Source organism: Streptomyces sp. NPDC055013, assembly GCF_053608645.1.
The window spans coordinates 1-57125 of sequence record NZ_JBSGVW010000014.1 but is presented as its reverse complement, the minus strand read 5'-3'; the positions used below and the strand labels follow the sequence as shown (position 1 = coordinate 57125).

Below are 57125 nucleotides of genomic sequence, written 5' to 3'. Positions count from 1 at the left end.
GCGTCGGTTGGGGGTGAGTGCGCCCGTTGTGTGGCGTACGGGCGCTACGTCCAAAGTGCTACACGGCGCTAACCGCGCCCGTACGACAGCCCGTGGCCGATCGGATACAGCACCCGCGTCGGATCGTCCGCCCGCTGCACCGGCACCGGCAGCTTCCCGCGCGGTGCCACTCGCCCGGCGATCACCCGCGCGGCGGCCCGCAGCTCGACGTCGGTCCAGGAGTAGGACGCCAAGCAGGCCTGCACGGCGGGCAGATGGGCCACGTCGTACGGGTTGCGGACCGCGACCGCCACCACCGGCCTCCCCGTCGCGAGAAGCTGCTCGACCAGCGCCTTCTGCGTACTGCTCGCCGTGACGTTGTACGTCCCGACCACCACCGCGTCCGCCGTCCGAGCCGCCTCGACGGCCTTGGCGATGGCGGCGGAGGAGGGCGCCGTACCCGTCGACAGGGCGGTGGCCGTGAAGCCCAGCTCGGTGAACGCGGCGGCGAGCACGCCGGTCGGCGGTCCCGTCGTGCCGGACGGGGAGGCCGGGTCGGCGCCGACGACGAGGACCTTGGGGTGCCTGCGCCGGGACAGCGGAAGGAGCGAGCCCTCGTTGACGAGCAGGGTCGTCGTCCGCTCGGCGATCCGGTCGGCCGTCCTGAGGTGGGACGCGGTGCCGACGTTCCGCTCGACCCCGCTCCGGCTGACGTACGGTGCGTCGAACAGCCGCAGCTTCGCCTTCAGCCGCAGGATCCGCAGGATCGATTCGTCGAGCCGCGCCTCGGTCAGCTCGCCGTCCTGGACGGCCTTCAGCACCGCGTTCCACGCGATGTCGAGGGAGGGCGGGTTGAGCAGCTGGTCCACGCCTGCCTTGAGCGCGAGGACGGGCACGCGGTCGTCGCCGTACTTCGTCCGTACGCCCTCCATGCCGAGCGAGTCGGTCACCACGAGCCCGTCGTAGCCGAGCTCCTCGCGCAGGATGCCGGTGAGGATGGGGTGGGAGAGGGTGGCCGGGTCGCCGGAGTCGTCGAGGGCCGGGACCATGATGTGGGCGGTCATGATCGAGTCGATGCCGGCCCGGACGGCGGCCCGGAAGGGCGGCGCGTCGAGCTGGTTCCACTGCTCGCGGGTGTGGGTGATGACCGGGAAGCCGTAGTGGCTGTCGACGGCGGTGTCGCCGTGGCCGGGGAAGTGCTTGGCGGTGGCCGCGAGTTGCCGGGAGTGCTGGTATCCGGCCACCTCGGCGGCGACCATGCCGGCCACCGCGGCCGGTTCGGCGCCGAAGGAGCGGACGCCGATGACGGGGTTGGCCGGGTTGACGTTCACGTCGGCGACGGGGGAGTAGTTCTGCCGGATGCCGAGCGCCCGCAGTTCCTGTCCGGCGATACGACCGAGGGTGCGGGCGTCGGAGCGGGAGCCGCCGGCTCCGACGGCCATGGCGCCCGGGAAGAGGGTGGCGGGCTCGCCGACGCGGCAGACGATGCCGTGCTCCTGGTCGGTGGAGACGAGGACCGGTAGGCCGCGGGGCTGGGTGAGGGACGCCCGCTGGATGCCGTTGGACAGGTCGGCGATCTGGTGCGGGTCGCGGGTGTTGTGCGCCCAGGTGAAGTAGATGATGCCGCCCACCCGGTACCTGGCGATCAGCTCGGCCGCCGTGCGGACGCCGATCTCCTTGAGGTTGGCGTCGATGTCGGCCTGGTCGGGGGTGGTGGCGGAGTGGCCGTAGACCCGCATGACGAAGAGCTGGCCGACCTTCTCCGGCAGGGTCATCCGGGCGATGAGGGCCCGCAGTTTCCTGTCGTCGTGCTTGCCGTCGGGGCCGGCGTGGGCGGTGCCGCCGAGGGCGAGGGCGGAGGTCATGCCGGCGGTGGCGGCGAGGACGGTACGTCTGGAGGGGACCGACGTGTTTCCCATGCTTCCCGTGCTGGTGTCGGGCACGTGCGCTCCTTCCGGAGGTGGTGCGCTGAAGGAAACTTCCGAGAAGTCACCAATAACCGGGAAGTTTCTGCCAGTCAAGGGAATGCACGGCAACCGGTCGCCAAGGAGGGGCCGCCATCGGCGCAGTTGGAGGGGGGCGCGCCGATGACGGCGTGCTGCCGGCCGCGGCACGGCGGAGAGGGTTGGTCAGCGATCGCAGCCAGCAGCGAGGGCCGACACCGCACCACGGTGACTCTCCGGCAGCTTGCGGGTTGGACGAGCGGGGGTGGGGCTGGGTTCCCGGGATGGCCGGAAATCGGGAAGTTGGTGAGGTGGGGGGTGGTGGGGCGGGTGGGAGGGACCGTGGCTGCTGCGGGCCACGGGCCACAGGCGAGCCCCGTAGGCAGGTCCAGGCAGGTCCACGCAGGTCCACCCCATGGACGCCCCCGCGTCGAAGCCGCCGGGCAGGCGATCATGTGGGGATGCCCGTAGTCGACATCCCCGGTTCCAAGTCCGTCACCGCCCGCGCCCTGTTCCTCGCGGCCGCCGCCGACGGTGTCACCACCCTCGTACGCCCGCTCCGTTCGGACGACACGGAGGGCTTCGCCGAGGGGTTGGGGCGGCTGGGCTATCGGGTCGGGCGGACTCCGGACACCTGGCAGGTCGACGGCCGGCCGCAGGGCCCCGGGGTCGCCGAGGCCGACGTCCAGTGCCGGGACGGCGCGACGACGGCCCGCTTCCTGCCGACGCTGGCCGCCACCGGCACCGGCACGTACCGCTTCGACGCCTCGCCCCAGATGCGCCGCCGGCCCCTGCTGCCGTTGACCCGCGCACTGCGTGACCTGGGCGTGGACCTGCGGCACGAGGACAGGGAGGGCCACCACCCGCTGACCGTGACGGCGGCCGGCGTCGAGGGCGGGGAGGTGACGCTGGACGCGGGTCAGTCCTCGCAGTACCTGACGGCGCTGCTGCTGCTCGGGCCGCTGACCCGCAAGGGCCTGCGCATCACGGTCACCGACCTGGTCTCGGTGCCGTACGTCGAGATCACGATCGCGATGATGCGGGCCTTCGGGGTGGAGGTGGGCCGGGAGGGCAACGCCTTCCTGGTCCCGCCCGGCGGCTACCGCGCCACGACGTACGCGGTGGAGCCGGACGCCTCGACCGCGAGCTACTTCTTCGCGGCGGCGGCCGTCACGGGCGGCGAGGTCACGGTTCCGGGCCTGGGCGAGGGGGCGCTCCAGGGCGACCTCGGCTTCGTCGACGTACTGCGGCGCATGGGCGCGCAGGTGGACGTGGGCGCGCGGTCGACGACGGTCCGGGGGACCGGCGAACTGCGGGGTGTCACCGTCAACATGCGGGACATCTCCGACACCATGCCCACCCTCGCGGCCATCGCCCCGTTCGCCTCCGGCCCGGTGCGGATCGAGGACGTGGCGAACACCCGGGTGAAGGAGTGCGACCGGCTGGAGGCCTGCGCGGAGAACCTGCGGAGGCTGGGGGCGGAGGTGACGACGGGCCCGGACTGGATCGAGATCCTGCCCGGCGCCGGCGCCTCGGATCTCGCGGGGACGGAGATCAAGTCCTACGGCGACCACCGCATCGTCATGTCCTTCGCGGTGACCGGGCTTCGGGTACCGGGTATTTCGTTCGACGACCCCGGGTGCGTACGGAAGACTTTCCCGGGATTCCATGAGGAGTTCGGTGCGTTGAGCGCGAGGTTGTGACGGGGGTCGCCGGGTGAGTTTCCAGTTGGAGGGGCCGGTCCTCGAGGGCGCTCTGGTGCGGCTGGAGCCGCTGGAGCACCGGCACGCGGCCGATCTGGCGGTCGCGGTCGAGGAGGGCCGCGGAAGCTACTCGTTCACATGGGTGCCGAGGGCCCATGAGGTCGGGGACTACATCGACGCGCAGCTCGCCCGTGCCGCGGCGGGGCGGCTGGCGCCTTACGCGCAGGTGTCCGTCGCCACGGGGCGGGCCGTCGGCGCCACCTCGTACTGGGAGCCGCGCTGTTGGCGCTCCGACGATCGTCTCGACGCCGTCGAGGTCGGGTTCACCTGGCTCGCCCGCTCGGCCCAGGGCACCGGCATCAACGCCGAGGCAAAGCTGCTGCTCTTCCGGCATGCCTTCGAGGGGTGGGGCGTGTCCCGCGTGGACCTGAAGACGGACGCCCGCAACGAGCGCTCGCGTGCGGCGATCGTGAGCGTGGGCGCCCGCTTCGAGGGCGTGCTGCGGAACTGGTCGCGCTCCTGGGCGCCGGGGGAGGAGGGGCGGTTGCGGGACTCCGCGATCTTCTCCATCACGGCGGGGGAGTGGCCGGAGTGCCGGGGGCGGTTGGAGGAGAGAGTCGCCGGGTTCTTGCCGTAGGGCCGGTGTTCTTCTGTCGGAGAGCTGGGCGTCGCCGTCTCCCCGGCAGACGCCGGTACTGGACCGTCACGGCAGTGGTCGGAAACCATCGGCGTCATGACCGCCTACCTCATCCTCCACGGCTGGCAGAACCACCGCCCCAAGGACCACTGGCAGCACTGGCTCGCCGACCGGCTCGGTGAGTTCGGGCACCGGGTCGGCTATCCGCAGCTTCCCGAGCCGGACGACCCCGACTTGGAGGTCTGGTTGGGGGAGCTGGGGCGGCATCTCGGTGGGCTCGACGGCGGGGCGGAGAGGGTGGTGGTCGCGCACAGTCTGTCCGCGGTGCTGTGGCTGCACGCTGCCGCGCGCGGGATGCCGGGGCTCGACGTGGACCGGGTGCTGCTCGTCGCCCCGCCCTCCGGCGCGGCGCTCGCCCGGCACCCGGAGGTCGCCCGATTCGCCCTGCCGTCCCTGGAGTTCACCCTCCCCGGCCCGACCCGGCTGGTCGCCGGCGACGACGACCCGTACTGCGAGGAAGGCGCCGACACCGTCTACGGCACCCCTCTCGGCCTCCCGACCGACATCCTCCCGGGGGCGGCCCACCTCGACCTGGACGCCGGGTACGGGCCGTGGCCCGCCGTGCTGGGCTGGTGCCTCGACCCCACGGCGCCGATCATGGCCCGTCCGGAGTAGCGCGGGCGCCGGCCGCTACGCCGACTCGTTGAGCAGCCGCGCCAGATGGTCCCGTCCCGCGCCGAGCAGTTCGGGAAGCGGCGCGGCCTCCTCGTACCACCGCTTCTCGTACTCCCAGCACAGCCAGCCGTCCCAGCCGTGCCGGGAGAGGACCTCCACGCACTCGGCGAGCGGCAGCACCCCGGTGCCCAGCGGCAGCGGGGTGGTGTCCTCGGCGGAGGCGATGTCCTTGACCTGGACGTAGCCGAGGTACGGGGAGAGGGCCGCGTAGCTCTCCGAGGGCTGCTCGCCGCCCAGCCAGGTGTGCATGACGTCCCACAGCGAGCCGACGTGGCGGTGGCCGACCAGGCCGAGGACGCGGATCGAGTCGGCGGCGGTGCGGTGCGAGTCGTGGGTCTCCAGCAGGATCCGTACGCCCATGTCGGCGGCGTACTGCGCGGCCGTACCCAGCCGGCGCGCGGCGATCGCGTCCGCCGACTGGGGGCTCTGCTCGGGGTCGGCGCCGGGGAAGACGCGGACGTAGGGAGCGCCGAGGTCGTGGGCGAGATCGACGAGGGTGCGGATCTCCTCGATCACGGGCCCGTCGTCACCGGGCGCGGCGACCCGGACGTACCCGGCCAGGCCCAGGAGCTCGACGCCGGCGGCCTTGAACTCGGCCGCCACGTCGGCCCGTTCGGCGGGGCCGAGCCCCGTGTGCACCGGCTCCTCGGCGTGCGTACGCAACTCGACGCCGTGATAACCGTGCGCGGCCGCGAGCCGCAGCACGTCGGGGACGGGGAGACCGGGGACGCCGAGGGTGGAGAACGCCAGTTTCATGCATCCCACCTTGCCAGGGAAAAGAGGGTGCGCCCATCCGGCAGGCGGGCCGGGGAACGCTCCGGATCTGTCACCTCCTGCCCGCCGTACGTGAGCTCACTCCTGCGTGCCGTGGAGATCCAGTCGCCAGTCCTGCCCGGTCAGGTCCTTGCCGAAGGAGCGGTGGGGTTTCTCGGCGGACAGGACGAAGCCGTGGCGCTGGTAGAGGCGGCGCGCGGCGGCCAGGACGTCGTTGGTCCACAGGACGAGGTCGCGATAGCCGAGGCCGCGCGCGAAGTCGACGACGGCCGAGATGAGCCGGTCGCCGATGCCGAGGCCGCGCGCGGCGGGCTCGACGAGCAGCAGCCGCAGCCGGGCCGTGGCGGGCGCCTCGTCGCGTACGCACATCACGCAGCCGACCGGCCGGCCGTCCAGCTCGGCGATCCACACCCGCTCCAGATGCGGATCGTGATCTTCCGCGAAGTCCGCGACGATCCTCGCGGCCAGCCCCTCGTAGTCGGCGTTCCAGCCGTACTCGGCGGCGTACAGCGCGGCGTTGCGCTGCACGATCCAGCCGAGGTCGCCGGGGCCGGGCTCGCGCAGCAGGACGTCCTCGCGGCGGGGAGGGCGGCCGTCGGACAGAATCGTACGGACCGTTGTCATCGCCTCGGCGAGGCGCGGCCGTTCGGCGGCCGGCACGGTCGCCAGCAGCGAGCCGACCGATTCGGTGGCCCGTTCCTCCAGCAGCTTGCCGGTCTCCCGGCCGCGCGCGGTGAGTGTGACGCGCCGACGCCGCGGATCCTCCCGGGAGGGGGTGCGCTCGATGAGCCCGTCCTGCTCGAACTTGTTCAGGATCCGGCTCAGATACCCCGCGTCCAGGGAGAGTTCGGCCCGCAGGTCGGCCGCGTCCGTACGCGGGGAGTGCGCGAGCTCGTACAGGACGCGGGACTCGGTGAGGGTGTACGGGGCGTACAGGTGCCGGCTGTAGTCGAGGGCACCGATGACATTGGTGTAGAAGCGGTTGAAGGCGCGGATGTCATGCACGGTCATGGTCGATCCCGAAGGCTCCCCGCGGGGCCGCCGGGCCCCTGGTTCCGGATGTTTGACTCAGTCAGAGGTTCTCGCTGAGTCGAGCCTAGGACGTCAGCGCCCTCGTCGCCAGGGCCTGTCCGGCGGATCATGCCGGCGTCGCGGGCCCGGCACGCCCATCTGCCGCGTCGCCGTCGGGCGCCGCGCCTTGCAGCTGCACGCACCAGGCCCCGTTCACCTGCGTTGACGAGGTGCCGTTCCTTGCAGCCGGCCCGATCCGCCGGACAGGCCCTAACCCTCGGTGGCGGGCCGGAAGACGCACACCTGCGCGCCGGTCTTGGCGGTGGTGGTGGAGACGAGCTCCAGCGGCCGCTTCCCCCCGTCCTGCGGGAAGATCGACTTGCCGCCGCCGAGCAGCACCGGCATCACGATGAGCTGCAGCTCGTCGACCAGCCCCTCCTGGATGAGGGTCCGTACGAGGGTCGGGCTGCCCATCATCGCCAGGTCGCCGCCCTCCGCCTCGCGCAGCTCCCGCACCCGGGCGACGGCCTCGGCGCCGGGGACGAGGGTGGTGTTGTTCCAGGTCAGGTCGGCATCGGTGAGGGTGCCGGAGACGACGTACTTCTTGATCGAGTTCATCCGGTCGGCGAAGGGGTCCCCGGCCCGCTCCGGCCACGCCGCGGCCATGGTCTGCCAGGTGCGGCGCCCGAAGAGCAGTGCCTCGGCCTTCTGCATCCCCGCGTCGAAGGCCCCGCCGAGGACCTCGGCGTCGAAGTACGGATGCGACCAGCCGCCGTGCGCGAACCCGCCGTCGGTGTCCTCCTGGGGACCGCCGGGGGCCTGGACGACGCCGTCGAGGCTGATGAACTCGGTGATGGCGATGCGCATGGGATTCGCTCCTGTTGTCCGCTCGGGTGAGCCGGTGATGACGGCATGGAAGACCGGAGTGGGGCCCGGAAATCATCGGTGGACCGAGTCAAGACGCGGAACCGGGCATTCGGCAGGGGTCGTGGGCGGGCTACGTCCGTTTGGGCCCGTGCAGGGCGCGGGAGCGGCTGCGCCGCCGCAGCATGGTCGTGTCAGGCGGCATCATCGGCACGACTGGGAGTCTTCATGGCGACGGGCTGGGATCCGCGGGCCGCTCATGGTGACGAGGGCGGTGAATGGCTGCCCGTTCTCGACATCCCCGCTGCCGCACGGCAGCGGCGCTGGACCGTCCTGCTGCGCTGGCTGCTGCTCCTGCCGCAGTTCGTGGTGGTCTGCCTGCTCTCCATCGCGGCGTTCTTCGTGACCATCGTCGGGTGGTTCGCCGCCCTGTTCACGGGACGGCTGCCCGACGGGATCTTCCGCTTCCTCGGCTCGGTCCTCGCCTACCGGACCCGGGTCGGCGCGAGCGCGATGCTGCTGGTCGACCGCTATCCGCCGTTCTCGTTCTCGGCTCCCGGACACCCCGTGCAGATCGAACTGCGCGCCACGCCGCTGAATCGGCTCGCGGTGTTCTTCCGGCTGATCCTGATGATCCCGGCGGCCATCATCAACAACCTCGTGCAGGCAGGCTGGTTCACGGTGGGCTGGGTGTTCTGGCTCATCGGCATCGTGCTGGGACGACTGCCCGCGCCGGTCTTCGCCGCCACGGCCGCCGTCGCCCGCTACCAGATGCGTTTCACCGCGTACGTCACGATGCTGACCCCCGCCTATCCCAAGCGGTTGTTCGGCGACGAACCGACCCCGCAGGACGCGGTCCGCTCCGGCACCCGGCCGCTGCTCCTGGACACCGCGGCCACGGTCCTCGTCGTGCTCTTCCTGCTGCTCGGCCTGGCCGGCCATGTCGTCAGCGGCACCGTCGACTACGACGACCACGACCAGGCGGTCGACGGCGCCACGGCCCCGGCTGCGGTGACCGCACGCTGAGCGGTTCCCCCGGCACCCGATTCCCGATGCCGCTCAGGCGCTCGCACAGGGACCTCAGGCCCCCCGAGGCCCCCCGGAAGACCCCCGAACCATCAACTCCCCCCGGATCGTGGCGATCTCCCCGAGCGGCGGCTCCTCCCGCCCCATCGCGATCCGCCCGGCCCGCGCCCCCGCCTCCGACAGCGGCAGCCGCACGGTCGTGAGGGAAGGCACCGTGTCGAGACTGAACGGCAGGTCGTCGAACCCGGCCACCGAGACGTCCTCCGGGATCCGCAGCCCGGAGTCGCGCAGTGCCGCGCAGGCGCCCAGGGCGACGGAGTCGTTCGCCGCGACCACGGCGGTCAGTGAGGGGTCCCGGCGCAGCAGTTCCAGCGTCGCCTCGTATCCCGACTGCCGGTCATAGCGGCCGTGCACCGTCCACCGGGGGTCCTCCCGTATGCCATGCGCCTCCAGCGCCGCCCGGTGCCCCTCCAGCCGGTGCCGGGTCGTCGTCCGCTCCTCCGGCCCCGCGATGTAGCCGAGCCGCCGGTGCCCCAGCCCGATCAGGTGCTCGGTCAGTTCACGACCGCCGCCGCGGTTGTCGAAGGCCAGCGCGATCGCGCCGGTGTCCGGCGCCGGCGGCCGGCCGCAGAGCACGACCCGCGTCCCGGCGTCCGTCAGCTTCCGCAGCTTCGCCGCGACCGCGGCCGCGTGCGGCGCGTCCTCGACGGCGCCGCCGGTCAGGACGACAGCCGCGGCCCGCTGCCGCTGCAGCAGTGTCAGGTACGTGAGTTCGCGCTCCGGCGAACCCCCCGTGTTGCAGACGACCGCCAGCCGCTCGCCGCCGGCCCGGCCGCCCGGCCCCCCGATCTCGGACTGGATCGCGCTCGCCATGATCCCGAAGAAGGGGTCGGCGATGTCGTTGACCAGGATGCCGACCAGGTCGGAGGTGGCGGCGGCCAGCGCGCTCGCGGGACCGTTCAGCACGTAGTCCAGCTCGTCCACCGCACGCAGCACCCGCTCCCGGGTGGACGCGGCCACGGGGTAGTTGCCGTTCAGCACGCGCGACACCGTCGCGGGGGAGACCTGGGCGCGGGCCGCCACGTCCGCCAGGGTCACCGTCATCTCGTCGTCCTCCGGTCGCGCATCTCGTCGTACCACCTCGTCCGTGCTCACAGACAGGCCTGCCTCCTCGTAGACAGGTCATCCGCGGTCACGGTTCCGTGTATGTCGAGCAGACCTTACGGCCAGAAACCCGAGTTGTTCGTCCCCTCGAACAACTCAACCCGGTCACGGTCTTGTCCGGAGCGCTGCTCAGAGGCTAGCTTCTCCTCATGTAGAAAGCGCTTGCTGCGACGCTCACCAGTGAAAGACGGGGCGTACGCGGCGCAGACCCCCGCGTACGAAGGGAACGACGTGACACGCAAGACGGTGCGTATCGCTATGAACGGCGTGACAGGGCGCATGGGCTACCGCCAGCACCTGGTCCGCTCCATCCTGGCCCTCCGTGAGCAGGGCGGGCTCGACCTCGGCGACGGCACCGTGCTGTGGCCGGAGCCGATCCTGGTCGGCCGCCGCGAGTACGCCCTGAAGGCGCTCGCCGAGCGGCACGGCCTGGACGCGGACAACGTCTCGACGGACGTCGACGCGGTGCTCGCCGACCCGGCGGTCGAGATCTACTTCGACGCCCAGGTCACCTCGGCCCGCGAGGGGGCGATCAGGAAGGCGATCGCCGCCGGCAAGCACATCTACACCGAGAAGCCCACCGCCACCGGTCTGGAAGGCGCCCTGGAACTGGCCCGTCTCGCGGCCGAGGCCGGCATCAAGCACGGCGTCGTCCAGGACAAGCTCTTCCTCCCGGGCCTGCTGAAGCTCAAGCGCCTCATCGACGGCGGCTTCTTCGGCCGGATCCTCTCCATCCGCGGCGAGTTCGGCTACTGGGTCTTCGAGGGCGACTGGCAGGCCGCGCAGCGCCCGTCCTGGAACTACCGCGCGGAGGACGGCGGCGGCATCGTCGTCGACATGTTCCCGCACTGGGAGTACGTGCTGCACGAGCTCTTCGGGCGCGTGAAGTCCGTGCAGGCCATCGCCACCACCCACATCCCGCAGCGCTGGGACGAGGACGACAAGCCCTACGACGCCACGGCCGACGACGCCGCCTACGGCATCTTCGAGCTCGACGGCGGCGCCATCGCCCAGATCAACTCCTCCTGGGCCGTACGCGTCAACCGCGACGAACTGGTCGAGTTCCAGGTCGACGGCACGGAGGGCTCCGCGGTCGCGGGCCTGCGCAACTGCCGCGTCCAGCACCGCTCCCTCACCCCGAAGCCGGTCTGGAACCCGGACATCCCGGCCACCTACTCCTTCCGCGACCAGTGGCAGGAGGTCCCGGACAACACCGAGTTCGACAACGGTTTCAAGGCCCAGTGGGAGCTGTTCCTCAAGCACGTCTACGCCGACGCCCCCTACCACTGGGACCTTCTCGCCGGCGCCCGCGGCGTGCAGCTCGCCGAGCTGGGCCTGAGGTCCTCGGCCGAGGGCCGCCGTATCGACGTACCGGAGATCCAGCCGTGACGATCCGACTGCCCGACTTCAAGGGCGGGTCGCGGGCGTACGAGCCCCGCCCGGAACCCCTGGTGGTGACCCCCGGCACCCCCTTCACCTCCCGTACGGTCTTCTCCGCGGCGCACGTCGTCGCCGACCCGTACGCCGACGTGTCGCCCGACTCGCCCGCCGCCGTCGACTGGGACGCCACCCTCGCCTTCCGCCGCCACCTGTGGTCCCACGGGCTCGGCGTCGCCGAGGCCATGGACACCGCCCAGCGCGGGATGGGCCTGGACTGGGCGGGCGCGGCCGAGCTGATCCGCCGGTCGGCCGCGGAGGCCCGTGCCGTGGGCGGCCGTATCGCCTGCGGTGTGGGCACCGACCAGATCGCCGCGGGGACCCTCGAGGAGGTCCGGGCGGCGTACGAGGAGCAGCTCGCGGTCGTGGAGGAGTCGGGCGCGCAGGCGATCCTGATGGCGTCGCGCGCGCTGGCCGCCGCGGCGAAGGGCCCCGAGGACTATCTGGAGGTCTACGGCCACCTGCTCCGGCAGTCCGCCGAGCCGGTGATCCTGCACTGGCTCGGCCCGATGTTCGACCCGGCCCTGGAGGGCTACTGGGGCTCGTCCGACCTGGACGCGGCAACCGGCACCTTCCTGGAGGTGATCTCGGCCCACCCCGACAAGGTCGACGGCATCAAGGTCTCCCTGCTGGACGCCCAGCGCGAGATCGACCTGCGGCGCCGCCTCCCGCAGGGCGTCCGCTGCTACACCGGGGACGACTTCAACTACCCCGAGCTGATCGCGGGCGACGAGCAGGGCTTCAGCCACGCCCTGCTCGGCATCTTCGACCCGCTGGGGCCGCTGGCGGCCCAGGCGGTCCGGGTCCTGGACACGGGCAGCACCGAGGGCTTCCGCGAACTCCTCGACCCCACGGTCGAGTTGTCCCGCCATCTCTTCCGGACGCCGACCCGCTTCTACAAGACGGGCGTGGTCTTCCTGGCCTGGCTGGCCGGCCACCAGTCCCACTTCACCATGGTCGGCGGCCTCCAGTCGGCCCGCTCCCTGCCGCACTTCGCCCGCGCCTACGAACTCGCCGACTCACTGGGCCTGTTCCCCGACCCGAAGCTCGCGGCGGAACGGATGAAGAACCTGCTGTCCCTGTACGGGGTGGACCAGTGACGGAGCTCGCGCGTTTCTCCATCAACCAGATGACGGTCAAGCAGCTGTCGATGCCGGAACTGGTCGACATCTGCCGCGAGTTGGACGTCGTCAACGTCGGCCTGTGGCGGGAGCCCGTCCAGGCGTACGGCCTGGAGGCGACGGCCAAACTGGTCCGGGACGCCGGCCTGACCGTCACCACCCTGTGCCGCGGCGGCTTCTTCACGGCGATCGACCCGGCGGAGCGTGCGGCGGCCCTGGACGACAACCGCCGCGCGGTCGACGAGGCGGCGACGCTCGGCACGGACGTACTGGTCCTGGTGTCCGGCGGCCTGCCGGCCGGCTCCAAGGACCTGCACGGCGCCCGGGAACGGATCGCGGACGCGCTGGCGGCGCTCGGCCCGTACGCCGAGGACCACGGCGTGAAGCTGGCGATCGAGCCGCTGCACCCGATGTACGCCTCGGACCGCTGCGTGGTCTCGACGCTGGCCCAGGCCCTGGACCTCGCGGAACGCTTCCCGGCCCACCAGGTCGGCGTCACGGTCGACACGTACCACATCTGGTGGGACGACAACGCGCCCGCACAGATCGCCCGGGCAGGTGCGGGCGGCCGTATCCACACCTTCCAACTCGCCGACTGGACCACCCCGTTGCCCCAGGGCGTGCTCAACGGGCGTGGTCAGATCGGGGACGGGGCGATCGACATGCGGGAGTGGCTCGGGTACGTGGAGGCGGCGGGCTACACCGGCGCCATCGAGGTGGAGCTGTTCAACGACGCCCTGTGGGCGCGCGACGGCCGCGAGGTGCTGGCGGAGACGGCGGCGCGGTTCGTGGCGCACGTGGGATAGCGCAGACGGGGTTCGGCGGGGCGCCGACGGCTTTCGGATCGTCGGCGTTCCGCATGTCCGTGATGATCGATATCACTTCTACCGGGTGTTGCAGAACGCCGTGGTCACGCAGCCTGATGTGGGCGGCCGGCCTATCGGCTCATGTGGGAGAAGGTGTGCTCGACGCGGGCGCGGACCTTGCGGTGGGCGGCATTGTCGGCTTCCTCGCCCTTCAGCAGCGGCCGTCCGGGGCGTTCACCGTCGCCGCACCCAGGAACTCACCGTCCGCATCGGGGACGACGACACCTGGGGAGTGGTCCTCGACGCTCCCGGCCCCATGCCCGCCAAGCGGTGACGGGGCTGCTCACGGCGGAGGGAGCAGGGTGCCCAGGGGACCCAGGTCGAGGTTGAGGTCCTCCAGGGTGAGGTCGTAGCGGTCGCAGAGTTCGGTCATGCGGTCGTGGAGGAGCATCAGGGTGAGGCCGAGGCGTTCCTCCTGGTCCTCGGTCAGGTTGCCCTCGTCGACGCGGTGCAGGGCCTGGCGCTCCATCAGCTGGCGCAGGAGTTCGACGATGGTCAGGACCAGCTTGACCAGGTCGCGCTCCACGGTGTCGGGGTCGGCGTGGAGGCGGCGGGCGGCGGACCGTCCCGCGGGCGGTGACGCCATGTCGTCCGGGCTCGCGGGCAGCAGCGAGAACGCCCGGTGAGCGGCCTGCGCGACCTCGCGCAGCCGGTCGGGGGACGGGCGGTCAGCCGGGCTCGTCACCGGGGCCGCCGTACTCCGTGGGCGTCCGGTCCTGCAGGACGGGCGCCCACTGCTCCTCCATCTGCTCGCGGATGGCGATCACCACCGCGCGCAGCGAGATCCGTACCAGGTCGATGTCCGCGATGGACAGCACGACATCGCCGGTGAGCACCACCCCGCCGCTCAGCAAGCGGTCGAGCAGGTCGATCAGCGCGACCTGGCGTCCGGCCAGAGGGCGGTCGTCGTCGTAGTACTCGGTCACCGTCGTCGCGCCCCTTCGGCGGGAGTCGCGAAGGAGTACGGCGCCCACGGGCCGGTGACCTCCACCCGTACCCCGGGCAGGTCGTCCGCGGCACGCAGCATCCGCTCGCGGAACTCCGCGGCCAGGTGGCGCGGTACGAGGTAGGCGTCGTTGGCCAGGTTCTCGCCGCGGGCGTCGGCCAGGGTCCCTTGCTGCGGGCGATGCCGGGAGCGCTCAACAGCGAGACCACGCGCCCGTTCCTCGGTGCGGCGCACGGCCTCCTCGGCGGCGCGCCGGGTGTCCTCGTGCGCCTGGCGGTGCTGTCGGCGGGTGCGCAGATACGCGCGCCCCGGAGCCGCGTCGGCGGTGGACGAGCCCGGTGCCGCGGCCGGGGCCGCCGACTCGGAGGCGGGCGACACCTCGGCGTACACTTTCACGCCCCACTCCACGTGGGCGTCGAACCGGTCGAGCAGTTCGGCGAAGGCCTCCTGACGCTCGCTCAGCATCTGCTCGACCCGGCTCTCGTCGAGGTACACCGTGGCCAGCCGCAGGGGGAGGACGGTCACCCGGGCGGCCAGCGTCTCGATGACGAGGTGGTGGGCGCGGGCCGTCGACTCCAGCCAGTCGAGGTCCTCCAGTCGCGACTTCAGAGCCGACTCCGAGAACTCCTCCCCGGGAACCGCGCTGACCGCGGCCGCCAGCGCGCCCGAGCGGACCAGGGTGACGGGAGCGCCCGCCACCCCGCGGAGGCCGGCCAGGGGCGCCTGCGTCGCCCCGGCCGCCGCGCCGGGCGAGCGGACCACGGCGTACGTGTAGCTCAGCTGCTGTCCGGTCATGACTCCCGGTCCTCGGAGTCGTCCTTGGAGTCGTCCTTCCTGCGCCGGGTGCGCCGCGGTTCGGCGGTGGGCTCGCGTTCCGCGGCACGCGACCGGCGGCGACCGCCCGAGCCGCGTTCGGGCAACTCGCCCGCGGACTCCGCCTTCTCGACCTTCTCGGCCTTTTCGGCCTTCTCCACCTTGCGGCGCAGCTCCTCCACCTCCTCACGCAGGCGCTCGTTCTGCTCCTTCAAGTTGTGCCGCTGGTCGGCCCGGGAGGACAGCGCGGGGTCGTGCTCCCACCAGTCGATGCCGATCTCCTTGGCCTTGTCCACCGAGGCCACCAGGAGACGGAGCTTGATGGTGAGCAGCTCGATGTCGAGCAGGTTGATCTTGATGTCGCCGACGATGACGATGCCCTTGTCGAGCACGCGTTCAAGGATGTCGGCGAGGTTCGCGCTGGATCCCTGGCCGCCGCCGTACGGAGACAGCGCCGGGGATGTGGAGCGGCTGGGGACGGGCTCGGTCACGGCGTACTCGACCTCGTTTCCCGGAAGCACCCACGGTCACTCCCGGCCGCGCGCTCGGCCACGGTCAGACACGGCGGCGGCGCTTGGGGCGGGGTTGCTCGTCGGTGTCGTCGTTGCGGTCGTCAGGCTCTCGGTCTTCGTCCTCTTCCTCTTCCTCGTCCTCTTCCTGGCCCTCCTCCCAGTCGTCCTCGGCGCGTTCGTCGTCGTCCTCTTCCTCGTCGTCGTACCGGTCCTCGGGCTGCTCGTCCTCGTCGAACTCCTCGTCCTCCTCCTCGTCGTACTCGTCCTCGGGCTCCTCCTTCTGATCGGCACGGCCTTCCTCGGACTCCTCGCCGTCGTCCTCCGCCGCCCCGACCTCCTCCGGCTCGCTGACCACCTCGCCCTCGCGGATCTCCCCGCGCCAGCCGCCGGTGGCCTCCCCGCGCATCATCACGAAGGTGCGGTAGAGCTTCAGGTCGAGCCGGGCGCGGCGGCCCTGGGACCGCACCCAGCTCCCGACCTTCTCCACCGGCCCCTGCGGGAAGTACCGCAGGACGAGCAGCACTTTGGTGAGGTTCTCCGTGATCGGGTGGAAGGTGACGACGCCCTGTGTGGTGCCGCGCTCCCCGCTGGACGTCCAGGCGATGCGCTCGTCGGGCACCTGTTCCGTGATCATGCCGCGCAACTGCCGTTTGGACTTGCCGACCTTCACGTGCCACCTGGTCGTGGTCTCGTCCTGCTGCTCGACGCTCACCACGCCCTTGGCGAACCTGTCGAACTCCTGGAACTGCGTCCACTGGTCGTAGGCCTCGCGCACGGGCACGCCCACGTCGATGTCCTCGATGATGGTGAGTCCCTTGCCCAAGCTCTGCGGGTCGCTCCCCGGGCCCTTGCCCTGGCCGGAGTCCGTGTCCGCCTCGTCGCTGGACCCATGCCCGGTGGCCTCCTTGGCCTTGCCCACCACCGTGTCCTTGGCGTGCGAGGCCGTCTCCTTGGCGTGCGAGGCCGTCTCCTTCGCATGGGAGGCGGTCGAGGTCAGCGCGCCCACGCCGGACGGCAGATGCTCCCCGAGCTTCTTGCCGCCCCGGGCAACTGCGTGCGTCAGTCCGCGCGGGCTGACGTTGGCCTCACCCAGCCGGCGCGCGCCCGCGCCCAGCCGGTCGCCCATACCCTCCAGCAGCATCTGGAGGCGGGCCTCGATGTAGTGCTCCAGCTCGTCCTTCAGCCGGTTCGTGCCCGACACCTGCTCGTCGGGCTTCGCCTTGGTCCCCGTACCACCGGAGCCGCGTCCCGTCGCCCTGCCCTCAGCCATCGTCCTGCCTCCTCGACCGCGCGCCGCCGCTGCTTCCACCCGAGCGGCTCTGTGACGTGGAGGTCTTCCGCTTGCGGGGCTGTTCCGCGTCCTGCTTTCCGGACTTGCTGCCGCTGCCGCCCTGCGTCTTGCCGCGCCCCGAGCTTCGGGACGTCTCCGACCGGGCCTTCTGCCGCGACTGCCGCGACTTCTCCTGGGACTTCCCCCGGGGCTCCTCGCCGTTCTCCTCGTCCGGTTGTTCGTCCTGCTCCTCGTCCGGTTCCTCGTCCTGTGCTTGCGCCCTCTCCTGCAGCCCGGACGTGCGTCGGTGCACGGCGTCGGCCAGGTTGTCGGCCTTCGCGCTCAGGAGGGTGGTCGCGGCCGCCTTCCCCGCGCCGGTCAGTTCGGAGCGCACCTGGTCGGTGAGGGTGTGCACGAACGGGGACTCCTGGAGGGCCTTGCCGACCTGCCCGGGGTTCATCCGCGAGCCCGCGAGCAGCGCGCCGAGACCGAGGGCGAGCTTCGCCTTCTTGGACCGCCCCAGCAGATAGCCGCCCAGCAGGGCCGTGCCGATCTTGGCGTTGTTCATGGCCTTGCCTCTTTTCCTCACTCGAGCGACCCGCGACCCACGCGTCACGGCCCAGGAGACTGTCCGCCCTGTCGCAGCTGGTAGGCCCTGATCTCCTCCAGGCGGTTCAGCAGTGCCTCCTCCTGCCGTGCGAACTCCTCGTCGTCGATACGGCCCTCGTCGAGCGCCCGCTCCAGATTCACGAGCGCCTCCTGCACGGGGGTCGGGTCGTAGTACTCGTCCTCGGCGGTCTTGACCACCTTGTCGAGCACCCAGCCGACGCCCCGGACGGGAGCGAACGGCAGCGTCAGAATCCCGGTGACCAGTCCCACGGCACCTCCTCGGGCCTCACGTCAGACGAAGCTGTACGGCGGCAGGGGACCCCGCAGCCGCAACTCCACGCCCTCGCCGTAGCGTTCGGCCAGTTCCCGGCAGGTCCGGCCGAACTCCTCGAACTGCTCGTCCGCCACGAGGAACGACGCGCTCACGAAGTACTGCTTCGACGCCGGCGCGACCTGTTCGGCCGAGGCGAGCGGCCGCAGCGCGGCGAGAATGTCCTCGGCGATGGCGTTCTCGCGGCCCTGCACCTCCTGGGCCACCACCTGGCCGAGCGCCAGCCGGTCCTCGTACGTCCCGCCGCCCTCGCGGGTCCGCTCGTTCAGTTCACGGACCTGCGGGCTCTGCTCCAGGACGGCACGCAGCGACGTGTCCTCGTCGAGGACGCCCTTGACATTGAACTCCGCCTGCCCGGCGAGCTCGTCCAGCCGCTGCGCGAACAACTGCGCCCGCTCCTCCAGGACGCCGCGTACGGCCTCCTCGTCCGCGGCGACGAACCCGAAACTGAGCGGCAGCGTGGCGCCGTCGGCCCACAACCGCTCCTGGACGTCGTTGTGCGCCTGCAGGTCCCGGCGGGCGACCGAGAGGTCGTCCGGGGCCTCGCTGACGACGGCACACAGGGAGTCGCCGCGCACCACGCGCACCTCGCCGGGCGGCTCGCCCACGCCCTTGACGTCGCTCAGGTCGAGGGGGTGCGAGTCCTTGGTGATCGCGTACACATACACGGACATCGGCTCACTCACTCCTCCCGGTCCCGTGCGGAGCGGCGTTCCGAACGGCGTTCGGAACGCTCACGCCGGTTGTCGCGCGCCGGCCTGCGCTCCCGCTCGTCGTCTGTGTCCTCGTCCGCGGCTTCGTCCTCGTCACCGTCGCCCTTGAAGGAATCGGTGATCGCCTCGACCGCGCCCGACAGCGCCCCTTTGCTCTTGCCGCGCGCCCCGCTCTCGACGGAGCCGCCGACGAGGTCGGTCAGCTGCGCGGGCGACTTGCTGCCCGACTCCAGATCCAGCCGGTTGGTCGCCTCGGCGAAGCGCAGATACGTGTCGACACTGGCCACGACCACCCGCGCGTCGATCTTCAGGATCTCGATGCCGACCAGGGACACCCGCACGAACGCGTCGATGACAAGGCCCCTGTCGAGGACGAGTTCCAGCACGTCGTAGAGGTTCCCCGAGCCGCCTCCGGCGGCGCCGGGGACACCCCCGCCGCCGTTGCCCTGTGGCACCACAGTCACGGTGTCTTCCCTTCCGGCTCGGCTTCCGGTGAAATCAGCAAAATCCGACTTCCCGGGGAATCTCCAATAAAACCGGCTTATCGGATATTCCTTACGAAAGGGTCACTGCCTAGCGGCGATCCGTCCTGTCCACCTGCGAGCGCGTGTAACGACGCCCGCGCTTGTACGACACCAGCTGCCCCTCCCCGTCCAGAACCACCTGGTAGCTGGCCATCACGCTGGTCGTCTCCGGAATGCGTTCCAGTTCCACGACCTCGACGTCGGCTTCCCAGCCCTGATCCGTCGGCTTCAGCGAGGAGACCGACTCGGGAGCCCTCCCCAGCAGCTCACTGAGCTGTTCCACCGCGGACCGTATGGCATCGGCGGCGGACATCCGCGCCCCGTCGGGCGCCTGCCGTGATGAGGAACGTGCCTTGCGTGGCTCGCGATCGCTCGTGATCATTCACCTTCTCGCCCTGACTCCTCAATCATCGGCGTCTCGGACAGCCCACGCGACTTCTCGCCCCTACTTGCCGGCCGCCCGCTTCACGAGCACCGCCGGCATCACCGGAACCAGCATGTCCACCACTCGGGACACGGCGCCCCGAGGCAGCCCCGTCCTGCGCGCCACCGCGTCCGCGACCGGCTCGGCCTCCTTGGCCAGCAGCCCGGCCATGAGGCCGCCGGTCGCGAAGCCACCCATGGTGGCCACGCCGGTGAGCGGGGCGTCGTGCGGCGTCGCGACGGCCTCCGCCTCGCCGGACAGCGCCGCCACCGTCGTACCGATCATCTGCCGGGCCCCCGCCTCGTCCGTGCCCAGCAGCCCTGCGATGTCCCCGATCCGGTGGTCGCCGAGCTCGTCGAGCACGTCGTCCTGGAGGGACGTGAGGGGGTTTGCATCTACCTCTGACATGTCTGAAACGCTACGACTTTCCCGGTTTCCGGGCGCGCTGAAGACAGTCCGAAAAAAATTCCGCGGAGACCGTGCAACCCTTCCCGCACCTCGCCGGTCGTACTTGGCATCAGGACTCTTGGAGGGGGATCTGGGGGGATCGCGGGGGTTCTGATGGGGAGGGGAAACCCGAGGGGCCCGGTCGACGGACCGGGCCCCTCGAAACGTTCCTGGGAACTTTGGAGCTCTCCGGAACTCGAAGCGTCCTAGAAAAAGACCCCGCAGCTCAGCAGCACATTCGCGTACGGCCGCGCCTCGCCGGTCCGTACGACCAGCCGCGCCCCGGCCGACAGCTCCTTGAGCCGCTCGTGCGTGACCAGCCGCAGCTCGGGAAACTCCCCGTCCAGCAGCGCGGCCGCCGCGGGGTTCGCCTCGCGGATCTCCTGCGCCGCCGTCGCGCCCTCCACCACCAGCTCGGCCAGCAGGCCGTCCAGGACCTCGGCGAACGACGGCACCCCGGCACGGAAGGCCAGGTCCACGACCCGGGGGCCGTCGGGTATCGGCATGCCCGCGTCACACACCAGCACGCCGTCGCCGTGGCCCAGCTCGGCGAGGGCGCCGGAGAGGTGGCGGTTCAGGATTCCGGCACGCTTCATCAGGACCCACCCTGCGAGGACGCGCCGGATGCGCCGTCCGACTCCCTGTCGGGGGTCCGGGGGTCGTCCCCCGGATCGGCACAGCACACCGCTTCGACCTCCGCCGCCGTCGGGAAGGACACCTGCGCGCCCTCCCGCGTGACGGCCACCGCGCCGACCCGGGCCGCGTACGCCGCCGCCTCGGCAAGGGACGCGCCCGTGCCGAGCCGCCACGCCAGCGCGGCCGTGAAGGCGTCGCCCGCCCCCGTCGTGTCCACCGCGTCCACCTTCACGGAAGGGACCCGCGTCACACCCTTGGCGGAGGCCACCAGAGCCCCCTCGGCGCCCAGGGTCACGACCACCGAGCGGGGCCCCTTCGCGAGCAGGATCCGCGCCCAGTCCTCGGGGGCGTCGCCCACCGCGGAGTCGCCGAGGATCACCTTCGCCTCGTGCTCGTTCACGATCAGCGGGTCGCAGGCCGCCAGCACCTCGGCCGGCAGCGGGCGCGGCGGCGAGGGGTTCAGCACGAAGCGGCTGCCGTCCGCCAAGCTGCGGACCACCTCGACGACCGTCTCCAGCGGGATCTCCAGCTGGACCGACACCACCCGCGACGCCTGGAAGAGGCTCGCGGCGGCCCGTACGTCCTGCGGGGTGAGCCTGCCGTTGGCTCCCGGCGAGACGACGATGCTGTTGTCCCCGGACGGGTCCACCGTGATCAGCGCGACGCCGGTCGGCGCGCCGCCGACCAGGACGCCCACCGTGTCGACGCCGGACTCCCGCTGCGAGTCGAGCAGCAGCCGGCCGTGCGCGTCGTCGCCGACCCGGGCCAGCAGGGCCGTACGGGCCCCGAGCCGGGCGGCCGCGACGGCCTGGTTCGCGCCCTTGCCGCCCGGGTGGACGGCCAGATCGGAGCCGAGCACGGTCTCGCCGGCCCCCGGCCGACGCTCGACGCCGATCACCAGGTCGGCGTTGGCCGACCCTACGACCAGGAGGTCGTAGTCGTACATGAGGTTGCTCCCCTGATAGGTCCCCGTGGTGACGTGCGGCGGGCGGCCGTCACCAGGTCCATGCTCCTGCAACGACCGCCCGCCCGTTCGCCGTTCCCGATGTCGGCCGGATGTCGGCCGGACGTCAGCCGCCGAAGCCGGCCACGTTCTCCTTCGTGACCACCTTCACCGGCACCTTCACCATCTGCTCGACCTTCTTGCCCTGAAATGCCTTGAGCGCGTTGTCCACGGCGATCTTGCCGAGCTGGGTCGGCTGCTGTGCCACGGACGCGTACAGCGAGCCGCCCTTGACCGCGTTCAGGCCGTCGGGGGTGCCGTCGAAGCCGACCACGGAGACCGACTTGCCCGCCTTGGAGCCCAGGGCCTTGATCGCGCCCAGCGCCATCTCGTCGTTGGCGGCGATGACGCCCTGGACGTCCGGGTGGGCCTGGAGCAGGTTCGACATCACGTCGAGTCCCTTGGTGCGGTCGAAGTCGGCCGGCTGCTGCGCGACGACCTGGATGCCCGGGTAGGCCTTGAGGCCGTTCGCGAAGCCCTGCGCGCGCTCACGGGCCGCGGAGGTGCCCGCCTGGCCCTGGAGGATCACGATCTTCCCCTTGCCGCCGAGCTTCTCGGCGACCGTCTTGGCGGCGAGCTCCCCGCCGGCGACGTTGTCGGAGGCGACCAGGGCCTCGGTCCGCGCGTTGTTGACGCCCCGGTCGACGGCGATGACTGGGATCTTCGCCTTGTCGGCGGCCTTCACGGAGTTGCTGGCCGCGTCGGAGTCCACCGGGTTGACGATGATCGCGCCGACGCTCGAACTGGTGAAGTTCTGCAGCTGGTTGGCCTGCTGGGAGGCGTCGTTCTGGGCGTCCGTGACGGTCAGGTCGATGCCGAGCTTCTTCGCCTCGGCCTGGGCGCCCGCCCGGATCTGGACGAAGAAGGGGTTGTTGAGGGTGGACAGGGACAGCCCCATCTTCGGGTTCGACGACGAGGACGAGCCGTTGTGCAGGAAGGAGGTCGCCCCCACGATCGCCACGGTGACGACCGCCGCGAGCGCGTACGTTCCCGCCTGCTTGCCCTTGCCGCCGCCGGTGCCGGCCGCCACGGGGGTGGCCCCGGCCTTGCGGCGCAGCGTGTCGAAGAGGACCGCCAGCGCGATCACGACGCCGATGACGACCTGCTGCCAGAAGGCGGACACGTTCAGCAGGTTCAGGCCGTTGCGCAGCACCGCCAGGATCAGCGCGCCGATCAGGGTGCCGGACGCCTTGCCGGTGCCGCCCGCGAGCGAGGCGCCGCCGATGACGACCGCGGCGATCGCGTCCAGCTCGTAGCCGTCGGCGGCCTGCGGCTGCGCGGAGGACAGCCGGGCGGCGAGCACGACGCCCGCGACAGCGGCGAAGACGCCGGACAGGGCGTAGATGGCGAGCTTCTGCTTCTTCACGCGCAGCCCCGACAGGCGCGCGGCCTCCTCGTTGCCGCCGATCGCGTACATCGAGCGGCCGATGTAGGTCCGGCCCAGCACGAAGGCGGCGATCAGACCCATCACGATCATCACGAGCACCGGCACCGGCAGCCAGCCGCCGAGCGTGTCACCGAGGTGCGAGACGGAGTCGGGGAGGGCGATGGGGGAGCCCTCGGAGATCACCAGCGACAGGCCGCGGGCCACCGAGAGCATCGCGAGCGTCGCGATGAACGGCGGGAGCTTGCCGTACGCGATGAGGAAGCCGTTGACGAGACCGGCCGCGATGCCGGTCGCGACGGCCAGCAGGACCGCTATGAAGACCGGCACCCCGTGCGAGGTCGCGGTCCACGCCAGCACGGTGGCCGACAGCGCCGCCACCGAACCGACCGACAGGTCGATGCCCGCCGAGACGATCACGAACGTGACGCCGAAGGCGAGGATGGCGGTCACGGCCGCCTGGACGCCGACGTTGAGGAGGTTGTCGGTGGTCAGGAAGTCGCCGGACAGCGCCGACATGGCGATGACGAGGACGATCAGCGCGGTCAGCGCGCCGTTGTCGAGCAGGAGTCGGCGAAGCCCCGAGGCGCCACTCGCGCCCGGCGTGCTCTTGAGCGTGTCAGTGGCCACGGGGGGCCTCCGTTCCGGTCTTGTCGGTGGTGGGGTTGCTGACGGCGAGTGCCATCACGGAGTCCTGGGTGGCCTCGTCGGATGTGAGCTCGCCGGCGATCCGGCCCTGGGCCATCACCAGGACCCGGTCGCTCATGCCGAGGACCTCCGGCAGATCGCTGGAGATCATCAGGACGGCGGCGCCGGCCGCGGTCAGTTCGTTGATGAGCTGGTAGATCTCGACCTTGGCGCCGACGTCGATCCCGCGCGTGGGCTCGTCGAGGATCAGCACCTTGGTGTCGGCGAGCAGCCACTTGCCGATGACGACCTTCTGCTGATTGCCGCCGGAGAGCGTGCGCACGTGCTGGCCGAGACCCGCCATCCGCACGCCGAGCTGCCCCGCGATCCGCGCGGCCGCCGCCCGCTGGCCTTTGAGGTCGACGAGACCCGCGCGCGTGGCGGACCGCAGTGTCACCAGGCCGAGGTTCTCCTCGACGGACGCGTCCAGCACCAGACCCTGGCCCTTGCGGTCCTCGGGGATGAGTCCGATGCCCGCGGTCATCGCCGCGTTGACGTCGTACTTCGGGACGGAGGACCCGGCGACCTTCACGGCCCCCTTGTCGTACGGGTCCGCCCCGAACACCGCCCGCACGACCTCGGTACGTCCGGCGCCGACCAGCCCCGCGATGCCGACCACCTCACCGGCGCGCACCTCGAAGCTGACGTCGTGGAAGACGCCGTCCCTGGTCAGCCCCTCGACGGTGAGCAACGCGGCGCCCCGGTCGGCGCGTTCACGCGGGTACTGCTGCTCGATCGAGCGGCCCACCATGAGCCGTACGAGCTCGTCCTCGGGCGTGGCCGCCGGGACCTGCCCGACGCTCCTGCCGTCCCGGATGACCGTCACCCGGTCGCCCAGGGCAGAGATCTCCTCCAGGTGATGCGTGATGAAGACGATCCCGACGCCGTCCTCGCGCAGCCTGCGCACGATCGAGAAGAGCTTCTCGACCTCCTCGGAGGTGAGCACGGCCGTCGGCTCGTCCATGATGAGCACGCGCGCGTCCAGGCTGAGCGCCTTCGCGATCTCGACCATCTGCAGCCGCGCGATGCCGAGTTCACGCACGCGCGCGCGGGGCGACACGTGGACACCGACGCGCTTCAGCAGGACCTCGGCGTCGGCCTCCATCCGCTTGCGGTCGATCATCCCGAAGCGGCGCGGCTGCCTCCCCAGGAAGATGTTCTCGGCGACCGTCAGATCGGGGACGAGGTTGAACTCCTGGTAGATGGTGGCGATCCCGAGGCGCTCGGAGTCCTGCGCACCGTGGATGCGCGTCTCCTCGCCGCCGACCAGGATCCGCCCGGCGTCGGGCGTGTAGGCGCCGGAGAGCATCTTGATGAGGGTGCTCTTGCCCGCGCCGTTCTCACCGAGCAGCACATGCACCTCGCCGCGGCGCAGGTCGAAGTCGACGTTGTCCAGGGCGACCACGCCCGGGAAGGTCTTCCGTATGCCCTCGATGCGCAGCAACTCGTCCGCGTTGCTCACGACTGGCTCCTGTTCGTTGCGGGGGACGGCTCCGGGGAAGCCGGTTGCTCGCCGCACGAGCGGCGTACGACGAGACGGGCGGGGAGGGTGACGGACTCGCCGGGCCGCCCCTCGACCCGGTCGACCAGGGCCCGTACGGCGGCCCGGCCCAGCTCGCCCGTCGGCTGGGCGATCGCGGTGATCGGCGGATCGGTGTGCACGAACCACCGGATGTCGTCGAACGCGGCCAGCGCGAGGTCGTCGGGCACGCGCAGCCCACGCGCGCGTACGGCGTCCAGTGCGCCGAGCGCCATCAGGTTGTCGGCCGCGAAGACGACCTCGGGCGGCTCGGGCAGGTCGAGGAAGCCCTCGGTGACCCGGCGCCCGCTCTCGGCCTGGAAGTCGCCCTGGCCTATGTAGGCGTCGGGGAGTTCGAGGCCGTACGCGCCGAGCGCCTCGCGGAAGGCCTCCACGCGCTCCCGGCCGGTCGTGGTCGCCGCCGGTCCGGCGATGATCGCCAGCCGCCGGTGCCCGAGCCCGTGCAGATGCGCCACGAGGTCCCGTACGGCAGCGCGCCCGTCCGAGCGCACCACCGGCACGTCCAGGCCCGGGATCCACCGGTCCACGAACACCATCGGCGTCCCCGCGCGTACGGCGTCCAGCATCAGCGGCGAGCCGCCGTCGGTGGGGGAGACGAGGAGTCCGTCGATGCGCCGGTCCAGCAGGTTCCGTACGTGATGGTCCTGCAGGTCGGGCCGCTCGTCGGCGTTGCCGATGATGACGCTGTAGCCGAGCGCGCGGGCCTCCTCCTCGACGGAGCGGGCCAGTTCGGTGAAGTAGGGGTTCATCACGTCGCTGATGACCAGGCCGAGGGTGTGGGTCTGGTCCGTGCGCAGGGAGCGGGCGACGGCGTTCGGGCGGTAGCCCAGGGTCTCGACGGCCGCCAGCACGCGTGCGCGTGCCTCGGCGCTGACCGACGGATGGTCGTTCAGGACGCGCGAGACCGTGGCGACGGATACGCCCGCCTCGGCAGCGACGTCCTTGATGCTCGCCATCGCCGCTCCACCTCCTTGTGGATCGTTAGTCGTCGATGGTCGTGGAATCGATTACATCGACGTGTACGGAGGATTGGAATCGATTACACGGGGCGAGGGCAAGGGGGTGAAGGGTGGCCGAAACTGAATCGTGACCAGCCGGGTGGCCCGGGTCACCCCGGGCCGCCCTTCGGGTCATGCGTCCTTGCCGGCCCGCCCGAGACGGAGGGCGGAGACGAGGAAGAAGATCCCGCCGAGGAAGGCGTAGCCGGCGAGGGAGCCCAGGGCGGCGTCGTCCTTGCCCGCCTGCGCGAAGAAGGCGGCGCCGGCGACGGTGGAGATGGCGCCGCCGGCGATCATCGCCCACTGTCCTCCCAGCCGGCGCCGGGCGGCGCCGACGAGGAGCTGGACGACGCCCGCGGTGACGGCCCAGACGCCCCAGACGCGCAGTACCGCCGGGATGCCGGACGTGGCGGCCACGGTGAGGCCGACGCCGGTCAGGGTGCTGAGCGCGATGTTCAGGTACAGGTGGCGCACCGGGCCGTCGTTCGCCTTGGCGGACCGGACGTCGACGACGGCGCAGGCCACGTCGAACAGGGGGTAGATCACCAGGAGCGTCGCGCTCGGCGGGGTCAGTGTGTCGGCGGTGGCGAACAGCAGGACCGCCCATACGGCTGCGAACGCGAAGCGCAGGAAGTACAGCTTTCGCAGGGCTTTGCGGGCGCTGATGCCGGCGGGTGCGTCGACGAGGGTGTCCATGGGGAGCCTTTCCGAGGCGTGAGGGAGAACGTTCGGTCTCATCGGCATCAAAGTGCGCCATCGTGGCCACTGTCAAGACCGAACGTTCTCCCTCATTGCTTTGGTAGCCTCGGGTCCATGAGTCGGGGCACAACGAGCCGGGGCACGGCGGGCGGCAGCACATCCGAAGCGCGAGCGAGGCTGCTCGGTACGGCGACGCGGATCTTCTACGCCGAGGGGATCCACTCCGTCGGCGTCGACCGGATCGTCGCGGAGGCGCAGGTGACCCGGGCGACGCTCTACCGGCACTTTTCGGGCAAGGACGAACTCGTCCTCGCCTACCTCGACTTGGCCGACAACGGAATCCGGGCGCAGATCGAGGCCGCACAGGCAGCCGAGGAGTCGGCGGCCGACAAGGTCAGGGCCGTCGCCCGGTCCATCGCCGAAGGCATCCGGTCCGAAGGATTCCGCGGCTGCGCCTTCCTCAACGCGGTGGCCGAATACCCGGACCCGGCCCACCCCATCCATCAAGCCGTGCTGGCCCACCGGCAGTGGTTCCTCGAAACCGTCACCGAACTGCTGGCCCGGGCCGGCCGCGAGCCCGCCGACGCGGCCGGCCGGCACCTCGTCATGCTCCGGGACGGCGCCATGGCGGCCGGCTGCCTCTCCGACCCGCAACTGGTCTGTGAGACCTTCCTGCAAGGCGTCGACGGAATCCTTCAGCCCTAGGCATCCGGATCCGTCAGCCCTGGGCCGGGCCGTGTCTTTCGGATCATGGCGAAAGACACGGACTGAGGCTCGGCGCCGTCGGGGCTACCGGGGTCGCAGGGCGTGGAGATCCGGCAGACGGCGCTCGCCGGCGCGGGGCAGGGTGGTCTTCCGTCCTTGGCTGTCGCACGGACGTACGCGCTGCCTCGGTGGGGACGAGTCCGTTTCCACGACGATGCCCTGGATGTCGGGCCAGGCCCACTTCCGCACCCCGGGTGGCCTACTTGGCGGCCCAGTAGCCCAAGTTGTTCCGGTTCCCCTCCGCCGCCCGGCGCGGCGCGTCCGGCGATCCCAGCAGACCGTACGGCAGATACCCGGACCGGACACCGAGTTCCCACCCATGGACCTGGACGGCGAGGCAGGCCAGGGCGAGGGTGCCGAGGGAGAGAAGGGACCGGGGCGCGGGATCAGCGGCGTCGGCCTCGACGCTCTCCCGGTACGCGACCAGCCGGGCGGCGAGGGCGTCCTCGAAGGCCTGCTGGTCGTCGTCGAGGAGTACGCGGAGCAGCCGCTGGTCCGCGCTCAGCGCGTCGCCGGCCTCGTCGAGCCGACGGGCGGCCTCCGCGCGCTCCCCGGCGTCCGGCTTGCGCAGCGGAACCGTAGGCCAGTCGCGGGGCAGATGCCCGGCCGCCTCGGTGAGATAGGGGCACAGGGCGTCCATGGCGGCGAGGTCGGCGGGGCCGGAGACGGAGGTGTACCGGTTGTAGGGCGCGCCGTCACGGATGGCGGGCGCGTATTCTTCGCGCAGCAGCAGCCCGGTGATCCGCTCCCAGTCCCACACATGCCCGCTGACGACACACATCTCGAACATGTCGAGCCAGGTCCGCGCGGTGGGCGCCTCCTTGACGACGTCCCGGAAGGTGATGGGCCCGTCCCCGAACTCGTCGTCGTCCGGGTCCGTGCTGATCCGCTCCCCGACGAGGGGGAACCGGAGTTCCTGGTCCCCCTCGGGGAAGCACATGATGCTCAGCACTCCGTGCAGACACTCCGCGGCGGTGACGGCGACCGTGCCGGCCGCGGCGTCGAGCCCCGGGTCCGTCACCGTTCGCGCGGCGGCATGGTCGAGCAGTTCGTCCGCCATGGCCCGGATCAGCGTCGGCGAAATGTTGCCGTACCGCAGCGAGTGCCACCGCGTGTAGGCCCGGCCGTCGATGTCGTCGAGCGCCTCGGCCAACCGCTGCTCGCTGACCTGATGGCATGTCACATTCCGCACGTACCCCGTCCCTTCATGAACTCCACGACTGGACGAAGCACGTTATCAACGGGCACTGACAGCACCGGAGCGCTTCTTTCGGATCACCTCGCCGACCGGATGATGACGGCGGCGATGTGGAGTCCGGCCAGGTAGACGGCGGCGGTCTTGTCGTATCGAGTGGCTGGATCGCGCCATTGCTTGAGCTTGGGTGAACGCGGGAGCGTCGCCTGCCTCGGGGGCGGCAGCGGCCGTCGGTGGCGCAACGGCTCGACCCCCGCCCACGAGGCATCAGTCAGCGGCACACATCAACCACGATCAGATGATCCGAAAGAGACGGCCCAGGCATCCGGCTCGCACCGCACGTCACTGTCACACCCGACCGGTAGCGTCGGATCATGTCCAATCAGGCGGGGAGCTCCACGGGCGAGCGGCGACTGGCGGTGCTCGAAGGCGTCCTGGAGCGGATCACGTACGCCAACGAGGAGAACGGCTACACGGTCGCGCGGGTCGACACCGGAAGAGGCGGGGGCGACCTCCTCACGGTCGTCGGGGCGCTGCTCGGCGCCCAGGTCGGCGAGTCCCTGCGGATGGAGGGCCGTTGGGGCTCCCACCCCCAGTACGGCAAGCAGTTCACCGTCGAGAACTACACGACCGTCCTCCCGGCCACCGTCCAGGGCATCCGGCGCTATCTCGGCTCCGGCCTGGTCAAGGGCATCGGCCCGGTCTTCGCCGACCGCATCACCCAGCACTTCGGCCTGGACACCCTGCAGATCATCGAGGAGGAGCCGAAGCGGCTCATCGAGGTCCCCGGCCTCGGACCGAAGCGGACCAAGAAGATCGCCGACGCCTGGGAGGAACAGAAGGCGATCAAGGAGGTCATGCTCTTCCTCCAGACCGTCGAGGTGTCCACCTCCATCGCGGTGCGGATCTACAAGAAGTACGGCGACGCCTCGATCGCGGTCGTGAAGAACCAGCCGTACCGGCTGGCGGCCGACGTCTGGGGCATCGGCTTCCTCACCGCCGACAAGATCGCCCAGTCCGTCGGCATCCCGCACGACAGCCCGGAGCGGGTCAAGGCGGGCCTGCAGTACGCGCTGTCGCAGGCCACCGACCAGGGCAACTGCTACCTCCCCGAGGAGCGCCTGATCGCCGACGCGGTGAAGCTGCTCCAGGTCGACACGGGGCTCGTCATCGAGTGCCTGGCCGACCTCGCCCAGGTTCCGGAGGACGGCGGCGACCCCGGTGTCGTACGGGAGAAGGTGCCCGGTCCCGACGGCCATGCGGAGCCCGTGACGGCCGTCTACCTCGTCCCCTTCCACCGGGCCGAACTCGCCCTGTCCGCCCAGCTGTTGCGCCTGCTGCGCACCGACGAGGACCGGATGCCGGGCTTCCACGAGGTGGCCTGGGACAAGGCGCTCGGCTGGCTGAAGGGCCGTACGGGCGCGGACCTCGCCCCCGAGCAGGAGGCCGCGGTCAAGCTGGCGCTGACGAAGAAGGTCGCCGTCCTCACCGGCGGCCCCGGCTGCGGCAAGTCCTTCACGGTCCGCTCGATCGTGGAGCTGGCCCGCGCGAAGAAGGCCAGGGTCGTGCTGGCAGCCCCCACCGGCCGCGCCGCCAAGCGCCTGGCCGAACTGACCGGCGCCGAGGCCTCCACCGTCCATCGCCTACTGGAGCTCAAGCCCGGCGGCGACGCGGCGTACGACAAGGACCGCCCGCTGCAGGCCGACCTGGTGGTCGTCGACGAGGCGTCCATGCTGGACCTGTTGCTCGCCAACAAGCTGGTGAAGGCGGTGCCGCCGGGCGCGCACCTGCTGTTCGTCGGGGATGTCGACCAGTTGCCCAGCGTCGGGGCGGGAGAGGTCCTCAGGGATCTGCTCGCCGACGGCAGCCCCATCCCGGCCGTCCGCCTCACGCGCGTGTTCCGCCAGGCCCAGCAGTCGGGCGTGGTGACGAACGCGCACCGGATCAACGCCGGGCAGCACCCCGTCACCGACGGCATGAAGGACTTCTTCCTCTTCGTCGAGGACGACACGGAGGAGGCCGGACGGCTCACGGTGGACGTGGCGGCCCGTCGCGTTCCGGCCAAGTTCGGCCTCGATCCACGCCGGGACATCCAGGTCCTGGCCCCCATGCACCGGGGTCCGGCAGGCGCGGGCACGCTGAACGGCCTGCTCCAGCAGGCCATCACCCCCGGGCGCCCCGATCTCGCGGAGAAGCGGTTCGGCGGCCGGGTCTTCCGCGTCGGCGACAAGGTCACCCAGATTCGCAACAATTACGAGAAAGGGAAGAACGGCGTCTTCAACGGCACCGTGGGCGTGGTCACCTCGCTCGACCCGGTCGACCAGCGTCTCACGGTGCTGACGGACGAGGACGAGGAGGTTCCGTACGAATTCGACGAACTGGACGAGCTGGCGCATGCGTACGCGGTGACCATCCACCGTTCACAGGGAAGTGAATATCCCGCAGTGGTGATCCCCGTCACCACGGGAGCATGGATGATGCTCCAGCGGAATCTGCTGTACACGGCGGTGACCCGGGCCAAGCAGCTGGTCGTGCTCGTCGGTTCACGCAAGGCGATCGGCCAGGCGGTGCGCACGGTGTCGGCGGGGCGGCGCTGCACGGCGCTCGACTTCCGGCTCGCGGGCTCTTGAAACCTGTTTTCGGGCCGCCGTCGGACACCCTTCTGACCTGGCGATTCGTGAGGCGCCCCGAAAAATGATCGATCAAACGAGTCGTGAAGGTCACAGAGCACTTCCAGATCGAGAAGACAGGGGGCAGGATGACAGGTTGGCGGCACTCAGTGCCGCCAATAGGCCCAATGGTCGACCCCGAGTGCACTCTCCTGAGCCGAATGGGGGAGGCTAGAGACAGTCAGGGCAACCTCGAAGATGAGGCACAACGTCGGTGAGGGAAGACGTGAGCGACAACTCTGTAGTACTGCGGTACGGCGACGGCGAGTACACCTACCCGGTGATTGACAGCACCGTCGGCGACAAGGGCTTTGACATCGGCAAACTCCGCGCCCAGACCGGTCTGGTGACGCTGGACAGCGGATATGGCAACACCGCCGCCTATAAATCCGCCATCACCTACCTCGACGGCGAGCAGGGGATCCTCCGGTACCGCGGCTACCCGATCGAGCAGCTGGCCGAGCGCTCCACCTTCCTGGAGGTGGCCTACCTGCTGATCAACGGTGAGCTGCCCACCGTCGACGAGCTCTCGACGTTCAAGAACGAGATCACGCAGCACACGCTGCTGCACGAGGACGTCAAGAACTTCTACAAGGGCTTCCCGCGCGACGCCCACCCGATGGCCATGCTGTCGTCGGTGGTCTCGGCGCTGTCCACGTTCTACCAGGACAGCCACAACCCGTTCGACGAGCGGCAGCGCAACCTCTCGACGATCCGTCTGCTCGCCAAGCTTCCGACGATCGCGGCGTACGCGTACAAGAAGTCGATCGGTCACCCGTTCGTCTACCCGCGCAACGACCTCGGTTACGTCGAGAACTTCCTGCGCATGACCTTCTCGGTCCCGGCCCAGGAGTTCGAGCTGGACCCGGTCGTGGTCTCCGCCCTCGACAAGCTCCTCATCCTGCACGCCGACCACGAGCAGAACTGCTCCACGTCGACGGTCCGCCTGGTGGGCTCGTCGCAGGCGAACATGTTCGCGTCGATCTCGGCCGGCATCTCCGCCCTGTGGGGCCCGCTGCACGGCGGCGCCAACCAGTCCGTCCTGGAGATGCTCGAGGGCATCCAGGCCAACGGCGGCGATGTCGACTCCTTCATCCGCAAGGTGAAGAACAAGGAGGACGGCGTCCGCCTGATGGGCTTCGGCCACCGGGTGTACAAGTCCTTCGACCCGCGCGCGAAGATCATCAAGGCGGCGGCGCACGACGTCCTCTCCGCCCTCGGCAAGTCCGACGAGCTGCTGGACATCGCCCTGAAGCTGGAGGAGCACGCGCTCTCCGACGAGTACTTCGTCGCGCGCAACCTCTACCCGAACGTCGACTTCTACACCGGCCTGATCTACCGGGCCATGGGCTTCCCGACCGAGATGTTCACGGTCCTGTTCGCCCTCGGTCGCCTTCCGGGCTGGATCGCCCAGTGGCACGAGATGATCAAGGAGCCGGGTTCCCGCATCGGCCGCCCGCGCCAGATCTACACGGGCGTGGTCGAGCGCGACTTCGTTCCGGTCGAGGAGCGCTGACACCTGCCGGTGGGGCGCCGCGACAGGTGGCGCCGTCACACGGATCTCGTATGCAGAGCCCTGCGCACGACTTCGGTCGGGCGTGGGGCTCTTGTGTGTGCGGGGTGGTTCTCGGTGTCCCGGGTCGGGGTGTGGGGCGTATCGGGGGGCGCGAGCCGGTCCTCTGCCTGGCAGGCGGCGGTCGTCACGGTCGGTTGCGGCTAGGGCTGGGGCTGGGGCGGGGCGGGCCGGCGCCTGCCGGTGAGTGGCGCGGCGCTTCACGGCGCCCGGTCGTCCGGATGGCGCATGCGGAGCCCTGCGCACGGCTTCGCCCGGTGGGCTCTTGGGTGCGCGTGCGGCGGTCGCCCTCCGCAGCCAGGCCGGCGGTGGACGCACCACTCGCGCTGCCGCGGACCACCGTGCCGCCCACCGGAGTTCCGCCGATCCGCCCGCCACGGTTCGGCTCCGCCCGCCGCGAGCGGGAGGCCCGGCTGGCCCGGCTGCGGAGGGCGACCGGGGCGTGGGAGCGCGCGGCGGGGGGCCTCTGGCGGTGTCCTTCTCGGTGTCCCACCAGGTGCCGCCGCCCCTGATCGGGGCTCGGGCTCTCGAGTGGCTTGTCGCCTGGGCGTACGTGAGCCCGTCCTCTGGTGCCTGGCCGACGGGTGGTGGCGTAGGCACGGTCGGGTGGTGGCGTAGGCGCGGTCGGCTGTGGTCAGGGCGGCGTGGCTGCGTCCGGCCGGGGGTGCCGGCATCTGCGGGCGCGGGGCGCGGCGGTTCTCGGTGCCTGGTCGCTCGGGTCTCGTATGCAGAGCCATGCGCGCGGCTTCTCGCGCGTGCGGCGTGCTTCCCGGTGTCCCGCCTCGGGCGTGGGGTGCCTCATGGCAGGTGGCGCGTACGGGAATCGGTCTGCGCGGGGAGTGCCGGTGGGAGGCGAACCTCTTCGGTGTCTCGCCGGTGGTGTGCACCAGGGTTCCGCGGTGTCGGCCGGGTCGTGGGGCGGCTTGGCCGGCCGCCGGGCCGACGCGGTCGCGGGCGTCGTGGAGCGCGACTCGTGCCGGGCGGGTGCGGATAGTAGAAGGCGCCCTGGCGGCGGTCCCCCCACGGGCCGACGTCCAGGGCGCCTTCCCATGTCCCGGTGCGGATTCCCCCCACGGGATCCGGCCGGGCGTCTGAGAGAACAGCGCCTGAATCGCTGTGTTACTGCCGTGCAGTTGAGCAAAACGAGCAGAACTCGCCGTACTACTGCTGTGTGCGGTCTGCCGGGACAGCGCACGGTCGGGAGGGCCGCTCAAAGCTTCCCGACGTACGTGCCCCGGCAACGCAACTCTGAGGAAGTCCCCCAAGACATCCTCAGATGCCAGCCAACGCCCCCCAAGACGCTGCCTGACATCGTCAACTTAGACCTTCGAACCCCTTCGATGGTTACGTTCACATCACTGTGATCTGCGTCTCTTGCATATGTCCGTTAGGTGCGCAAGAGCCCCGATATGGCGATCGGGACTCAAGCGTAAGGACGATGCGCGAGTCTTGTGAAGAGCTTATGTGAGCCTGGCGCCGGACTCCAGAGGGGTTCTTACTCGGACTTCGCCGAAAAGTCCGTAGCCTTCACCGAAAAGTCCGAAGTCGCAGGCTGTTCGACACCACGAAAACCGACGAAAAGGCCATCGCCGCCCCCGCGATCATCGGATTCAGCAACCCCGCCGCGGCCAGCGGCAACGCGGCGACGTTGTACCCGAAGGCCCACACGAGGTTGCCCTTGATCGTGGCGAGCGTCCGCCGTGACAGCCGGATGGCGTCCGCCGCCACCCGCAGATCACCGCGCACCAGCGTCAGATCGCTCGCCTCGATCGCCGCGTCCGTCCCCGTCCCCATGGCAAGACCCAGATCCGCGGTGGCAAGCGCGGCCGCGTCGTTGACGCCGTCGCCCACCATGGCCACGCAGCGTCCCTCGCGCCGTAGCCGCCGTACGGCCTCGACCTTGTCCTCCGGCAGGACCTCCGCGATCACCTGATCGGCACCGATGCCGACCGCGTCGGCCACCGCCTCGGCGACCGCCTGGTTGTCCCCGGTCAGCAGCACGGGCGTGAGCCCCAGCGCGCGCAGCTCGCGCACCGCCTCGGCGCTGGTCTCCTTCACCGCGTCCGCGACGGTGACGACACCGCGGGCCGCCCCGTCCCACCCGACCACGACGGCCGTACGACCGTCCCTCTCGGCCTCTTCCTTGGCGCGGGCCAGCCCGATGGGAAGTACGTCGTAGAGGCGCCCCACGACCACGTCACGGCCCTCCACGCGCCCGCGTACGCCTCGCCCGGGTACGTTCTCGAACCCCTCGACCTGCGGCAGCCGCCCGAGCCGCTGTTCCGCGCCCGCGGCGACAGCCCGGGCGACGGGGTGCTCGGAGGCGTGCTCCACGGCGCCCGCGAGCCGCAGCACCTCGTCCTCGTCGGCGCCCTCGGCGGCGTACACCTTCTGGAGGGTCATGCGGCCGGTGGTGACCGTGCCGGTCTTGTCCAGCACGACGGTGTCGACCCGGCGGGTGGACTCCAGCACCTCGGGGCCCTTGATCAGGATGCCGAGCTGCGCGCCGCGTCCCGTGCCGACCATGAGGGCCGTCGGCGTGGCCAGGCCCAGGGCGCACGGGCAGGCGATGATCAGCACGGCGACGGCCGCGGTGAAGGCGGCGACGGTGTCGTCGGTGAGGCCGAGCCAGGCGCCGAAGGTGGCGACCGCGAGGAGGATGACCGCCGGTACGAACACCGCGGAGATCCGGTCGGCGAGCCGCTGCACCTCGGCCTTGCCGTTCTGTGCGTCCTCCACCAGCTTCGCCATCCGCGCGAGCTGCGTGTCGCCGCCGATCCGGGTCGCCTCGACGACCAGCCGCCCGCCCGCGTTGACCGTCGCGCCGGTGACCGCGTCCCCGACCGTCACGTCGACCGGGACGGACTCACCGGTCAGCATGGACGCGTCCACCGCGGAGGCGCCCTCGACGACGGTGCCGTCGGTGGCGATCTTCTCGCCGGGCCGTACGACGAACCGGTCGCCGACCGCCAGCCGGGCGACCGGGACGCGGACCTCACTTCCGTCGCGCAGTACGGCGACGTCCTTCGCGCCGAGCTCCATCAGGGCGCGCAGCGCCGCTCCCGCGCGGCGCTTGGAGCGGGCCTCCAGATAGCGGCCGAGGAGGATGAAGGTGACGACCCCGGAGGCCACTTCGAGGTAGATCTGCGAGGAGCCGTCCACGCGCGAGACGGTGAACTCGAAGGTGTCGTGCATGCCGGGCATGCCCGCGTCGCCCAGGAACAGCGCCCACAGCGACCAGCCGTACGCCGCCAGGGTGCCCATCGAGATCAGCGTGTCCATGGTCGCCGCGCCGTGCCGGGCGTTCGTGAACGCGGCCCGGTGGAAGGGCAGTCCGCCCCAGACGACGACCGGCGAGGCGAGGGTGAGCGCGAGCCACTGCCAGTTGTCGAACTGCAGGGCCGGGATCATCGACAGCAGGATGACGGGTACGGCGAGCAGGGCGGAGAGGGTCAGACGCCGGCGGTAGCCGGTCAGTTCGGGGTCTTCTGGGGACTCCTCGGGCGCGGGTTCCGGGGGAGCCGGCTCCTCGGCCGTGTACCCCGTCCTGTGCACGGTGGCGATCAGGTCGGCGACCTGGATGCCCGCGGGGAAGCTGACCTTCGCCTTCTCCGTCGCGTAGTTCACCGTGGCGGTCACGCCGTCCATGCGGTTGAGCTTCTTTTCGACGCGGGCCGCGCAGGAGGCGCAGGTCATCCCGCCGATGAGCAGCTCGACCTCGGAGGGGGCGGCCGTCGCGGGCGCGCCCGGTGCCTCGGCTATCGGCGGTTGGTCGGTGGCGCGGGTCATGACCAGGCTCAGGCCTTGCCGACCAGTTCGAAGCCCGCCTCGTCGACGGCCGCGCGTACGGCCTCCTCGTCCAGCGGGGCCGCGGAGACGACCGTGACCTCGCCGGTGGACGCGACGGCCTTCACCGAGCTGACACCGGGGAGTTCGGAGAGCTCGCCGGAGACGGCGCCCTCGCAGTGTCCGCAGCTCATGCCGCTCACCTTGTAGACGGCGGTGACGGAACCCGGGGTGTCGGTGTGGGCGGTCATGTGGTTCTCCTCGTCGAGGCATGTGGGGCTGACGGGACCCAGGGGTCCCTTCATCTCCAAGGTATACCCCTGCGGGGTATTTCCCCAAGGGGGGTCGGCGCCTGACGGTACGGCGCGCGACGTCCGAGGGCGCGGTACGAACCGCACGAGGTGCGGCCGAACATGAGTGCCTCCGGCGTCTTCGCCCGGGATGCGGGGCGGCGCCGGGCGACGGAGAGTGGGTCGAGGCGGGGGATCTTTCGTACTCCGGAGCTGATCTATGCGCACCTTGCAGCAGTGCTGCGTCACGTCGCCGTCCGGGCCGGGTCGGGGCGGCCGGGGAGGTCGCCCACCAGCGGGTCGAGGTAGCGGATCAGGGCGTTCTTCAGTTCCTGGACGTAGGCCTCGCGCTCGGCGCCCTCGTGGCCGAGAACCAGCTCCAGACCCGCCTTGTACATGCCCAGGCACATATGGGCGGTCCGGGTGAGGTCGGCCGGGTCGGCGTCGGGCAGGAACGAGGAGAGCAGGTCCTGGATCCGGGACAGCAGGGTCGCGTGCAGGGCGTCGTGTTCCTCGGTGATGCGGCCGGGGATGTCGGGGCCGTGCATCAGCGCGAAGAACACCGGGTGCTCGCAGTTGAAGGCGATGAACCGGTCGACGGCCGAGCCGACTGCCTCGGCCAGGGATGTCGCGGGGTCGACCGGGGCGAGTGCCTCGCCGTACGTCTCGCGCATCTCGTGCATGAGGCGGTCGCCCAGCTCGATCGCGATCGCTTCCTTGTTCGGGAAGAACTGGTACAGCGTGCCCGGTGACACGCCTGCCTCGCGGGCGATGGCGTTGGTGCTGGCGGCCGTGTAGCCGGTGGTGGTGAAGACGGTGGCCGCGGCTTCGAGCAGCTGGGCGATGCGGCGCTCGCCGCGGGCCTGGCGGCGGCGCGGCTGTTCCTTGTCCTGGTGGACCTGGTCGTCTTTCTCCCGGTTGGCGGACACGCGTTATCCCCAGTTCTCCGAACGCGATTGACAAACGCGAGTGGTCGCTCGCATTCTTGAGAAACGCGAGCGATCTCTCGTGTTTGCCAGTCTATGGCAGTGACGGCTTCATGCAGCCCGGGCTGCGCTCAGCATGGATCAGGGTGAAGGGGACACCGCACAATGACCGAAGTCAACAGGCCGCCCCGTGTCGGAGGCTGGACCCGTTTCGTGACGGCCCGCCCCCGGTTGTCGCTGCTCGCGGCCCTGGTGATCACCGCGCTCGCCGTGCTCGCGGGCAGCGGCGTCGCCGACCGGCTGGGCAGCGGCGGCTGGGAGGACCCGAACGCCGAGTCGACCTATGCGACCAAGGCGCTGGAGCGCGAGTTCCCCGCCTCCCAGTCCAACCTCCTGCTCTTCGTGGACGCGGGCGACGCCTCGGTGGACGACCCCGCGGTCGCCGCGGAGGCCCGGCGGATAGCAGCGCGTCTGGCCGGCGAGAAGGGGATCACGGGGGTCGGTTCCTACTGGCAGGCGGACCCCTCGGCGGCCGCTGCCCTGCGCGCCGAGGACGGCCAGGAGGCCCTGATCGCCGCCCGCATCACCGGCCAGGAGAAGGAGGCGGGGGAGACCCTGGACCGCATCGCGCCCGAGTTCCGGGGTGCGCACGGCCCGGTGGAGGTCAGCGTCGGCGGCCCGGTCGCGGTGCGCCACGAGATGCAGACGATCATCCAGGAGGACCTGATCCGGGCCGAGGTGATCGCCCTGCCGGTCACCCTGGTGCTGCTGGTGATGGTCTTCGGCAGCGCGGTCGCGGCCCTGCTGCCGCTCGGTATCGGCATCGTCGCCATCCTCGGGACGAACGCGGTGCTGCGCGGCCTCACCGAGGTCACCGACGTCTCGGTCTTCGCGATGAACCTCACCACGGCCCTGGGCCTGGGCCTGGCCGTCGACTACGCGCTCTTCATCGTCCGGCGCTTCCGTGAGGAACTCGCCACCGGCGCCGAACCGTTGACCGCGGTCGGCACAACCCTGCGCACAGCCGGCCGCACCGTGCTCTTCTCGGCCCTCACCGTCGCGGTGTCCCTCGCGGCGATGCTGCTCTTCCCCCAGTACTTCCTGCGGTCCTTCGCCTACGCCGGTATCGCGGTGGTGCTGCTGGCCGCGGCGGCCGCGCTGATCCTCCTCCCGGCGGCACTGGTCCTGCTCGGCCACCGGGTCAACTCCCTGGACCTGCGCCGCCTGTTCCGGCGCGGTCGGCGCGCGAGCGGGCCGCAGGACCCGAAGGCGTCCGCCCAGGAGCCCGGCACATCCGCTACGTCCGGCACGTCCGGCCCCTCAGGCGGGACCGGCCCGTCCAGCGCCTCGGAAGGCAAGGCCTGGGCCCGCACGGCGAACCTCGTCATGCGCCGCGCCCCCTTCTTCGCCCTGGGTACCACCGCCGTCCTGGTCCTGCTCGGACTGCCCTTCCTGGGCGTGAAGTTCGGCACCGCTGACGACCGCCAGCTGCCGTCGAGCGCCGAGTCCCATGTCGTGCAGCAGCACATCCGCGACGGCTTCCCGGGCAGCCCCGGCGGCGGCCTGGAGGTGCTGGCCGAGGGGCGCGCGACCGAGGCGCAGTACGCCGCCTACAAGGAGCGGATCGCCGCCCTCCCGGAAGTGCTCCGCGTGGACGGGCCGCTGGTGCAGGGTGACTCGGCGTACTTCACGGTGCTCCCGAAGGGCGAGGCGGTCGACGACCCGGCCCAGCGCCTGGTGGACGAACTGCGCGCCACACAGGCGCCGTTCGACACCAAGGTGACCGGCGCGGCCGCGGTCCTGGTCGACTCCAAGGACGCGATAGCCGAGCGCCTGCCCCTGGCGGCAGCCTTCATCACGATCGTCACCCTGCTGCTGGTGTTCCTGCTGACGGGCAGCGTGCTGATCCCGATCCAGGCGGTGGTGCTCAACGCGCTGAGCCTGACGGCGATGTTCGGCGCCGTGGTCTGGATCTTCCAGGACGGCCATCTGTCCGGCCTGCTCGGCTTCACCACCCCAGGCTCGATCGAGACGACCCTCCCGGTGCTGATGTTCTGCGTCGCCTTCGGCCTGTCGATGGACTACGGCGTGTTCCTGCTGTCCCGCATCAAGGAGGAGTACGACACGACGGGCGACCACGACCAGGCGGTCCGCCACGGTCTGCAGCGCACCGGAGGACTGATCACCGCGGCGGCCGTGATCCTCGCGGTGGTGATGGTCGCGATAGGCACCTCGCGGGTGACCAACACCAAGATGCTCGGCCTCGGCATCGCCCTGGCCGTGCTGATGGACGCGATGATCGTCCGCAGCCTCCTGGTCCCGGCGATCATGCGCCTCACGGGCCGGGCGACCTGGTGGGCCCCGGGACCGCTGCGGCGCTTCCACGAGCGGTTCGGAGTCAGCGAGTCGGGCGACGAACCGACGCCGGCCCCGGCGACCGAACCCACTCAGGAGCGGGACAAGGTGAGCGCGCACCGCTGACCTGCGAGGGGGTGCGGGTGCCGTACCGCAACCCCGGTGGAGCGTCTAGCGTTCCCCACGATCTCCGTGCAAGGGGCGCGGCCGAAAGGAGACCGGCATGCGGGCAGTGGTGTTCGAGCGGTACGGCGAAGCGGCCGAGGTGCGTGAGGTGCCCGACCCGCACCCGGCCCCGCACGGAGTGACCGTGCGGGTCGAGGCGACGGGGCTGTGCCGCAGTGACTGGCACGGCTGGCAGGGCCACGACCCCGGCATCCGGCTGCCGCATGTGCCGGGCCATGAAATCGCCGGCGTGGTCGAGGCGGTGGGCGACCGGGTGACCGCCTGGCGCCCCGGCGACCGGGTCACCGTGCCGTTCGTGTGCGCCTGCGGCAGCTGCGCGGCGTGTGCTGCCGGCGACCAGCAGGTCTGCGAGCGTCAGACCCAGCCCGGCTTCACCCACTGGGGCTCCTTCGCCCAGTACGTGGCGCTGGATCACGCCGATGTGAACCTCGTCGCCGTACCCGAGGAGATGTCGTTCGCGACGGCGGCCTCGCTGGGCTGCCGGTTCGCCACGGCGTTCCGGGCGGTCGTGCAGCAGGGCCGGGTGGCGGCGGGGGAGTGGGTCGCCGTGCACGGCTGCGGCGGGGTCGGCCTGTCGGCGGTGATGATCGCGGCGGCGTCGGGCGCGAGGGTCGTCGCGGTGGACGTCTCACCGCAGGCCCTGGACCTGGCGCGGAAGTTCGGGGCAGCGGAGTGCGTGGACGCGTTGAGCACACCAGATACCGCGGCCGCGATCCACGCCCTGACCGGCGGCGGGGCCCACCTCTCCCTGGACGCCCTCGGGTCACCCACCACCTGCGCCGCCTCCGTCAACAGCCTGCGCCGCCGAGGCCGGCACATCCAGGTGGGCCTGCTGCCCTCGGAGTCCGGCACGACCCCGGTCCCCATGGCCCGCGCGATCGCCCTCGAACTCGAACTGCTGGGCAGCCACGGCATGGCCGCGCACACTTACCCGCCGATGCTGGAGCTGGTGCGGGCGGGTGCGTTGCGGCCGGATCTGCTGGTGACGTCGACGATCACGCTGGACGCGGTGCCGTCGGCACTGACGGCGCTCGGGACGGCGCCGGGGGCGGGGGTGACGGTCATCGAGCCGTGGAGCTGAGATCTGCCTCGGAGCCGAGGTCCGCGGAGCTGAGCGCGGCCCACTGGTGGTCGAGGAGGGCCATCAGCACCTCGTCGACCCATTCGCCGTCCCGCAGTTCGACCTCCCGGCGGATCCCCTCGACCGCGAATCCGACTTTCTCGTAGACGTGCAGGGCGCGGAGGTTGTAGGCGTACGCCTCCAACTGGATCCGGTGCAGTCCCAGTTGTTCGAAGCCGTGGCCGACGATGAGCCGGGCGGCCTCGGTGCCCAGGCCCCGGCCCCGGCCGCGCGGTCCGATCAGGGTGCGGAAGGTGCAGCTGCGTGCGTCGGGATCCCACTCGTACAGCACGACCTCACCGACGAGTTCGCCGGTCGCGCGATCGATGACGGCGAGGTCGAGGCGGTCCGGCTGGTCGGAGCGGGTGCCGTACCAGGAGCGCAGGCGTTGAGGGGTGAGCTCGGCGGGCGAATCCCCGGTGAAGCGCTGGACCTCCGGATCGCCGATGATCTCCCACATGCCTTCGGCGTCAGCCTCGGTGAACGGGCGGAGCACGGTTCTGTCGCCGGTCAGGGTGGGTTTGACGGAGAAGCTCATGGGGCGACTGTGCCCCACGGGGCGGTGGGGGCACAGCCGATTTTCCGGGAGGTCAATCCGATCTGCGCCCTCGGTTGCCCGGGCGGGACGCTACCCAGGCCCGGACGGTGTCGGGATACCAGAAAGGCTTGCCGCGCTCCACATGGTCGGGCGGCGGCAGCAACCCGTGCTTGCGGTAGGACCGTACGGTGTCCGGCTGCACCTTGATGTGAGCCGCGATCTCCTTGTAGGACCAGAGCCTTCGGTCGGTCATCGGTTGCACCTCCCTGCGCGCGCCGCGGCGGCGACCGGGGGCGGTCGTCGGGGGTACCGTGCGCTGCGCTGGCGATCACAAAGCCTGTGCCCCGCCAACGACGCACCGTGAGAAGGGGACAGTGCCTGTGCACGGGGTGTGACGCAAGACCTGCGGACATGCGACATGTGTGACACGGAAGGTGCCTTTGTGACACGAGTGCTGCAAAGGCACCGGAGTCGTGCAGGGCGCGGCACATTGACAGCCCCCCCCGCTAAGTCGCCCCAAGGGGGCGCGGGGCCGTGTCGACTTGCGGCTCCGCCGCGTGGGCGCGGTCAGCCCCCACAACCCGCACACGCCCCACCACCGCACCCGGCGGACGCCCAGGCGCCCGGCATCCCAGGCAGGACCTCGTTCGAATGTCCGGACAAAATATTGACAGCCCTCCCCGGTCAGGCTAGAAAACCGAAGAGAGCCGAAGCGCAACGCTGACGGAAGCGCCGCCACAAGGGAGACCGAGGGAAACCGATGGCGTACGACTTGATCACCATGGGGCGGATCGGAGTGGACCTCTACCCCCTGCAGACCGGCGTCCCGCTGCCGCAGGTCACGTCCTTCGGCAAGTTCCTCGGCGGCTCGGCGAGCAACGTAGCGGTCGCCGCGGCCCGCCTGGGACGCCGTACCGCGGTGATCACCCGCACCGGCGACGACCCCTTCGGCACCTACCTCCACGAGGCCCTGAAGGGCTTCGGCGTCGACGACCGCTGGGTCACCCCGGTCCCCGGCCTGCCCACCCCGGTCACCTTCTGCGAGGTCTTCCCGCCGGACGACTTCCCGCTGTACTTCTACCGGCAGCCCAAGGCCCCTGACCTGGAGATCGACGCCCACGAGCTGGACCTCGACGCCATCCGTGACGCCCGTATCTTCTGGGTCACCGGCACCGGCCTGAGTGAGGAGCCCAGCCGTACGGCGACGCTGGCGGCGCTCGCCCATCGTGCCAAGGCCGGTACGACGGTCTTCGACCTCGACTGGCGTCCCATGTTCTGGAAGGACACAGCCGGGAGCGGCCCCGACGCGGCCCGCCCCTTCTACGCCGAGGCCCTGAAGCACACCACCGTCGCCGTCGGCAATCTCGACGAGGTGGAGGTCGCGACCGGCGTGCGCGAACCGCATGCCGCGGCCCGCGCGCTGCTGGACGCCGGTGTCGAGGTCGCGGTCGTCAAGCAGGGCCCCAAGGGCGTCCTCGCCGTCAACAGCAAGGGCGACCAGGCCGAGGTGCCGCCGCTGCCCGTGAACGTGCTCAACGGGCTCGGCGCCGGTGACGCCTTCGGCGGTTCGCTCTGCCACGGCCTGCTCGAAGGCTGGGACCTGGAGACGATCACGCGGCACGCCAATGCGGCCGGCGCCATCGTCGCCTCCCGTCTGGAGTGCTCCTCCGCGATGCCGACGCCGGACGAGATCGAGGCCGCGATCGCCGCGGGGGCCGTCAAGTGACCGTCGACATCGGAGAACTCGTCCGCCTGCGCACCCAGCGCCCCGAGGCGATCGCCGAGGCGGCGGCCCGCCGCCCCCGCCGCCCGCTGCTCGGCGACTCCGGCCGGCTGATGATCGTCGCCGCAGACCACCCGGCCCGGGGCGCCCTCGGTGTCGGAGACCGCAGACTCGCCATGGCCAACCGCGCCGACCTGCTGGAACGTCTCTGCCTTGCGCTTGGCCGCCCCGGCGTCGACGGTGTCCTCGCGACCGCGGACATCCTGGACGACCTGCTGTTGCTCGGCGCCCTCGATGGCAAGGTCGTCATGGGGTCCATGAACCGCGGCGGCCTGCAGGGCGCGAGCTTCGAACTCGACGACCGCTTCACCGGCCACCGCCCCGAGGACATCCGGCGCCTCGGATTCGACGCCGGCAAGCTGCTCCTGCGTATCGCCTACGACGACCCGGGTTCCCTCACCACCCTGGAGTCCACCGCCCGTGCCATCGACGAGATGGCGGCGCGGGAACTCCCGGTCTTCGTCGAACCGTTCATCAGTCACCGCACCCCCGAGGGCAAGATCGCCAACGACCTGTCCGCCGAGGCCGTCACCAAGTCCATCGCCATCGCCTCGGGTCTCGGCGGCACCTCCGCCTACACCTGGCTGAAGCTCCCGGTGACCGAGAACCCCGACGACATGGCCGAGGTCATGCAGACCTCCACGCTGCCGACGGTTCTGCTCGGCGGCGAGGTCGGCGACGATCAGGACGGGGCATACGAGAAGTGGCGCGGCGCACTCCAACTGCCCACCGTGCAAGGCCTGGTGGTCGGACGCTCGCTGCTCTACCCGGCGGACGGGGACGTGGCCGGCGCCGTCGACACCGCCGTAGGACTGCTGTGAGGGCCTTATGACGAACCACGAGCCGCACACCGGGACGAACAACGGGCCGTACGCCGGGACGGGCAACGGGCTGTACGTCCCGACGGGCACCACCGCCGACGCGAACTACGTGCTCGACATCGACCCCAAACGGGCCGGGTGGACCCACAGCAGCCTGCGGATCGTGGAGTTGGAGCCCGGTGGCACGCACATGTTCACCACCGGTGACAGTGAATGGATCGTGCTTCCGCTGAACGGCGGATGCACCGTGGACATCGAGAACGAGAAGTACCAACTCCTGGGCCGGGACAGCGTATTCAGTGGAGTCACCGACTTCGCCTACGTGCCCCGTGACGCCCGGGCACAGATCGCCTCCGGCGCGGGTGGCCGCTTTGCTTTGGCAGGAGCGAAGTGCGAGCGAAGACTCCCCGCCCGCTACGGCCCCGCGCCGGAGGTCTTGGTCGAAGAGCGCGGCAGCGGCTCCTGCACGCGCCGAGTCCGCAACTTCGCCTCCGCCGACGCCTTCGACTGCGACAGGCTCATCGCCGTCGAGGTGATCACCCCCGGCGGCAACTGGTCCTCGTATCCGCCGCACAAGCACGACGAATCCCGGCCCGGCCAGGAGTCCGAGCTGGAGGAGATCTACTACTTCGAGATCGACGGCCCGAACGGATTCGGCTACCAGCGCGTATTCCCCTCGCGTGAGGGCGGATCCGACGTCCTCGCGGAGGTCCGCTCCGGTGACGCCGTGCTCGTCCCCGACGGATGGCACGGCCCGTCCATCGCCCAGCCCGGTCACGACATGTACTACCTGAACGTGATGGCCGGTCCGGGCGAGACGCGGGAGTGGCGGATCTGCTTCCATCCGGACCACGTAGAAGGCACAGGGGGTTACCGATGACCTCAACGACGAGGCTCACGGTCGCACAGGCGCTCGTCCGCTTCCTGTCCGCCCAGTACACCGAGCGGGACGGCGTACGGCAGCGCCTGATCGGCGCCACCTGGGGCATCTTCGGCCACGGCAACGTCGCCGGGATCGGCCAGGCGCTCGTCGAGTACGGCGAGGTCATGCCGTACCACCAGGGCCGTAACGAACAGGCGATGGTGCACGCGGCCGTCGGGTTCGCCCGCCAGTCGAACCGCCTCTCCACACACGCCGTGACCACGTCCATCGGCCCCGGCGCGACCAACCTCGTCACCGGCGCCGCCCTCGCGACCATCAACCACCTCCCGGTGCTGCTCCTCCCCGGCGACATCTTCGCCACCCGCCCCGCCGACCCGGTCCTCCAGCAGCTCGAAGTGCCGTATGCGTGCGATATGTCGGTGAATGACTGTCTACGCCCGGTGTCGAAGTACTTCGATCGGATCACCAGGCCGCAGGCCCTGATCCCGTCGGCCCTCCATGCCATGCGGGTGCTCACGGACCCGGTCGAGACGGGCGCGGTCACCCTCGCGCTGCCGCAGGACGTCCAGGCCGAGGCGTACGACTGGCCGGACGAGTTCTTCGCCGAGCGCGTCTGGGCCGTGCGGCGTCCGGGCGCCGATCCGACCGAACTCGCCGAGGCCGTACGGATGATCCGCGGCGCCCGGCGCCCGCTCGTCATCGCCGGCGGCGGCGTCCACCACAGCCGCGCCGAGGAGGCCCTCGCCGAGTTCGCGGAGTTCACCCGCATCCCGGTCGCCTCCACCCAGGCCGGCAAGGGTTCCCTGCGCCACGACCACCCCCAGGACGTCGGGGGAGTGGGCCACACCGGCACCGCCGCCGCCGACGAACTCGCCCGCACCGCCGACCTGGTGATCGGCGTCGGCACCCGCCACACCGACTTCACCACCGCCTCCGGCACCCTCTTCACCGGCGACGGCGTGCGCTTCCTCAACCTCAACATCGCGCCCTACGACGGCCACAAGCTCGCCGGCATGCCGCTCATCGCGGACGCCCGCAGCGGCCTCGCCGAGCTGACCCAGGCGCTGGAGATCCACGAGCACCGGGTCACCGACTCCTACGTCATCGAGTACACCGAGGACAAGGAGCGCTGGGAGCAGCGCGTCGACGCCTGCTATGAGGCCGACGAGCCGGACGTACGGCCGACGCAGCCGCAGGTCCTCGGCGCGCTGGACGCTATCGTCGACGAGTCGGACGTGATCATCAACGCCGCCGGTTCGCTCCCCGGCGACCTGCACAAACTGTGGCGGGCCCGCTCCCGGGACCAGTACCACGTGGAGTACGGCTACTCCTGCATGGGCTACGAGATCCCGGCCGCGATCGGCGTGAAGATGGCCGCGCCCGAGCGCGACGTCTGGGCGCTGGTCGGCGACGGCATCTATCTGATGATGCCGACCGAGATCGTGACCGCCGTGCAGGAGGGCGTCGCGATCAAGGTGTTGCTGGTGCAGAACCACGGGTACGCGTCCATCGGCGGCCTGTCGGAGGAGACGGGTGCCGAGCGCTTCGGCACCGCCTACCGCCACCGCGCGGCCGACGGCACCTTCACCGGCGCCCCGCTCCCCGTCGACCTGGCCGCCAACGCGGCCAGCCTGGGCATGCGGGTGCTGCGCGCGAAGACCGTACGTGACCTGCGCGAGGCGCTCGCCGAGGCCCGCGCGGCGGACACTCCCACATGTGTCTACGTCGAGACCGAAACGGCAGACACTGTGTCGGGCGCGCCGCCCGCGCATGCCTGGTGGGATGTTCCTGTGGCCGAGACCGCGACCCGACCGTCGGCGGTCAAGGCACGGGAGCTGTACGAACGGCACGTCTCGACCCGACGCCGCCATCTGTGAAGGAGTTACTGGGCATGACGAAGATCGTCAACCACTGGATCGGCGGCAAGACCGCCGAAGGCGCGTCGGGCACGTTCGGGCCGGTCACCGACCCGGCGACCGGCGCGGTCACCACGAAGGTCGCGTTCGCCTCGGTCGACGAGGTGGACGCCGCGGTCGCGTCCGCCAAGGAGGCCTACGCGACCTGGGGCCAGTCGTCGCTGGCGCAGCGCACCTCGATCCTGTTCAAGTTCCGGGCGCTGCTGGACGCCAACCGGGACGCGATCGCCGAGCTGATCACCGCCGAGCACGGCAAGGTGCACTCCGACGCCCTCGGTGAGGTGGCGCGCGGCCTGGAGATCGTCGATCTGGCGTGCGGCATCAGCGTGCAGCTGAAGGGCGAGCTGTCGACGCAGGTCGCCAGCCGCGTGGACGTCTCGTCGATCCGGCAGCCGCTCGGTGTCGTCGCGGGCATCACGCCGTTCAACTTCCCGGCGATGGTCCCGATGTGGATGTTCCCGATGGCCATCGCGTGCGGCAACACCTTCGTGCTGAAGCCGTCCGAGAAGGACCCGTCGGCGGCGATCAAGATCGCTGAGCTGCTGGCCGAGGCCGGTCTCCCCGACGGCGTCTTCAACGTCGTCCACGGCGACAAGGTGGCCGTCGACCGGCTGCTCGAGCACCCGGACGTCAAGGCCGTGTCCTTCGTCGGCTCGACGCCGATCGCCCGCTACATCCACACCACGGCCGCCGCCAACCACAAGCGCGTCCAGGCCCTGGGCGGCGCCAAGAACCACATGCTGGTCCTCCCTGACGCCGACCTCGACGCGGCCGCCGACGCCGCCGTCTCCGCCGCCTACGGCTCCGCGGGCGAGCGTTGCATGGCCATCTCCGCCGTCGTCGCCGTCGGCTCCATCGGCGACGAGCTGGTGGAGAAGATCCGCGAGCGCGCCGAGAAGATCAAGATCGGCCCCGGCAACGACCCGACCTCCGAGATGGGCCCGCTGATCACCGCCGTGCACCGCGACAAGGTGGCGTCCTATGTCGAGGGCGCGGCGGCCGAGGGCTGCGAGGTCGTGCTCGACGGCACCGGATACACCGTCGACGGTTTCGAGGACGGCCACTGGATCGGCATCTCGCTGCTCGACAAAGTGCCCACTTCCGCGAAGGCGTACCAGGAGGAGATCTTCGGCCCCGTCCTGTGCGTGCTGCGCGCCGAGACGTACGAGGACGGCGTGGCGCTGATCAACGCCTCGCCGTTCGGCAACGGCACCGCGATCTTCACCCGGGACGGCGGCGCCGCCCGCCGCTTCCAGCTGGAGATCGAGGCCGGCATGGTCGGCGTGAACGTCCCGATCCCGGTCCCCGTCGGCTACCACAGCTTCGGCGGCTGGAAGGACTCGCTCTTCGGCGACCACCACATCTACGGCAACGACGGCACGCACTTCTACACCCGCGGCAAGGTCGTCACCACCCGCTGGCCCGACCCGGCCGACGCCCCCACCGGCGTTGACCTGGGCTTCCCGCGCAACCACTGAGCACAGCGTTCGCGTGCCCGCTGAGCTGCTGGTTCCTGTTCAGCGGGCACCGTCTGCCCTGTCCAGGATCGGGCCCCGGGGCGGGCGTCTTGGGTGTGGTGCGCGGTGTCCGCGGCGGGGGCTGCGGAAGTCACTGTTCGGCAACGTGAGTCGCATGACCTGTAGCGCCTGGGCAGTCTGTCCGGGTGCAGATGACAGAAGCCTTTGCGACGACCGTCGCCTCTGTGTCGTCGGCGATTCTCATCGCCGGCACGTTGGAGGCGGCCGCCTTTGGCAAGGCAGTTCAGGGTTGGACACGCACAGCGGTCGACAACTTCATGAACAAGGGCGTGGAACTGGCGGCCATGACGCCGTCAGAACGCGAGGTGGCCTCGCGGGCATTCAAGGCCGAATGGTTGCCGAAGTATGGCTTGGGGGCCGCGAAGTCGCTCTCCTTTTTGGCGCTTGGCCTCCTGTGGGGTGTGCTCATGGTCGCGCAGGCCGTGGCGATCCTCATGTGCCTGCTTTGGCTGGCGGACCCGAAGGGGCCGAAAGACGTCGAGATCGCCAAGGCGCTGGTCGGTATTGTGGCCGCCGGCGCCGTCGTCGTCGCTGCGGTGCCGATCATCCGCGTGATGTACTCGCCCCTCGGTCCTCTGGCAGAAGTGTGGCTGGAGCGGAGACTCAGGGAAGCGGCTCGTCGGCTCTCCGCACCGAGCGCGGATGAAGAGCAGGCCGAGGAGTTGGCGCCGCGGCGGCTTCCGAGCCCGCGCGAACCCGATGAAGCCCCGGCCGGGGACAGTCCAGAGTTCCCGCGCAACCACTGACACCCGGTGTCGGGGGCCGTCCGAATCGCGGACGGCCCCATTTTTTTGTGCGCCCGCGCTGCGGTTCCCGCACCCGTTCAAGCCGCCCAGTACGCGGCCTTGACGCGACGTTAACGCGCGAAGTAGGGCGTCGGAGCCACGGATTCCGTAGGTGAACACCCATTGACGCGATGGTTTCCGTCAATGTTGCATCCCCCTCGTGACCGACACCCTCACCCCCGTCGAGGGCGCCGCAGTCGAGGCGTCGGACGGCCCCCAGAAGCTGAAGCGCTCCATCGGCGTGGTCGGCGGCACCCTGCTCACGCTCTCCTGCGTGACCCCGGCCTCCACCCTCTTCGTGGTCGTCCCCGACCTGTTCGGCTCGCTCGGCACCGCCACCGCCCTGACGATCGCCATCGGCTCCCTGCTCTGCATCGCCGTGGCGTTCTGCTACTCGGAGCTGGGCACCCTCATCCCCAGCGCGGGCGGCGAGTACGCGATGGTGTCCACGCTGGCCGGACGGCTGGCGGGCTGGCTGGTCTTCGTGCTGTCGCTGCTGGTCGTCATGGTCGTCCCGCCGGTGATCGCGATGGGCACGGCCGACTACCTCGCCCCGATCGTCGACCTCGACCCGTCGATGGCCGGCGCAGGCGTCATGCTGCTCGCCACCCTCGCCGGCCTGCTCGACCTGCGCGCCAACGCCTGGATCACCGGCGTCTTCCTGGTCCTGGAGGTCATCGCCGCGGCCGTGGTGGCGGTGCTGGGCTTCGCGCACGCCGAGCGCGGCCCCGCGAGCCTGGTCTCGATGGAGGTGGCCGGAGCGGACGGCCGTACGGACACCGTGACGGCCCTGCTCGTCGTCTCCGGGCTCGCGATCGCCCTCTTCGTCACCCAGGGCTTCTCGACGGCCGTCTACCTCTCCGAGGAACTGGAGAACCCGCGCCGCAACGTCGCCCGCACGGTGCTCGCCACCCTCGCCATCTCCGCCGTGATCATCCTGGTCCCGGTCGCCGCGATCACCCTGGGCGCCTCGGACATCGGGGAACTGACCGGCGGCGACATCGGCGCCATGGTCACCGCCTGGTCCAACTCCGCGGTCGGCACCTTCGTCAGCCTCTGCGTGGCCCTGGCGATCATCAACGCGGGCATCGTCATGGTCATCCAGAACTCCCGCGTGCTGTTCGCCTCCGCCCGCGACCAGGCCTGGCCCGAGCCGGTCAACAACGTCCTCGCCAGGCTCGGCCGCTTCGGCTCCCCGTGGGTCGCCACCCTCGCCGTCGGAGTGCCCGGCGCCGCGCTGTGCTTCGTCAACCTCGACACCCTGTACGGCGTGACGGGCGTCTCGGTGACCGGCATGTACCTCCTCGTCGCGGTCGCCGCGCTGGCGGCCCGCCGCACCCCGCACAAGCACACACCGGCATGGCGGATGCCGCTGTGGCCGCTGATGCCGGTGCTGTTGATCGTGGTTCTCGTGTACATCCTCAGCCGGCAGGAGACGAGTCACCTCCTTTGGACGGGCGGCATCACGGCGGTGGCCACCCTGTACTGGGCGCTGTACCTGCGCCCCCGCAGGCAGACACGGTGGCTCGTTTCCATTCCGGAGGACCAACAGACCTGAAGGGGCGCGGGGAATGCGCCGCCGTACCACGGACGCGGTAGACAAAAGCCCCGCCGTACCCCCACGGGAGGTCCCGTGATTCAGCCCTCGGTCGATAACTTGCCGACAGGTTCGCCCCGTACCGTTGGAGCATGGATCTTCGACTGCCCGCGCTGCGAGGGCTGCGGAAGCCGCGGCGGCTGCTGGCCCCCGCGGCCGCCGTTGTCGTTTTTGCCGGTGCCGGGACATGGACGGCCGTCGCCGACGACGACGCCCCGGCGGTACGGCGCGCCGACCGGATCATGGACATGGGCGACGGGGTGCGCATCGACACCTCGTACTTCACGGCCGCCGACAGCGGCCGCCGCCCCGCCGTCCTCCTCGCGCACGGCTTCGGCGGCAGCAAGGACGACGTACGGCAGCAGGCCGAGGACCTCGCCCGGGACGGGTACGCGGTCCTGACGTGGTCGGCCCGCGGCTTCGGGAAGTCGACCGGCAAGGTCGGCCTGAACGACCCGAAGGGCGAGGTCGCCGACGTCTCCCGACTGCTCGACTGGCTGGCGAAGCAGCCCCAGATCGAGCTCGACAAGGCCGGCGACCCGCGCGTGGGCATGGCGGGCGGCTCCTACGGCGGCGCCATCTCGCTGCTGGCCGCCGGCCACGACGACCGGGTCGACGCCATCGCCCCGGCGATCACGTACTGGAACCTCGCGGACGCCCTGTTCCCGAACGGCGTCTTCAAGAAGCTCTGGGCGGGCATCTTCGTCAACACCGCGGGCGGCTGCGACAAGTTCGAGACGCAGATCTGCGACATGTACGAACGGGTCGCCGAGTCCGGCACTCCGGACGCACCGGCCCGCACCATGCTGGAGGAGCGCTCACCGTCCGCCGTCGGCGACCGCATCGACGTGCCGACCCTGCTCATGCAGGGCCAGTCCGACTCCCTCTTCACGCTCGGCCAGGCCGACCGCGCGGCGAAGGCGATCCGCGCCAACGGCGCCCCCGTCGACGTCGACTGGATCTCCGGCGGCCACGACGGCGGCGACATGGAGACGAGCCGTATCCAGGGACGCGTGCAGTCCTGGTTCGACCGCTACCTCAAGGACGACAAGAGCGCCGACACCGGCCCGGCCTTCCGCGTCACCCGCACCGGCGGCGTCGACTCCACCGACGGCCAGGCCATGCTGCGGGGCGCGAGCGCGGACACCTACCCCGGCCTGGAGAGCGGGCGGAAGTCCATCGCCCTCACCGGCCGCGAGCAGCGCTTCGCCAACCCGGCCGGCGCCAACCCGCCCGCCGTCTCCGCCCTGCCCGGCCTCGGCGGCTCCGGCGGCCTCGCCCAGCTGTCCTCGCTCGGCGTCGGGGTGTCGCTGGACTTCCCGGGCCAGTTCGCCGCGTTCGAATCGGCACCGGTCGCCGACAACCTGCACATCACCGGCTCCCCGACGGCGACCGTCCACGTCAGGTCGACCAGCGAGGACGCGGTGCTCTTCGGCAAGGTCTACGACGTCGGCCCCGACGGCACCCAGCAGGTGCTGCCGTCCCAGCTGGTCACGCCCCTGCGCGTCGAGGGCGCCAAGTCCGGCAAGGACGTGACGGTCACGCTCCCCGCCATCGACCACGACATCGAGAAGGGCCACAGCCTGCGCCTGGTCCTGTCCTCCACGGACCTCGGCTACGCCTCCCCGGCCTCCCCGGCGACGTACACGGTCTCCCTGAAGGGCGACCTGTCCGTGCCGACCGCGCCCGGCGTGAGCACCGCCGAGACCCCGCTGCCGGCCTGGGTGTGGTGGCTGCCGCCGGCCGCCGCGGTCATCGCCCTGGCCCTGCTGCTGACGGCCCGCCGCCGCACCGCCACCCCCGCGCCCGACCCGGAGCTGGCCGAAGTCCCGCTCCAGATCACCGACTTGAGCAAGCGGTACGCGGGCTCGCAGGACCGCTACGCGGTACAGGACCTGTCCTTCCGGGTCGAGAAGGGCCAGGTCCTCGGCCTCCTCGGCCCGAACGGCGCGGGCAAGACGACGACGCTGCGCATGTTGATGGGCCTGATCAAGCCGGACGCCGGCGAGATCCGCATCTTCGGCCACGCCATCCGCCCCGGCGCACCCGTCCTCTCCCGCGTCGGCGCCTTCGTCGAGGGCGCCGGCTTCCTCCCGCACCTCTCGGGCCGGGAGAACCTGGAGCTGTACTGGCAGGCCACCGGCCGCCCGCCGCAGGACGCCCACCTCGACGAGGCCCTGGAGATCGCCGGCCTCGGCGACGCACTCGCCCGCGCGGTGCGCACGTACTCCCAGGGCATGCGTCAGCGCCTGGCCATCGCCCAGGCCATGCTCGGCCTCCCGGACCTCCTGATCCTCGACGAACCGACCAACGGCCTCGACCCGCCCCAGATCCGCGAGATGCGCCAGGTGATGATCCGCTACGCGGCCGCGGGCCGCACGGTGATCGTCTCCAGCCACCTGCTGGCGGAGGTCGAACAGTCCTGCACCCACCTCGTGGTGATGGACCGCGGCCGCCTCGTGCAGGCGGGCCCGGTCGCCGAGATCATCGGCTCGGGCGACACGCTCCTCGTCGGCACTGCCACGGCGGTGGAGGAGCCGGTCGTCGAGAAGGTCGCCGCCCTCCCGGGCGTGGCCTCGGCCGTGCGCACCGACGACGGGATCCTGGTCCGGCTCGACGCGGACGGCACCGCACAGCGTCTGGTCACCGAACTGGTCCGCCTCGAGGTGCCCGTCCAGTCGGTGGGCCCGCACCGCCGCCTGGAAGACGCCTTCCTCACCCTGATCGGAGGCTCCGCATGAGCACGCTCACCGAGCGCACCGGGGTCGCCTCCGGCTACCGGGCGGGCCGTACGCTGCCCCTGAGGGTCGAACTGGTCCGCCAGCTCAAGCGCCGCCGCACGCTGGTGATGTTCGGCATCCTGGCCGTGCTGCCGTTCGTGCTGGTGGCCGCGTTCGCGATCGGCGGCGAACCGGACGGCGGCGGCAACCGCATCACCTTGATGGACACGGCCACGGCGTCCGGCGCCAACTTCGCCGCCGTGAACCTGTTCGTCTCCGCGGGCTTCCTGCTGGTGATCCCCGTCGCGCTGTTCTGCGGGGACACGGTGGCCTCCGAGGCCAGCTGGTCCTCGCTGCGCTACCTGCTCGCGGCCCCCGTGCCCCGGGCCCGCCTGCTGTGGTCCAAGCTCGTGGTCGCCCTCGGCCTGAGCCTGGCCGCGATGGTGCTGCTGCCCCTGGTCGCCCTGGCCGTCGGCACGGCGGCGTACGGCTGGGGCCCGCTGCAGATCCCGACCGGCGGCTCGCTGGACACGGCCACTGCGGCGCAGCGCCTGCTGGTGGTGGTGGCGTACGTCTTCGTGTCCCAACTGGTCACCGCGGGACTGGCGTTCTGGCTGTCGACCAAGACGGACGCCCCGCTCGGCGCGGTCGGCGGCGCGGTCGGCCTGACCATCGTCGGCAACGTCCTCGACGCCGTGACCGCCCTCGGCGACTGGCGCCACTTCCTGCCCGCGCACTGGCAGTTCGCGTGGGCGGACGCCGTCCAGCCCCGCGCCGAGTGGTCCGGCATGATCCAGGGCGCGGCGATTTCCGTAACGTACGCCCTCATCCTGTTCGCCCTGGCCTTCCGCGGTTTCGCCCGCAAGGACGTGGTGTCGTAGGTCACCGGAAGATCACCCACCGGTCTCGACGGGCCGTCCCCGTGCCCTCTTCGAGACGCATCCGCAACGCTCCGTAGCGCACGTTCCGGCCCCCTGGCCCGTCACAGTCGCAGAAGTCGACGTCAACGGACCAAGGGGGCACGGACGATGAAGCGGTACCGAACACGCAGGCTGAACGTCACCCTGCTCGCGCTCACCACGGCGGGCGCCCTGCTGCTCACCGGATGCAGCGGCAGCGGCAGCGGGGGTCACTCGGCGGACGACGCCGGCAAGGGAGGCGGCAACAGCCGGGGCGCCTTCCCCGCCCCCGAATACAACGGGAACGACGGGCACGACGAAGACCGGGACGACGCCTCCCGCGACTTCGCGCCCGAGCCCGACCTCCTCTCCACCTTCGCCCTCGACGTCGACACCGCCTCCTACGGTTACGCCCGCCGCACCCTCGCCGAGGGCCGCATGCCCGACCCGTCGACGGTCCGTCCCGAGGAGTTCGTCAACAGCTTCCGCCAGGACTACGACCGCCCCGACGGCAACGGCTTCTCGGTCACCGTCGACGGCGCCCGCACCGACCGCGAGGGCTGGTCCCTGGTCCGCGTGGGCCTGGCCACCCGCCCCGCCTCCGACCCCGGCGAACGTCCGCCCGCCGCCCTCACCTTCGTCATCGACATCTCCGGCTCCATGGCCGAACCGGGCCGCCTGGACCTCGCCAAGGACTCCCTCGGCGTCATGACGGACCGGCTGCGCGACGACGACTCGGTCGCCATCGTCACCTTCAGCGACGAGGCCGAGACGGTACTGCCGATGACCCGCGTGAACGACAACCGCGCCGAGATCCACGAAGCCATCGACACCCTGGAACCCACGGACTCCACCAACCTGGGCGCGGGCATGGAGACGGGCTACGAAACGGCCGTCGAAGGCCTCCGCGGGGGCGCCACCAACCGCGTGGTCCTCGTCTCCGACGCCCTGGCCAACACCGGCGACACCGACGCGGACACCATCCTCGAACGCATCTCCACCGAGCGCCGCGAGCATGGCATCACCCTCTTCGGCGTCGGCGTCGGCAGCGACTACGGCGACGCCCTGATGGAACGCCTCGCCGACAAGGGCGACGGCCACACGGTGTACGTCTCGGACGAGGACGACGCCCACGAGGTCTTCAGCCGCCAACTCCCGCGGAACATCGACCTCACCGCCCGCGACGCCAAGGCACAGGTCGCCTTCGACCCCGAGACGGTCCGGGAGTTCCGGCTCGTCGGTTACGACAACCGTCAGGTCGCCGACGAGGACTTCCGCAACGACAGCGTCGACGGCGGCGAGATCGGCCCCGGCCACACCGTGACCGCCCTCTACGCCGTCCGCACCGAGCCGGGCACGGAAGGGCACCTCGCCACGGCGAGCGTCCGTTGGCTCGACCCCAAGTCCCGTGCCCCGCACGAGGAGTCCGGCCAACTGGAGACCGGCTCCCTCGAGGACTCCGTCTGGAACGCGAGCCCCCGCTTCCAGGTCACGGCCACGGCGGCCTACTTCGCCGACGCACTCCGCCTCGGCGACGACCGCGGGCCCTCTTTGCCAGGCGCCACCCGCCTGCCCGAACTGGCCGACCGCGCCGATGACTTGGCCACCACAACGGAGGACACGGCCGTCCGCCACCTCGCAACAGCCATCCACCAGGCCACCAACCTGGCCCCGGGCGACTGACCAGACCCAGTTTCCCTCGCCCCCGCCGCCCCTACCCGTCCCATACCTGAGGGCCGCCGCCCCCAGACCCCCGCTTCGGCCTGAACGGCCTCGTCCTCAATCGCCGGACGGGCTGAAATGCCTGGACCGGCGTTTGAGGGTGACCACTGGCAGTGCCCCCCTGAGAGGGCGCGCACCCCCACGGACCGCCGGTCGCGTACGGCGGTAAGGGGACGTGCCGGGGGGTGTCCGCCCGCAGTGGCCGGCGTCAAGAAACGAAAACCACCCTGCCCAACCCCAACCGCCGGTCCGAGGACGGACA

50 protein-coding genes and 1 pseudogene are annotated in these 57125 nt (G+C 71.0%); 22 read left to right on the top strand and 29 right to left on the bottom strand.

Translation table 11 applies throughout. The features are described 5' to 3' along the window. Positions 1-68: 68 nt before the first annotated feature. A complete protein-coding gene (locus tag ACWGDB_RS19730; protein WP_453823562.1) occupies positions 69-1922 on the bottom strand; it encodes a glycoside hydrolase family 3 protein in 1854 nt (617 codons plus the stop codon). 461 nt (positions 1923-2383) lie between these two features. On the opposite strand from ACWGDB_RS19730, the gene aroA reads away from it, so the two are divergent. The 3 genes from aroA (at position 2384) to ACWGDB_RS19715 (ending at position 4937) form a co-directional block, all read left to right on the top strand. Next, positions 2384-3625, top strand: a complete 1242-nt coding sequence (gene aroA, locus ACWGDB_RS19725) for a 3-phosphoshikimate 1-carboxyvinyltransferase (protein WP_453823561.1) — start codon at positions 2384-2386, stop codon at positions 3623-3625. Between the two features lie 13 nt (positions 3626-3638). After that, positions 3639-4262, top strand: a complete 624-nt coding sequence (locus tag ACWGDB_RS19720; protein ID WP_453823560.1) for a GNAT family N-acetyltransferase — start codon at positions 3639-3641, stop codon at positions 4260-4262. A 96-nt stretch (positions 4263-4358) separates the two neighbouring features. Next, positions 4359-4937, top strand: coding sequence for an RBBP9/YdeN family alpha/beta hydrolase (locus ACWGDB_RS19715; protein ID WP_453823559.1), 579 nt, complete (start codon positions 4359-4361; stop codon positions 4935-4937). Between the two features lie 15 nt (positions 4938-4952). Here ACWGDB_RS19715 and ACWGDB_RS19710 read toward each other — a convergent pair whose 3' ends face one another. The 3 genes from ACWGDB_RS19710 to ACWGDB_RS19700 all read right to left on the bottom strand — a co-directional run bounded on the left by ACWGDB_RS19710 (position 4953) and on the right by ACWGDB_RS19700 (position 7649). Beyond that, complete coding sequence (locus ACWGDB_RS19710) at positions 4953-5753, bottom strand: sugar phosphate isomerase/epimerase family protein (protein ID WP_427844933.1); 801 nt, start codon at positions 5751-5753, stop codon at positions 4953-4955. 96 nt (positions 5754-5849) lie between these two features. Beyond that, positions 5850-6782: a bifunctional helix-turn-helix transcriptional regulator/GNAT family N-acetyltransferase gene (locus ACWGDB_RS19705; protein WP_453823558.1), complete on the bottom strand. Its 933-nt coding sequence runs from the start codon at positions 6780-6782 to the stop codon at positions 5850-5852. 270 nt (positions 6783-7052) lie between these two features. Then, positions 7053-7649: a dihydrofolate reductase family protein gene (locus tag ACWGDB_RS19700; RefSeq protein ID WP_453823557.1), complete on the bottom strand. Its 597-nt coding sequence runs from the start codon at positions 7647-7649 to the stop codon at positions 7053-7055. A 225-nt stretch (positions 7650-7874) separates the two neighbouring features. Here ACWGDB_RS19700 and ACWGDB_RS19695 point away from each other — a divergent pair, with 225 nt between their 5' ends. Next, positions 7875-8672 carry a DUF4389 domain-containing protein gene (locus ACWGDB_RS19695; RefSeq protein WP_453823556.1) on the top strand — a complete coding sequence of 266 codons (798 nt, stop codon included), beginning with the start codon at positions 7875-7877 and terminating at the stop codon, positions 8670-8672. A gap of 54 nt (positions 8673-8726) precedes the next feature. Here the strand turns inward: ACWGDB_RS19695 and ACWGDB_RS19690 are convergent, their stop codons facing one another. Beyond that, the gene (locus ACWGDB_RS19690; RefSeq protein ID WP_453823659.1) at positions 8727-9776 is read right to left on the bottom strand and encodes a LacI family DNA-binding transcriptional regulator; all 1050 of its coding nucleotides are present in this window, start codon (positions 9774-9776) and stop codon (positions 8727-8729) included. A 291-nt stretch (positions 9777-10067) separates the two neighbouring features. Here ACWGDB_RS19690 and ACWGDB_RS19685 point away from each other — a divergent pair, with 291 nt between their 5' ends. Genes ACWGDB_RS19685 through ACWGDB_RS19675 form a run of 3 tightly spaced genes read left to right on the top strand, consistent with a single transcriptional unit; the run spans position 10068 to position 13200 of the window. After that, a complete protein-coding gene (locus ACWGDB_RS19685) occupies positions 10068-11225 on the top strand; it encodes a Gfo/Idh/MocA family protein (protein WP_453823555.1) in 1158 nt (385 codons plus the stop codon). Further along, positions 11222-12373, top strand: a complete 1152-nt coding sequence (locus ACWGDB_RS19680) for a dihydrodipicolinate synthase family protein (RefSeq protein WP_453823554.1) — start codon at positions 11222-11224, stop codon at positions 12371-12373. Before ACWGDB_RS19685 ends, ACWGDB_RS19680 begins: the two co-directional genes overlap by 4 nt. Further along, positions 12370-13200 (top strand): sugar phosphate isomerase/epimerase family protein, encoded by an 831-nt coding sequence (locus tag ACWGDB_RS19675; RefSeq protein ID WP_453823553.1) that lies wholly within the window; start codon positions 12370-12372, stop codon positions 13198-13200. Before ACWGDB_RS19680 ends, ACWGDB_RS19675 begins: the two co-directional genes overlap by 4 nt. Positions 13201-13340: 140 nt before the next feature. On the opposite strand, the pseudogene ACWGDB_RS19670 reads toward ACWGDB_RS19675, so the two are convergent. From ACWGDB_RS19670 to ACWGDB_RS19585, 18 genes and pseudogenes are all read right to left on the bottom strand, one after another. Next, a pseudogene (locus ACWGDB_RS19670) lies at positions 13341-13433 on the bottom strand (IS5/IS1182 family transposase); the annotation flags it as partial. A 110-nt stretch (positions 13434-13543) separates the two neighbouring features. Then, positions 13544-13945: a gas vesicle protein K gene (locus ACWGDB_RS19665; RefSeq protein WP_383609213.1), complete on the bottom strand. Its 402-nt coding sequence runs from the start codon at positions 13943-13945 to the stop codon at positions 13544-13546. Beyond that, complete coding sequence (locus ACWGDB_RS19660) at positions 13929-14186, bottom strand: gas vesicle protein (protein ID WP_453823552.1); 258 nt, start codon at positions 14184-14186, stop codon at positions 13929-13931. The genes ACWGDB_RS19665 and ACWGDB_RS19660 overlap by 17 nt, the downstream gene beginning before the upstream one ends. After that, positions 14183-15001 (bottom strand): GvpL/GvpF family gas vesicle protein, encoded by an 819-nt coding sequence (locus ACWGDB_RS19655; RefSeq protein ID WP_453823551.1) that lies wholly within the window; start codon positions 14999-15001, stop codon positions 14183-14185. The genes ACWGDB_RS19660 and ACWGDB_RS19655 overlap by 4 nt, the downstream gene beginning before the upstream one ends. After that, a complete protein-coding gene (locus ACWGDB_RS19650) occupies positions 14998-15510 on the bottom strand; it encodes a gas vesicle protein (protein ID WP_453823550.1) in 513 nt (170 codons plus the stop codon). Before ACWGDB_RS19650 ends, ACWGDB_RS19655 begins: the two co-directional genes overlap by 4 nt. A 64-nt stretch (positions 15511-15574) precedes the next feature. Continuing rightward, positions 15575-16801: an SRPBCC family protein gene (locus ACWGDB_RS19645; protein ID WP_453823549.1), complete on the bottom strand. Its 1227-nt coding sequence runs from the start codon at positions 16799-16801 to the stop codon at positions 15575-15577. After that, a complete protein-coding gene (locus ACWGDB_RS19640; RefSeq protein ID WP_453823548.1) occupies positions 16794-17369 on the bottom strand; it encodes an ABC transporter substrate-binding protein in 576 nt (191 codons plus the stop codon). The genes ACWGDB_RS19645 and ACWGDB_RS19640 overlap by 8 nt, the downstream gene beginning before the upstream one ends. A gap of 44 nt (positions 17370-17413) precedes the next feature. Next, entirely contained in the window at positions 17414-17680 is a 267-nt protein-coding gene (locus ACWGDB_RS19635; RefSeq protein WP_453823547.1) for a gas vesicle protein GvpG, read from the bottom strand. A gap of 21 nt (positions 17681-17701) precedes the next feature. After that, on the bottom strand, positions 17702-18415 hold the full coding sequence (locus ACWGDB_RS19630; protein WP_453823546.1) for a GvpL/GvpF family gas vesicle protein: 714 nt from the start codon (positions 18413-18415) through the stop codon (positions 17702-17704). An 8-nt stretch (positions 18416-18423) separates the two neighbouring features. After that, complete coding sequence (gene gvpJ, locus ACWGDB_RS19625) at positions 18424-18918, bottom strand: gas vesicle protein GvpJ (protein ID WP_453823545.1); 495 nt, start codon at positions 18916-18918, stop codon at positions 18424-18426. A gap of 109 nt (positions 18919-19027) precedes the next feature. Continuing rightward, on the bottom strand, positions 19028-19360 hold the full coding sequence (locus ACWGDB_RS19620; RefSeq protein WP_453823544.1) for a gas vesicle protein GvpO: 333 nt from the start codon (positions 19358-19360) through the stop codon (positions 19028-19030). Positions 19361-19423: 63 nt separating this feature from the next. Beyond that, positions 19424-19810, bottom strand: a complete 387-nt coding sequence (locus ACWGDB_RS19615) for a DUF937 domain-containing protein (RefSeq protein ID WP_453823543.1) — start codon at positions 19808-19810, stop codon at positions 19424-19426. Positions 19811-20055: 245 nt separating this feature from the next. After that, positions 20056-20445: a D-ribose pyranase gene (gene rbsD, locus ACWGDB_RS19610; RefSeq protein WP_453823542.1), complete on the bottom strand. Its 390-nt coding sequence runs from the start codon at positions 20443-20445 to the stop codon at positions 20056-20058. After that, positions 20445-21431 carry a ribokinase gene (locus ACWGDB_RS19605; protein ID WP_453823541.1) on the bottom strand — a complete coding sequence of 329 codons (987 nt, stop codon included), beginning with the start codon at positions 21429-21431 and terminating at the stop codon, positions 20445-20447. Before ACWGDB_RS19605 ends, rbsD begins: the two co-directional genes overlap by 1 nt. A gap of 124 nt (positions 21432-21555) precedes the next feature. Continuing rightward, the gene (locus ACWGDB_RS19600; protein ID WP_427844952.1) at positions 21556-23502 is read right to left on the bottom strand and encodes an ABC transporter permease/substrate-binding protein; all 1947 of its coding nucleotides are present in this window, start codon (positions 23500-23502) and stop codon (positions 21556-21558) included. Beyond that, a complete protein-coding gene (locus ACWGDB_RS19595; protein ID WP_453823540.1) occupies positions 23492-25021 on the bottom strand; it encodes a sugar ABC transporter ATP-binding protein in 1530 nt (509 codons plus the stop codon). The genes ACWGDB_RS19600 and ACWGDB_RS19595 overlap by 11 nt, the downstream gene beginning before the upstream one ends. Then, complete coding sequence (locus ACWGDB_RS19590; RefSeq protein ID WP_453823539.1) at positions 25018-26055, bottom strand: LacI family DNA-binding transcriptional regulator; 1038 nt, start codon at positions 26053-26055, stop codon at positions 25018-25020. Before ACWGDB_RS19590 ends, ACWGDB_RS19595 begins: the two co-directional genes overlap by 4 nt. A 174-nt stretch (positions 26056-26229) precedes the next feature. Next, the gene (locus tag ACWGDB_RS19585; RefSeq protein WP_453823538.1) at positions 26230-26793 is read right to left on the bottom strand and encodes a hypothetical protein; all 564 of its coding nucleotides are present in this window, start codon (positions 26791-26793) and stop codon (positions 26230-26232) included. A gap of 117 nt (positions 26794-26910) precedes the next feature. Here ACWGDB_RS19585 and ACWGDB_RS19580 point away from each other — a divergent pair, with 117 nt between their 5' ends. Then, positions 26911-27501: a TetR/AcrR family transcriptional regulator gene (locus tag ACWGDB_RS19580; protein WP_453823537.1), complete on the top strand. Its 591-nt coding sequence runs from the start codon at positions 26911-26913 to the stop codon at positions 27499-27501. Between the two features lie 259 nt (positions 27502-27760). Here ACWGDB_RS19580 and ACWGDB_RS19575 read toward each other — a convergent pair whose 3' ends face one another. Beyond that, a complete protein-coding gene (locus ACWGDB_RS19575) occupies positions 27761-28753 on the bottom strand; it encodes an immunity 49 family protein (protein ID WP_453823536.1) in 993 nt (330 codons plus the stop codon). A gap of 377 nt (positions 28754-29130) precedes the next feature. On the opposite strand from ACWGDB_RS19575, the gene recD2 reads away from it, so the two are divergent. Next, complete coding sequence (recD2, locus tag ACWGDB_RS19570; RefSeq protein ID WP_453823535.1) at positions 29131-31386, top strand: SF1B family DNA helicase RecD2; 2256 nt, start codon at positions 29131-29133, stop codon at positions 31384-31386. A 265-nt stretch (positions 31387-31651) separates the two neighbouring features. Then, a complete protein-coding gene (locus ACWGDB_RS19565) occupies positions 31652-32941 on the top strand; it encodes a citrate synthase (RefSeq protein ID WP_453823534.1) in 1290 nt (429 codons plus the stop codon). Positions 32942-34525: 1584 nt separating this feature from the next. Here ACWGDB_RS19565 and ACWGDB_RS19560 read toward each other — a convergent pair. The 3 genes from ACWGDB_RS19560 to ACWGDB_RS19550 form a co-directional block, all read right to left on the bottom strand. After that, the gene (locus ACWGDB_RS19560; RefSeq protein ID WP_453823533.1) at positions 34526-36787 is read right to left on the bottom strand and encodes a heavy metal translocating P-type ATPase; all 2262 of its coding nucleotides are present in this window, start codon (positions 36785-36787) and stop codon (positions 34526-34528) included. Between the two features lie 8 nt (positions 36788-36795). Continuing rightward, the gene (locus ACWGDB_RS19555; protein ID WP_362382733.1) at positions 36796-37035 is read right to left on the bottom strand and encodes a heavy-metal-associated domain-containing protein; all 240 of its coding nucleotides are present in this window, start codon (positions 37033-37035) and stop codon (positions 36796-36798) included. Between the two features lie 284 nt (positions 37036-37319). Then, positions 37320-38003, bottom strand: a complete 684-nt coding sequence (locus ACWGDB_RS19550) for a TetR/AcrR family transcriptional regulator (RefSeq protein WP_453823532.1) — start codon at positions 38001-38003, stop codon at positions 37320-37322. A 162-nt stretch (positions 38004-38165) separates the two neighbouring features. Here ACWGDB_RS19550 and ACWGDB_RS19545 point away from each other — a divergent pair, with 162 nt between their 5' ends. After that, the gene (locus tag ACWGDB_RS19545; protein ID WP_453823531.1) at positions 38166-40481 is read left to right on the top strand and encodes an MMPL family transporter; all 2316 of its coding nucleotides are present in this window, start codon (positions 38166-38168) and stop codon (positions 40479-40481) included. A gap of 97 nt (positions 40482-40578) precedes the next feature. Further along, the gene (locus ACWGDB_RS19540) at positions 40579-41622 is read left to right on the top strand and encodes a zinc-dependent alcohol dehydrogenase family protein (RefSeq protein ID WP_453823530.1); all 1044 of its coding nucleotides are present in this window, start codon (positions 40579-40581) and stop codon (positions 41620-41622) included. Here ACWGDB_RS19540 and ACWGDB_RS19535 read toward each other — a convergent pair. After that, complete coding sequence (locus tag ACWGDB_RS19535; protein ID WP_453823529.1) at positions 41603-42199, bottom strand: GNAT family N-acetyltransferase; 597 nt, start codon at positions 42197-42199, stop codon at positions 41603-41605. The two genes, ACWGDB_RS19540 and ACWGDB_RS19535, sit on opposite strands and share 20 nt — an antisense overlap. Before the next feature lie 52 nt (positions 42200-42251). Continuing rightward, positions 42252-42452 carry a helix-turn-helix transcriptional regulator gene (locus tag ACWGDB_RS19530; RefSeq protein ID WP_453823528.1) on the bottom strand — a complete coding sequence of 67 codons (201 nt, stop codon included), beginning with the start codon at positions 42450-42452 and terminating at the stop codon, positions 42252-42254. A gap of 507 nt (positions 42453-42959) precedes the next feature. Between ACWGDB_RS19530 and iolC the strand changes: the two genes are divergently transcribed. The 10 genes from iolC to ACWGDB_RS19480 all read left to right on the top strand — a co-directional run bounded on the left by iolC (position 42960) and on the right by ACWGDB_RS19480 (position 56824). Continuing rightward, on the top strand, positions 42960-43925 hold the full coding sequence (iolC, locus tag ACWGDB_RS19525; protein ID WP_453823527.1) for a 5-dehydro-2-deoxygluconokinase: 966 nt from the start codon (positions 42960-42962) through the stop codon (positions 43923-43925). Continuing rightward, the gene (locus tag ACWGDB_RS19520; protein WP_453823526.1) at positions 43922-44803 is read left to right on the top strand and encodes a Cgl0159 family (beta/alpha)8-fold protein; all 882 of its coding nucleotides are present in this window, start codon (positions 43922-43924) and stop codon (positions 44801-44803) included. The genes iolC and ACWGDB_RS19520 overlap by 4 nt, the downstream gene beginning before the upstream one ends. 7 nt (positions 44804-44810) lie before the next feature. Continuing rightward, positions 44811-45683: a 5-deoxy-glucuronate isomerase gene (iolB, locus tag ACWGDB_RS19515; RefSeq protein WP_453823525.1), complete on the top strand. Its 873-nt coding sequence runs from the start codon at positions 44811-44813 to the stop codon at positions 45681-45683. Beyond that, positions 45680-47563, top strand: coding sequence for a 3D-(3,5/4)-trihydroxycyclohexane-1,2-dione acylhydrolase (decyclizing) (gene iolD / locus ACWGDB_RS19510; RefSeq protein ID WP_453823524.1), 1884 nt, complete (start codon positions 45680-45682; stop codon positions 47561-47563). The genes iolB and iolD overlap by 4 nt, the downstream gene beginning before the upstream one ends. 14 nt (positions 47564-47577) lie before the next feature. Further along, complete coding sequence (gene mmsA / locus ACWGDB_RS19505; RefSeq protein ID WP_453823523.1) at positions 47578-49080, top strand: CoA-acylating methylmalonate-semialdehyde dehydrogenase; 1503 nt, start codon at positions 47578-47580, stop codon at positions 49078-49080. A gap of 185 nt (positions 49081-49265) precedes the next feature. Continuing rightward, entirely contained in the window at positions 49266-49886 is a 621-nt protein-coding gene (locus tag ACWGDB_RS19500; protein WP_453823522.1) for a hypothetical protein, read from the top strand. A 199-nt stretch (positions 49887-50085) separates the two neighbouring features. Then, positions 50086-51483 (top strand): APC family permease, encoded by a 1398-nt coding sequence (locus ACWGDB_RS19495; protein WP_453823521.1) that lies wholly within the window; start codon positions 50086-50088, stop codon positions 51481-51483. Positions 51484-51614: 131 nt separating this feature from the next. Then, complete coding sequence (locus tag ACWGDB_RS19490) at positions 51615-54263, top strand: CocE/NonD family hydrolase (RefSeq protein ID WP_453823520.1); 2649 nt, start codon at positions 51615-51617, stop codon at positions 54261-54263. Further along, positions 54260-55123: an ABC transporter permease gene (locus tag ACWGDB_RS19485; protein WP_453823519.1), complete on the top strand. Its 864-nt coding sequence runs from the start codon at positions 54260-54262 to the stop codon at positions 55121-55123. The genes ACWGDB_RS19490 and ACWGDB_RS19485 overlap by 4 nt, the downstream gene beginning before the upstream one ends. A gap of 147 nt (positions 55124-55270) precedes the next feature. Continuing rightward, positions 55271-56824: a YfbK domain-containing protein gene (locus ACWGDB_RS19480; RefSeq protein ID WP_453823518.1), complete on the top strand. Its 1554-nt coding sequence runs from the start codon at positions 55271-55273 to the stop codon at positions 56822-56824. Positions 56825-57125: the final 301 nt, after the last annotated feature.

Excerpts from the sequence above, each read along its gene's own strand:
- recD2 (WP_453823535.1), top strand. The coding sequence starts at position 29,131 with ATGTCCAATCAGGCGGGGAGCTCCACGGGCGAGCGGCGACTGGCGGTG.
- ACWGDB_RS19630 (WP_453823546.1), bottom strand. The coding sequence starts at position 18,415 with ATGTCCGTGTATGTGTACGCGATCACCAAGGACTCGCACCCCCTCGAC.
- ACWGDB_RS19560 (WP_453823533.1), bottom strand. The coding sequence starts at position 36,787 with ATGACCCGCGCCACCGACCAACCGCCGATAGCCGAGGCACCGGGCGCG.
- ACWGDB_RS19605 (WP_453823541.1), bottom strand. The coding sequence starts at position 21,431 with ATGTACGACTACGACCTCCTGGTCGTAGGGTCGGCCAACGCCGACCTG.
- ACWGDB_RS19710 (WP_427844933.1), bottom strand. The coding sequence starts at position 5,753 with ATGAAACTGGCGTTCTCCACCCTCGGCGTCCCCGGTCTCCCCGTCCCC.
- ACWGDB_RS19535 (WP_453823529.1), bottom strand. The coding sequence starts at position 42,199 with ATGAGCTTCTCCGTCAAACCCACCCTGACCGGCGACAGAACCGTGCTC.
- ACWGDB_RS19480 (WP_453823518.1), top strand. The coding sequence starts at position 55,271 with ATGAAGCGGTACCGAACACGCAGGCTGAACGTCACCCTGCTCGCGCTC.
- ACWGDB_RS19700 (WP_453823557.1), bottom strand. The coding sequence starts at position 7,649 with ATGCGCATCGCCATCACCGAGTTCATCAGCCTCGACGGCGTCGTCCAG.
- ACWGDB_RS19655 (WP_453823551.1), bottom strand. The coding sequence starts at position 15,001 with ATGACCGGACAGCAGCTGAGCTACACGTACGCCGTGGTCCGCTCGCCC.
- ACWGDB_RS19645 (WP_453823549.1), bottom strand. The coding sequence starts at position 16,801 with ATGGCTGAGGGCAGGGCGACGGGACGCGGCTCCGGTGGTACGGGGACC.
- ACWGDB_RS19585 (WP_453823538.1), bottom strand. The coding sequence starts at position 26,793 with ATGGACACCCTCGTCGACGCACCCGCCGGCATCAGCGCCCGCAAAGCC.
- ACWGDB_RS19580 (WP_453823537.1), top strand. The coding sequence starts at position 26,911 with ATGAGTCGGGGCACAACGAGCCGGGGCACGGCGGGCGGCAGCACATCC.
- ACWGDB_RS19530 (WP_453823528.1), bottom strand. The coding sequence starts at position 42,452 with ATGACCGACCGAAGGCTCTGGTCCTACAAGGAGATCGCGGCTCACATC.
- ACWGDB_RS19690 (WP_453823659.1), bottom strand. The coding sequence starts at position 9,776 with ATGACGGTGACCCTGGCGGACGTGGCGGCCCGCGCCCAGGTCTCCCCC.
- ACWGDB_RS19715 (WP_453823559.1), top strand. The coding sequence starts at position 4,359 with ATGACCGCCTACCTCATCCTCCACGGCTGGCAGAACCACCGCCCCAAG.
- ACWGDB_RS19545 (WP_453823531.1), top strand. The coding sequence starts at position 38,166 with ATGACCGAAGTCAACAGGCCGCCCCGTGTCGGAGGCTGGACCCGTTTC.
- iolC (WP_453823527.1), top strand. The coding sequence starts at position 42,960 with ATGGCGTACGACTTGATCACCATGGGGCGGATCGGAGTGGACCTCTAC.
- iolD (WP_453823524.1), top strand. The coding sequence starts at position 45,680 with ATGACCTCAACGACGAGGCTCACGGTCGCACAGGCGCTCGTCCGCTTC.
- ACWGDB_RS19620 (WP_453823544.1), bottom strand. The coding sequence starts at position 19,360 with ATGATCACGAGCGATCGCGAGCCACGCAAGGCACGTTCCTCATCACGG.
- mmsA (WP_453823523.1), top strand. The coding sequence starts at position 47,578 with ATGACGAAGATCGTCAACCACTGGATCGGCGGCAAGACCGCCGAAGGC.
- ACWGDB_RS19485 (WP_453823519.1), top strand. The coding sequence starts at position 54,260 with ATGAGCACGCTCACCGAGCGCACCGGGGTCGCCTCCGGCTACCGGGCG.
- aroA (WP_453823561.1), top strand. The coding sequence starts at position 2,384 with ATGCCCGTAGTCGACATCCCCGGTTCCAAGTCCGTCACCGCCCGCGCC.
- ACWGDB_RS19705 (WP_453823558.1), bottom strand. The coding sequence starts at position 6,782 with ATGACCGTGCATGACATCCGCGCCTTCAACCGCTTCTACACCAATGTC.
- ACWGDB_RS19640 (WP_453823548.1), bottom strand. The coding sequence starts at position 17,369 with ATGAACAACGCCAAGATCGGCACGGCCCTGCTGGGCGGCTATCTGCTG.
- rbsD (WP_453823542.1), bottom strand. The coding sequence starts at position 20,445 with ATGAAGCGTGCCGGAATCCTGAACCGCCACCTCTCCGGCGCCCTCGCC.
- ACWGDB_RS19540 (WP_453823530.1), top strand. The coding sequence starts at position 40,579 with ATGCGGGCAGTGGTGTTCGAGCGGTACGGCGAAGCGGCCGAGGTGCGT.
- ACWGDB_RS19695 (WP_453823556.1), top strand. The coding sequence starts at position 7,875 with ATGGCGACGGGCTGGGATCCGCGGGCCGCTCATGGTGACGAGGGCGGT.
- ACWGDB_RS19615 (WP_453823543.1), bottom strand. The coding sequence starts at position 19,810 with ATGTCAGAGGTAGATGCAAACCCCCTCACGTCCCTCCAGGACGACGTG.
- ACWGDB_RS19555 (WP_362382733.1), bottom strand. The coding sequence starts at position 37,035 with ATGACCGCCCACACCGACACCCCGGGTTCCGTCACCGCCGTCTACAAG.
- ACWGDB_RS19490 (WP_453823520.1), top strand. The coding sequence starts at position 51,615 with ATGGATCTTCGACTGCCCGCGCTGCGAGGGCTGCGGAAGCCGCGGCGG.
- ACWGDB_RS19590 (WP_453823539.1), bottom strand. The coding sequence starts at position 26,055 with ATGGCGAGCATCAAGGACGTCGCTGCCGAGGCGGGCGTATCCGTCGCC.
- iolB (WP_453823525.1), top strand. The coding sequence starts at position 44,811 with ATGACGAACCACGAGCCGCACACCGGGACGAACAACGGGCCGTACGCC.